53 protein-coding genes and 1 tRNA gene (2 of these 54 running past the window's edge) are annotated in these 57,671 nt (G+C 35.7%); 41 read left to right on the forward strand and 13 right to left on the reverse strand.

The window, feature by feature from the left end; all coding sequences use genetic code 11:
• The 3 genes from pepF to HHT355_RS02825 form a co-directional block, all read left to right on the forward strand.
• Positions 1 to 1,621, forward strand: the 3' portion of a protein-coding gene (gene pepF, locus HHT355_RS02815; protein ID WP_103201929.1) for an oligoendopeptidase F. 188 nt of this gene lie to the left of the window's left edge; the window shows 1,621 of its 1,809 coding nt (coding positions 189-1,809); its start codon lies off the left edge, out of view; the stop codon is at positions 1,619 to 1,621.
• Positions 1,622 to 1,935: 314 nt separating this feature from the next.
• Positions 1,936 to 2,097: an ATP-binding cassette domain-containing protein gene (locus tag HHT355_RS02820; protein ID WP_103201930.1), complete on the forward strand. Its 162-nt coding sequence runs from the start codon at positions 1,936 to 1,938 to the stop codon at positions 2,095 to 2,097.
• A 13-nt stretch (positions 2,098 to 2,110) separates the two neighbouring features.
• Entirely contained in the window at positions 2,111 to 2,659 is a 549-nt protein-coding gene (locus HHT355_RS02825) for an ABC transporter permease (RefSeq protein ID WP_103201931.1), read from the forward strand.
• A gap of 194 nt (positions 2,660 to 2,853) precedes the next feature.
• Here the strand turns inward: HHT355_RS02825 and HHT355_RS02830 are convergent, their stop codons facing one another.
• Positions 2,854 to 4,149: a nucleotidyltransferase gene (locus HHT355_RS02830; protein WP_103201932.1), complete on the reverse strand. Its 1,296-nt coding sequence runs from the start codon at positions 4,147 to 4,149 to the stop codon at positions 2,854 to 2,856.
• Positions 4,150 to 4,487: 338 nt separating this feature from the next.
• Here HHT355_RS02830 and pta point away from each other — a divergent pair, with 338 nt between their 5' ends.
• From pta to HHT355_RS02860, 6 genes are all read left to right on the forward strand, one after another.
• Entirely contained in the window at positions 4,488 to 5,486 is a 999-nt protein-coding gene (gene pta, locus HHT355_RS02835; protein ID WP_103201933.1) for a phosphate acetyltransferase, read from the forward strand.
• An 18-nt stretch (positions 5,487 to 5,504) separates the two neighbouring features.
• Positions 5,505 to 6,704: an acetate/propionate family kinase gene (locus HHT355_RS02840; RefSeq protein ID WP_103201934.1), complete on the forward strand. Its 1,200-nt coding sequence runs from the start codon at positions 5,505 to 5,507 to the stop codon at positions 6,702 to 6,704.
• A gap of 94 nt (positions 6,705 to 6,798) precedes the next feature.
• The gene (locus tag HHT355_RS02845; protein ID WP_103201935.1) at positions 6,799 to 7,326 is read left to right on the forward strand and encodes a YceD family protein; all 528 of its coding nucleotides are present in this window, start codon (positions 6,799 to 6,801) and stop codon (positions 7,324 to 7,326) included.
• A 2-nt stretch (positions 7,327 to 7,328) separates the two neighbouring features.
• The gene (rpmF, locus tag HHT355_RS02850; protein WP_103201936.1) at positions 7,329 to 7,508 is read left to right on the forward strand and encodes a 50S ribosomal protein L32; all 180 of its coding nucleotides are present in this window, start codon (positions 7,329 to 7,331) and stop codon (positions 7,506 to 7,508) included.
• 341 nt (positions 7,509 to 7,849) lie between these two features.
• Positions 7,850 to 9,499 carry an ABC transporter ATP-binding protein gene (locus tag HHT355_RS02855; RefSeq protein ID WP_103201937.1) on the forward strand — a complete coding sequence of 550 codons (1,650 nt, stop codon included), beginning with the start codon at positions 7,850 to 7,852 and terminating at the stop codon, positions 9,497 to 9,499.
• Positions 9,493 to 11,109 carry an ABC transporter ATP-binding protein gene (locus HHT355_RS02860; RefSeq protein WP_103201938.1) on the forward strand — a complete coding sequence of 539 codons (1,617 nt, stop codon included), beginning with the start codon at positions 9,493 to 9,495 and terminating at the stop codon, positions 11,107 to 11,109. Before HHT355_RS02855 ends, HHT355_RS02860 begins: the two co-directional genes overlap by 7 nt.
• 115 nt (positions 11,110 to 11,224) lie before the next feature.
• Here HHT355_RS02860 and HHT355_RS02865 read toward each other — a convergent pair whose 3' ends face one another.
• On the reverse strand, positions 11,225 to 12,361 hold the full coding sequence (locus HHT355_RS02865; protein ID WP_158245869.1) for a ribonuclease H-like domain-containing protein: 1,137 nt from the start codon (positions 12,359 to 12,361) through the stop codon (positions 11,225 to 11,227).
• Between the two features lie 124 nt (positions 12,362 to 12,485).
• Between HHT355_RS02865 and cls the strand changes: the two genes are divergently transcribed.
• The 8 genes from cls to HHT355_RS02905 all read left to right on the forward strand — a co-directional run bounded on the left by cls (position 12,486) and on the right by HHT355_RS02905 (position 23,564).
• Positions 12,486 to 14,882 carry a cardiolipin synthase gene (cls, locus tag HHT355_RS02870; RefSeq protein ID WP_103201940.1) on the forward strand — a complete coding sequence of 799 codons (2,397 nt, stop codon included), beginning with the start codon at positions 12,486 to 12,488 and terminating at the stop codon, positions 14,880 to 14,882.
• 216 nt (positions 14,883 to 15,098) lie between these two features.
• Positions 15,099 to 15,704: a Holliday junction branch migration protein RuvA gene (ruvA, locus tag HHT355_RS02875; protein ID WP_103201941.1), complete on the forward strand. Its 606-nt coding sequence runs from the start codon at positions 15,099 to 15,101 to the stop codon at positions 15,702 to 15,704.
• Positions 15,705 to 15,714: 10 nt separating this feature from the next.
• On the forward strand, positions 15,715 to 16,716 hold the full coding sequence (gene ruvB / locus HHT355_RS02880; protein ID WP_103201942.1) for a Holliday junction branch migration DNA helicase RuvB: 1,002 nt from the start codon (positions 15,715 to 15,717) through the stop codon (positions 16,714 to 16,716).
• A gap of 112 nt (positions 16,717 to 16,828) precedes the next feature.
• A complete protein-coding gene (gene zapA / locus HHT355_RS02885) occupies positions 16,829 to 17,242 on the forward strand; it encodes a cell division protein ZapA (protein ID WP_103201943.1) in 414 nt (137 codons plus the stop codon).
• 250 nt (positions 17,243 to 17,492) lie between these two features.
• Complete coding sequence (locus HHT355_RS02890) at positions 17,493 to 19,982, forward strand: U32 family peptidase (RefSeq protein WP_158245870.1); 2,490 nt, start codon at positions 17,493 to 17,495, stop codon at positions 19,980 to 19,982.
• Between the two features lie 102 nt (positions 19,983 to 20,084).
• Positions 20,085 to 21,413, forward strand: coding sequence for an FtsW/RodA/SpoVE family cell cycle protein (locus tag HHT355_RS02895; protein ID WP_103201945.1), 1,329 nt, complete (start codon positions 20,085 to 20,087; stop codon positions 21,411 to 21,413).
• A gap of 10 nt (positions 21,414 to 21,423) precedes the next feature.
• Positions 21,424 to 22,908 (forward strand): peptidoglycan D,D-transpeptidase FtsI family protein, encoded by a 1,485-nt coding sequence (locus HHT355_RS02900; RefSeq protein ID WP_103201946.1) that lies wholly within the window; start codon positions 21,424 to 21,426, stop codon positions 22,906 to 22,908.
• Positions 22,909 to 23,111: 203 nt separating this feature from the next.
• Positions 23,112 to 23,564, forward strand: a complete 453-nt coding sequence (locus tag HHT355_RS02905; protein ID WP_103201947.1) for an NUDIX hydrolase — start codon at positions 23,112 to 23,114, stop codon at positions 23,562 to 23,564.
• Positions 23,565 to 23,627: 63 nt separating this feature from the next.
• Here HHT355_RS02905 and HHT355_RS02910 read toward each other — a convergent pair whose 3' ends face one another.
• The 9 genes from HHT355_RS02910 to HHT355_RS13580 form a co-directional block, all read right to left on the reverse strand.
• Complete coding sequence (locus HHT355_RS02910; protein WP_158245871.1) at positions 23,628 to 24,275, reverse strand: CPBP family intramembrane glutamic endopeptidase; 648 nt, start codon at positions 24,273 to 24,275, stop codon at positions 23,628 to 23,630.
• Positions 24,276 to 24,354: 79 nt separating this feature from the next.
• The gene (locus HHT355_RS02915; RefSeq protein WP_103201949.1) at positions 24,355 to 26,181 is read right to left on the reverse strand and encodes a B12-binding domain-containing radical SAM protein; all 1,827 of its coding nucleotides are present in this window, start codon (positions 26,179 to 26,181) and stop codon (positions 24,355 to 24,357) included.
• Positions 26,182 to 26,530: 349 nt separating this feature from the next.
• Entirely contained in the window at positions 26,531 to 27,577 is a 1,047-nt protein-coding gene (locus tag HHT355_RS02925; RefSeq protein ID WP_103201951.1) for a hypothetical protein, read from the reverse strand.
• Positions 27,561 to 28,685 (reverse strand): insulinase family protein, encoded by a 1,125-nt coding sequence (locus HHT355_RS02930; RefSeq protein ID WP_103201952.1) that lies wholly within the window; start codon positions 28,683 to 28,685, stop codon positions 27,561 to 27,563. Before HHT355_RS02930 ends, HHT355_RS02925 begins: the two co-directional genes overlap by 17 nt.
• Positions 28,658 to 29,707 (reverse strand): hypothetical protein, encoded by a 1,050-nt coding sequence (locus HHT355_RS02935; protein WP_103201953.1) that lies wholly within the window; start codon positions 29,705 to 29,707, stop codon positions 28,658 to 28,660. The genes HHT355_RS02930 and HHT355_RS02935 overlap by 28 nt, the downstream gene beginning before the upstream one ends.
• 9 nt (positions 29,708 to 29,716) lie before the next feature.
• On the reverse strand, positions 29,717 to 30,337 hold the full coding sequence (locus tag HHT355_RS02940) for a nucleotidyltransferase domain-containing protein (protein ID WP_103201954.1): 621 nt from the start codon (positions 30,335 to 30,337) through the stop codon (positions 29,717 to 29,719).
• A 46-nt stretch (positions 30,338 to 30,383) separates the two neighbouring features.
• Positions 30,384 to 31,286 carry a hypothetical protein gene (locus tag HHT355_RS02945; protein WP_103201955.1) on the reverse strand — a complete coding sequence of 301 codons (903 nt, stop codon included), beginning with the start codon at positions 31,284 to 31,286 and terminating at the stop codon, positions 30,384 to 30,386.
• A gap of 122 nt (positions 31,287 to 31,408) precedes the next feature.
• On the reverse strand, positions 31,409 to 31,549 hold the full coding sequence (locus HHT355_RS13575) for a hypothetical protein (RefSeq protein ID WP_158245873.1): 141 nt from the start codon (positions 31,547 to 31,549) through the stop codon (positions 31,409 to 31,411).
• Between the two features lie 52 nt (positions 31,550 to 31,601).
• On the reverse strand, positions 31,602 to 31,739 hold the full coding sequence (locus HHT355_RS13580; RefSeq protein WP_158245874.1) for a hypothetical protein: 138 nt from the start codon (positions 31,737 to 31,739) through the stop codon (positions 31,602 to 31,604).
• Positions 31,740 to 31,969: 230 nt separating this feature from the next.
• Between HHT355_RS13580 and HHT355_RS02950 the strand changes: the two genes are divergently transcribed.
• Complete coding sequence (locus HHT355_RS02950) at positions 31,970 to 32,674, forward strand: LytR/AlgR family response regulator transcription factor (RefSeq protein WP_103201956.1); 705 nt, start codon at positions 31,970 to 31,972, stop codon at positions 32,672 to 32,674.
• A 352-nt stretch (positions 32,675 to 33,026) separates the two neighbouring features.
• Here the strand turns inward: HHT355_RS02950 and HHT355_RS02955 are convergent.
• Positions 33,027 to 33,109: transfer RNA gene (locus tag HHT355_RS02955), tRNA-Leu, on the reverse strand.
• 107 nt (positions 33,110 to 33,216) lie between these two features.
• Between HHT355_RS02955 and HHT355_RS02960 the strand changes: the two genes are divergently transcribed.
• From HHT355_RS02960 to thiI, 11 genes are all read left to right on the forward strand, one after another.
• Entirely contained in the window at positions 33,217 to 33,693 is a 477-nt protein-coding gene (locus HHT355_RS02960; RefSeq protein ID WP_103201957.1) for a zf-HC2 domain-containing protein, read from the forward strand.
• 35 nt (positions 33,694 to 33,728) lie between these two features.
• Positions 33,729 to 36,395 (forward strand): DNA polymerase I, encoded by a 2,667-nt coding sequence (polA, locus tag HHT355_RS02965; protein ID WP_103201958.1) that lies wholly within the window; start codon positions 33,729 to 33,731, stop codon positions 36,393 to 36,395.
• A gap of 24 nt (positions 36,396 to 36,419) precedes the next feature.
• Positions 36,420 to 37,013, forward strand: coding sequence for a dephospho-CoA kinase (gene coaE, locus HHT355_RS02970; protein WP_103201959.1), 594 nt, complete (start codon positions 36,420 to 36,422; stop codon positions 37,011 to 37,013).
• Positions 37,014 to 37,120: 107 nt separating this feature from the next.
• A complete protein-coding gene (locus HHT355_RS02975; RefSeq protein ID WP_103201960.1) occupies positions 37,121 to 37,912 on the forward strand; it encodes an MBL fold metallo-hydrolase in 792 nt (263 codons plus the stop codon).
• A gap of 97 nt (positions 37,913 to 38,009) precedes the next feature.
• Positions 38,010 to 38,282: an ACT domain-containing protein gene (locus HHT355_RS02980; RefSeq protein ID WP_103201961.1), complete on the forward strand. Its 273-nt coding sequence runs from the start codon at positions 38,010 to 38,012 to the stop codon at positions 38,280 to 38,282.
• Between the two features lie 16 nt (positions 38,283 to 38,298).
• A complete protein-coding gene (locus HHT355_RS02985) occupies positions 38,299 to 39,663 on the forward strand; it encodes a PFL family protein (RefSeq protein ID WP_103201962.1) in 1,365 nt (454 codons plus the stop codon).
• Between the two features lie 147 nt (positions 39,664 to 39,810).
• Positions 39,811 to 41,271: an aminoacyl-histidine dipeptidase gene (locus HHT355_RS02990; protein ID WP_103201963.1), complete on the forward strand. Its 1,461-nt coding sequence runs from the start codon at positions 39,811 to 39,813 to the stop codon at positions 41,269 to 41,271.
• Between the two features lie 53 nt (positions 41,272 to 41,324).
• Complete coding sequence (locus tag HHT355_RS02995; RefSeq protein ID WP_103201964.1) at positions 41,325 to 42,971, forward strand: LCP family protein; 1,647 nt, start codon at positions 41,325 to 41,327, stop codon at positions 42,969 to 42,971.
• A gap of 267 nt (positions 42,972 to 43,238) precedes the next feature.
• A complete protein-coding gene (locus HHT355_RS03000; protein WP_242967505.1) occupies positions 43,239 to 44,132 on the forward strand; it encodes a M23 family metallopeptidase in 894 nt (297 codons plus the stop codon).
• A gap of 150 nt (positions 44,133 to 44,282) precedes the next feature.
• Entirely contained in the window at positions 44,283 to 45,470 is a 1,188-nt protein-coding gene (locus HHT355_RS03005) for a cysteine desulfurase family protein (protein WP_103201965.1), read from the forward strand.
• A gap of 36 nt (positions 45,471 to 45,506) precedes the next feature.
• Positions 45,507 to 46,682, forward strand: a complete 1,176-nt coding sequence (thiI, locus tag HHT355_RS03010) for a tRNA uracil 4-sulfurtransferase ThiI (protein ID WP_103202030.1) — start codon at positions 45,507 to 45,509, stop codon at positions 46,680 to 46,682.
• Positions 46,683 to 46,748: 66 nt separating this feature from the next.
• Here the strand turns inward: thiI and HHT355_RS03015 are convergent, their stop codons facing one another.
• Positions 46,749 to 46,982, reverse strand: a complete 234-nt coding sequence (locus HHT355_RS03015) for an HPr family phosphocarrier protein (protein WP_103201966.1) — start codon at positions 46,980 to 46,982, stop codon at positions 46,749 to 46,751.
• A 164-nt stretch (positions 46,983 to 47,146) separates the two neighbouring features.
• On the opposite strand from HHT355_RS03015, the gene mtaB reads away from it, so the two are divergent.
• The 12 genes from mtaB to HHT355_RS03075 form a co-directional block, all read left to right on the forward strand.
• A complete protein-coding gene (mtaB, locus tag HHT355_RS03020) occupies positions 47,147 to 48,481 on the forward strand; it encodes a tRNA (N(6)-L-threonylcarbamoyladenosine(37)-C(2))-methylthiotransferase MtaB (RefSeq protein WP_103201967.1) in 1,335 nt (444 codons plus the stop codon).
• A 94-nt stretch (positions 48,482 to 48,575) separates the two neighbouring features.
• Entirely contained in the window at positions 48,576 to 48,836 is a 261-nt protein-coding gene (locus tag HHT355_RS03025; RefSeq protein ID WP_103201968.1) for an IreB family regulatory phosphoprotein, read from the forward strand.
• A 40-nt stretch (positions 48,837 to 48,876) separates the two neighbouring features.
• A complete protein-coding gene (gene ruvX, locus HHT355_RS03030; RefSeq protein WP_103201969.1) occupies positions 48,877 to 49,335 on the forward strand; it encodes a Holliday junction resolvase RuvX in 459 nt (152 codons plus the stop codon).
• A 1-nt stretch (position 49,336) separates the two neighbouring features.
• On the forward strand, positions 49,337 to 49,603 hold the full coding sequence (locus HHT355_RS03035) for a DUF1292 domain-containing protein (protein WP_103202031.1): 267 nt from the start codon (positions 49,337 to 49,339) through the stop codon (positions 49,601 to 49,603).
• 35 nt (positions 49,604 to 49,638) lie between these two features.
• Positions 49,639 to 50,106: a Fur family transcriptional regulator gene (locus HHT355_RS03040; RefSeq protein WP_103201970.1), complete on the forward strand. Its 468-nt coding sequence runs from the start codon at positions 49,639 to 49,641 to the stop codon at positions 50,104 to 50,106.
• Between the two features lie 216 nt (positions 50,107 to 50,322).
• Complete coding sequence (locus HHT355_RS03045) at positions 50,323 to 52,008, forward strand: ribonuclease J (RefSeq protein ID WP_242967513.1); 1,686 nt, start codon at positions 50,323 to 50,325, stop codon at positions 52,006 to 52,008.
• 69 nt (positions 52,009 to 52,077) lie between these two features.
• Entirely contained in the window at positions 52,078 to 52,500 is a 423-nt protein-coding gene (locus tag HHT355_RS03050; protein ID WP_103201971.1) for an endolytic transglycosylase MltG, read from the forward strand.
• A gap of 34 nt (positions 52,501 to 52,534) precedes the next feature.
• Positions 52,535 to 53,194 carry an O-methyltransferase gene (locus HHT355_RS03055; RefSeq protein WP_103201972.1) on the forward strand — a complete coding sequence of 220 codons (660 nt, stop codon included), beginning with the start codon at positions 52,535 to 52,537 and terminating at the stop codon, positions 53,192 to 53,194.
• Positions 53,195 to 53,456: 262 nt separating this feature from the next.
• A complete protein-coding gene (locus HHT355_RS03060; RefSeq protein WP_103201973.1) occupies positions 53,457 to 54,704 on the forward strand; it encodes a peptidase U32 family protein in 1,248 nt (415 codons plus the stop codon).
• Positions 54,705 to 54,845: 141 nt separating this feature from the next.
• Complete coding sequence (gene sigK / locus HHT355_RS03065) at positions 54,846 to 55,466, forward strand: RNA polymerase sporulation sigma factor SigK (RefSeq protein ID WP_103201974.1); 621 nt, start codon at positions 54,846 to 54,848, stop codon at positions 55,464 to 55,466.
• A 319-nt stretch (positions 55,467 to 55,785) separates the two neighbouring features.
• Complete coding sequence (locus tag HHT355_RS03070; RefSeq protein WP_103201975.1) at positions 55,786 to 56,199, forward strand: GtrA family protein; 414 nt, start codon at positions 55,786 to 55,788, stop codon at positions 56,197 to 56,199.
• A 189-nt stretch (positions 56,200 to 56,388) separates the two neighbouring features.
• A protein-coding gene (locus tag HHT355_RS03075; RefSeq protein WP_103201976.1) for a bifunctional folylpolyglutamate synthase/dihydrofolate synthase crosses the window boundary here: on the forward strand, positions 56,389 to 57,671 show its 5' portion. It continues 115 nt past the right edge of the window; only the first 1,283 of its 1,398 coding nucleotides appear in the window; its start codon is at positions 56,389 to 56,391; its stop codon lies off the right edge, out of view.

The raw sequence follows: 57,671 nt of genomic DNA on the forward strand, positions 1-57,671 counted from the left end.
AAAGCTGTCCGAAGAACTTGGGATTTTAATGGATAGAGTATATGTATATGCAAATCAGAAATATCATGAAGATACAGCAAACTCCGTATACCAGGATTTGGCCGATAAGGCAGGATTACTTCTGGTTCAGTATGAATCGGCTTTATCCTTTGCAACACCGGAAATCTTAACGATATCCGAGGAAACACTGCAAAAGTATATGCAGGAAGAAGAAGGTTTAAGATTATATGACTTTTATCTGAAAAATATCCTTCGTCGTAAACCCCATATACTTAGTGCAGAAATGGAAGCTCTTCTTGCAGATGCAGGGGATATGGCATCCGGTCCTGATAATATTTATTCAAAATTTAATAATGCAGACTTAAAATTCCCTGAAATAAAGGATGAAGACGGAAACTTAGTCAGGATTACCCACGGCAGGTATATAAGATTAATGGAAAGTAACGACAGAAGGGTAAGACAGGATGCCTTTAAAGCAGTATATGAAACCTATGGTAATTTTAAAAACACTTTGGCCGCAACCTTTAGCTCAAATATAAAACAGGAGTTGTTCTTTACTAAGGCAAGAAAATACGGCTCCAATTTGGAGAAAGCTTTGGATGAAACCAATGTTCCCGTAAGTGTTTATACCAATCTGATAGAAGCAGTTCATGACAATTTAGACCTTATGCACAGGTATATTTCATTGCGAAAGAAGATCTTAGGCCTTGATGAACTCCATATGTACGATATTTATGCTCCGCTTATTAAGGAAATTCATATGGATATACCCTTTGAAGAGGCCAAAAAGATAGTTGCTGAAGGGCTTAAGCCGCTCGGTGAGGATTATCAGAAAGTGCTTCAGGAAGGATTTAACAACCGTTGGATTGACGTTTATGAAAATGAGAATAAGAGAAGCGGGGCTTATTCATGGGGAGCATACGGAACTCATCCTTATGTACTTTTAAATTACAATGGCAGTCTTGACAACGTATTTACTTTGGCTCATGAGATGGGTCATGCCATACACAGCTATTATTCAGATAAGACCCAGCCTTTTATTTATGCCGGATATAAGATTTTCGTAGCGGAGGTTGCTTCCACATGTAACGAAGCTCTATTGATTAATCATATGCTTAAGACGACAGACGATAAAATGATGAAGGCATATTTGATTAATCACTTCCTGGATACGTTCAGGGGTACTCTTTACAGACAAACCATGTTTGCCGAATTTGAGATGATTACCCATAAGATGGTTCAGGAAGGTCAGAGCTTAACAGCGGAGACCTTGTGTAAGATTTATCATGAACTTAACGAAAAATATTACGGTAAAGATATTGTGATAGATCCGGAAATTGACATGGAGTGGGCAAGAATTCCTCATTTCTATGAAGCCTTTTATGTATATCAGTATGCAACCGGTTTTTCTGCGGCTATTGCCATATCAAGACGGATTCTTCAGGAAGGCAAACCTGCCGTAGATGATTATATCCGTTTCTTAAGCAGCGGCGGGTCCAATTATCCTATAGAATTGCTAAAGATTGCCGGTGTTGATATGAGTACAAAAGACCCGGTTAATCAGGCATTAAAACTGTTTGGAGAACTTCTGGACCAGCTGGAAGAACTGATGCTAAATTAAGTATAAAATATCATATTATTCGGAATTTCATGTAAAATATGAACTTTTTGGTATCATTCTATTAAGTAAACAGTTATAATTAATATAATGATTTCAATAAAACCGCACCTAAAATGTTACTAAGATAACATTTTAAGGTGCGGTTTTTTAGAATCGAAATAAGGATTTTACAAAGTTAAAAGAATATGCAATTGATTTTGACGAATGTATTGATTTACCAGGCAAAATATGGTACATTTAGGCAAAAATATCTTAATTAAGTAAATGAGTACCTTAAAGAAAAATTGTAAATCTTGATATGGAGGATAATCAGCATGGCTTTTATCAGGATTGAAAATGTAAAAAAGAGTTTCCGAATGGGGAAAGTAAACGTTGATGCGCTAAAAGGAATTAATTTAGAAATTAATCGGGGAGAGTTTTTAGCGATTGCAGGAGCATCAGGAAGCGGCAAATCGACACTGCTAAATCTGTGCTGATGACAGTGTATTATTGGCAGAAGATTTTGAAGAAGCGTCAGTTTTTTATACTAGCATTTCCCGGAATCTTAAGTTTTTCTTTCAATTATTTACTGTTTTTCTGCTCATTATGATTGGAATCGGTATGCAGTCGACTTTGAGACTTAATCTTTTTCAGAGGATGAAAGAATTTGGGACCTTAAGGGCAATCGGATATAGCAGATTTAAGTGTTTTCAGATTGTTTTTTTGGAAGTTGCAATACTGTCTTTCGTTTTTTGGCTTATTGCTTTTGGTGTGGCTTCGGTCATTGTCGCATGTATTAATATTAACGGTATTTATGTGGGCTCCGGTGCAATTAGCTATACACTTGGCGGTGAATATGTTTTTGCTGAAATACATCTCTTAGATGTTATAAAATCATTTGCTGTTATTATTGGTTTTTCACTATTATCAACATTGGCACCGGCAATAAGGATCAGCTGCCAGAGAATAACCGATACCCTATTGAACAGAAAATCAAAAAAATTATTAAGATACATTATATCCAAAAGCTTTTTAGCAAGAATTACAAGAAAAATATAAAAATGGGGTTTTAACATAATTCTATCGGGGATACAGATATAACTTCACGCACCGGTAAAAGAACGCCTATTTATTTTTGTGCGTCATTGTCGGACTTAAAAGTCAGCCTATAAGAACAAAACACGTTAGCTGTTCTTTTAACCGTGCATTGCAGTTTTATCAATATCCTCATAATTTTAATATGCGCCATCCCTTTATAGTATACAGATACCATGCTTATATTCATTGAGGATGACTGTTTTAAATTTGTCATAAACAGCCTGATTATATAGGTGGGAAGCAAATATATCCCTGTTAAGCATGCTCATTCCTTCAGAATCAAGTTGTCTGTATGCGTTTGCAACTTTTGTAATAACCGGTATATCTCCATGTTTTTTTATCATTCGGACAAGGTGGGAGGCCTCTTTTCTTAATCCTAATATTCTTGCATAATATATAATATCATTGGCAATGTACTCCTTAATAGTTTCTGTTTTTATATTTAATAGAACATGTATTAGAGCCCTGTAAATTCTGGTCAGGGTTACATTTTTTGATTTAATATCCATAGATAATTTTGAGATATTACTTTGTGTCAAATCGGTATTTTTTATACGGTCCGCCAGGTCCGAAGATAAATCAAGATATGTTTCCAATTCCTCTTTGCTTTCTGATAAAAGTTTATATTTTATTACGCTTGAAAAGTCTTCGATTGTAACAGGATATGTGATGTTATAATTTTTTGTAAGATAATCATATACCCATTCGGGTACACTGCTTTTTATAATCGGCAGTTCTTTTATCATTTCGGGATTTTCCAGTACATTTCTTATTGCGGTGGCAGAACTTATGCTTGGTTTACTTTCGCCATCAGATGTTTCTGCGGTATCGGTGTAAATAGTTGTATCATGGTAGCCGGCCTTATATCTTTTAATAGTTAAAGGTTTTATGTCTGACTTTATCAGTCGCAGAGCCCTGATATATTCTATACCTAAAATGTTGTTAGGTTCAGAAATTATTTTAAGAAGGTCTGCATTTTTTTCTTTTTCATCCGGAGAAAGAATATATTCGGCTGCTTTAGCTCTGGCAACAGGATAAGAATAGCCTTCTTTTATAAATGTGTATATTAAGTTCTGTAAGTTATCAGGGGAATTAATAAAAAAGTCGGCCGCTTTCATAAGAATATCAATATCACCGCATTCACTTCCGAAGCATATATAATCAACTATTCCCAAATGATTTAACAGTGAAACGGCCCCTAAGGCAAAATATTGGGCGCTGCTTGTTGAATAGCAGACAGGAAGTTCAAATACCAAATCCACTCCGTTATTCAAAGCCATCATGGTTCGGGCATATTTATCGGTAATAGCCGGAGTTCCTCTTTGCACAAAATTTCCGCTCATTACGGCTATCACATAATCAGCACCGGTTAATTCTTTTGCTTTTTCTATATGATATTTGTGGCCGTTATGAAACGGATTGTATTCTGTAATAAGACCGACAATCTTCATGGTTTTCTACCTTCCAAAATTATAATTTATAATAAATAGTTATATTACTGTTAGATAAACTATATTATACTTGGCCCGAACATTTTTGTATAGTGCCTATGGCAGATGCAAAAACTATATACCGAACTTTTCATTTATATTTTTATTTGTTAAATTTTATACAATATATGGTTGTGTTTGAGGAAAAAATGTATAAAAAGAGAGAAAAAGTATAAAAACAAAGGATTTTGGAGTTAAAAAGACTTGTATCAATTTTATATTTGTTCTATAATCAAATTTGTGGGTTTTTATAATGGGCATTTATATATAAATAAGAAGATTTAGGAAGGAGAACCAGCATGGGCTTTATTGATGACATCAAATTAAGAGCAAAACAAAATAAAAAGTCTATTGTTTTGCCTGAAACATGGGACAGAAGAACCCTTGAAGCAGCCAATACTGTTTTGGCGGAAGGGATTGCGGATATTGTTTTGATAGGTAATGAAGAAGAAATAAAAAAAAGAGCCGAAGGCCTTGATTTATCAAAGGCATTATTTGTAGATCCTTTAGATACCGAGAAACTTGATTCATATGTGGAGTTATTGGTTGAGCTTAGGAAGAATAAGGGTATGACTCCTGAAACTGCAAGAGAGTTGCTTACACAAAAGCCTTTATACTTTGGTGTAACCATGGTAAAAGCAGGAGATGCCGACGGTATGGTAGCCGGAGCGGTTCATTCCACAGCCGATGTACTTCGTGCGGCTCTTCAGGTAATTAAGACAGCTCCCGGTACCAAGATGGTTTCTTCGTTTTTTGTAATGGTTGTACCTAATTGTGAATACGGTGCTGACGGCACATTTATCTTCTCCGACTGTGGATTGGTTCAGAATCCTTCGGCAGAAGAGCTTGCTGAGATTGCGGCAAGCAGTGCCAAGAGTTTTGAACTTCTCGTAAATAAAGAGCCGATGGTTGCAATGCTGTCTCACTCATCAAAGGGCAGTGCATCCCATCCGGATGTAGATAAAGTAGTAGAAGCTACCAGAATTGCAAAAGAATTATATCCGAATATTAATCTTGACGGGGAGCTTCAGCTTGATGCTGCCATCGTTCCTTCCGTAGGAGCATCCAAAGCACCCGGAAGTAATGTGGCGGGTAAGGCAAATGTTCTGATATTCCCTGATCTGGATGCCGGAAATATCGGTTATAAACTGGTAGAAAGATTGGCAAAGGCAGAAGCATACGGACCTATTACTCAGGGCCTTGCCAGACCTGTAAATGATTTATCCAGAGGATGTTCTGCTGATGATATTGTGGGTGTGGTAGCAATTACCGCCGTACAGGCTCAAGCAAACAGATAAAATGTGGAGGATAGAGAAATGAAAGTATTGGTAATTAACTGCGGCAGCTCATCATTAAAATATCAGCTCATTGATTCTGATACAAAGCAGGCTATAGCTGTCGGTATCTGTGAAAGAATAGGTATGGAGATGGGCTGCTTAAAGCATACACCGGCAGGCCGCGACAAAATTGTTATTGACGCAAAGATGGAAAACCATGATGTAGCCGTATCTATGGTTCTTAATGCATTGACAGACAAGGAATACGGTGTTATAAACGACTTATCCGAGATACAGGCAGTCGGACACAGAGTCGTTCATGGGGGAGAAAAATTTGCCCAATCAACATTGATAACTGACGAAGTTATAAAAGCAATAGAAGAATGCAATGATCTGGCACCTCTTCATAATCCCGCCAACCTGATCGGAATTAAGGCATGTAAGAACTTGATGAAAGATATCCCTATGGTAGCTGTATTCGATACGGCATTTCATCAGACTATGCCTGAAAAGGCTTATTTGTATGCCCTTCCATTAGATTATTATAATAAATATAAAATAAGAAAATACGGTTTCCACGGGACAAGCCACAGTTATGTATCAGCCAGACTGGCAGAATTCTGCGGCCTTGACATAAATAATTCCAAGTTAATAGTATGTCATTTAGGTAACGGTGCAAGCATTTCTGCGGTAGTAAACGGTAAATCTGTGGATACCAGTATGGGATTTACACCTCTTGCAGGACTTGTAATGGGCACCAGAAGCGGGGACATCGATCCTTCAATCGTGGAATTTATTGCAAAGAAAGAGAATATGAGCATTGACGAAATCATGCATTTACTTAATAAGGAATCCGGTGTACAGGGCATGTCCAAGGTTTCCAGTGATTTCAGAGATATAAATGCAGCCATGAATGCAGGTAATGAAAATGCCAGAATAGCATTTGATGTATTTGTATACAGAGTGGTACATTATATAGGTGCATATGTGGCATGTATGAACGGTGTTGATGCAATAGCATTTACGGCAGGCGTAGGAGAAAATGATCCTAAGGTACGCTATGATGTATGCCAATATCTGGGGTACTTAGGAATTAATATAGATGAGGAAGCAAATAAGCTCAGGGGAGAAGAGGTTATGATATCAACTCCCGATTCTAAGGTAAAAGTTGCAGTAATTCCTACCAATGAAGAGCTTGCTATAGCAAAAGAAACGGTGGCACTTATTAGCAAAAAATAAATATTCGTTGACAAATAAAAACACAGTAGTTATAATACAGTATAGTGTGTAAATCCTAAGATATGACATAAAAATATTTAATCGGAGAGAGAAAATGCTTATATCTTTAACAGAAATAATTTATTCTGGGGGTAAATCGGAGCAATATACGGTACCGATAGAGATGGAGAAATTCATCTATGACGGTAATTCATATGATTTTGCCCGAAAAGATCCTGTAAACCTTACTGTTTCTAATTTGGGAGACAAGAGGGTTTTAATTGAAGGATCAACAAAGATAGCCCTGAAAGTAAACTGCAGCAGGTGTGTAAAAGAGCTGCAATATCCGATGGATATTTCTTTTACTAAAGATATAGACTTTAATCTTTCTGATGATGATCGTACAAAAAATTTGGATGAAACAAACTATATTATAGGAAATAATCTGGATGTAGACATATTAATAAGGAATGAAATCATAATCGGTTTTCCGATGAAGCTGTTATGCAGTGAGGATTGCAAAGGCATATGCATGCATTGCGGTGCCAATTTAAATGAAAAATCCTGCGACTGTGATAACACGGTTTTGGATCCTCGTATGTCTAAAATCCTAGATATCTTTAACAATTTTAAGGAGGTGTGACTATGTCTATATGTCCTAAGCAAAAGTCCTCAAAAGCAAGAAGAGATAAACGCAGGGCAAATTGGAAGATGAGTGTTCCCAATCTTGTTAAATGCAGCAAATGTGGTGAACTGATGATCCCTCACAGAGTATGTAAGGCTTGTGGCTCTTATAATAAGAAAGAAATTATTGTTACAGAATAATATATTGTTGATAGAATTTAAGGGTTTGGTGTTTGCCAAACCCTTAATTTATATGATTATTGATTTTTAATTACGCCAAAATCATTTAAGGATAAAAGAAAAAGTTTATTTTGAATATTTTTAATTTTTTGCTTAAAAGAAGATGTGTTTAAGATTTAGCTTGTTCTGTTTGTAGTAAAAGTGCAGCTCAACTATAGGTTGATTTTCTTAAAAACTGTCAGTTGATAAAATCAATTTTATTTTAACATAAAGTTGATTGCAGCTTTTTATAAATTCATATAGAATAGAGTTAATTTAAATATACCAAGCAAAAGAAAAAACGGTGCATAGAGAGGGAATTTATGAAGGAGTTACTGCTTTCACGAAAATCAAAATTTATTCTATACCTAATTGCGACTTTTATGTTTATTATTGACCATTTCGCCCAAATGGGAGTTAATGCTTTAATTATGGGTGCCATAGAAAAGAGAGATTTGGCATATTATAAGATGGTAGTGCTTATAACAGCAGTTTATATTATATACGCACCCTTAAATTTCCTTATTTCAAGACTGCTTAGAATTAGGTATATGAGGGATACCATACTGGATGTACGCAAGCAGGCATTTAAAAAGATTATAAATATGCCTTTCAAGCAGTATTCTCAAAAATCCAAGGATGTTTATATATCCAATTTGATAAATGATGTTAACAATTTTGAGAATAAATTTTTTATAAGCTTTTTAAACTTTCTGATAAACGTAGGCATGTTCATTATTTCTCTTGTGATTCTCATAGTTCTTGATTTGAAACTTTCAATTGCTATGTTAATGTTTTCGGTTTTACTGTATTTCCTAGCAAGCCTTTTTACCAAAAAGACTACTTCACTGGAGCAGGAAATATCGACTTCAGGAGAAGCATTTACAACGGAAATGTCAAATACGTTTAACGGTCTTGAAATTTTGAAACTGAATAATATTGAAGATAAATTTTTACATAAAAGCGTTGCTGCAATAAACCGTCTGGAAAAGAGAAAATATATGGCCAATGTTTTTAATCATCTGCAGCGGGACGTTATTTATGTTCTGTCATTTGCGGTTTCGGTTGCTGTGGTGATTTATTTGGGTTTTCAGTTACAGAACGGTATGGCCTTGTCAGAGGCAACATTATTATTTCTTCTTTCAACTTCCGTAAGCAACTACCTGATTAATGCGTTTCCCATGTGGAATCAAGTCAAGGCTTCAACCGCAATTTATAAAAAGATAGCAAAACCTGAGGAAAGCACTGTAAAAGCCGGAAGGGGAACCAAAGATTTTAAATTTGAAGATAAAATAGAAGTTTCCCATGTGAATTTTTCCTTTGGCAACAAGCAAATTTTAAAGGATGCCTCATTTACGATAGAAAAAGGCAAAAAGTATCTTATTAAAGGAGTCAGCGGTGCGGGAAAAAGTACCTTAATAAATCTGCTTGCCATGGTGTATGACGACTACGAAGGAAATATCAAAGTGGACCAGGTGGATTACAGGGATATATCCGAAAAATCTTTTCATGAGAAGGTGGCATTTATATATCAGGATGTTTTCCTCTTTGAGGATACGATAAAAAATAATATTGCCTTATATCAGGATATTCCGGAGGAACGGATAAATTATGCTATAAAAGTAGCGGGACTTGAAGAGTTTATAAAGGAAAGAAAAGAAGGGATAAATGAAAGGCTGGCCGAAAACGGCAAGAACTTATCGGGTGGCCAAAGGCAAAGAATTTCTATAGCAAGAGCTATTGCAAAAAATGCGGAAATCCTGTTTATAGACGAAGGAACATCAAGCTTAAACGAAGAATTGGGAAGGGAAATAGAAAAGACTTTTTTACAGTTAAACAGCACAGTTATTGCTATAAGCCACAGGTACTATGAAGGGGTTACCGAAAATTACGATTATGTAATTGAAATTAAAAACGGCAAAGTACATTGCTTCCCGGCCAAAGATTATTTTGAGGAGGTGATCACATGGTAAAAAAACTGCTTAAATTAGTGCCATATTTGATTTTGGCTTTGGTAATTACAGGGTTTAATTCTTTTTTGGACGGGCTTACCAATATACGAATGACCAGGCTTCTTGATTTAGCCATTAACGGCCAAACCAGGGAATTAAAAAGCCAAATACCCGGTATGCTTGTGATCGCCTTTGCCCTTGTCCCGATGGGAATTCTGGTCGGCATTGTAAGTAATTTTTATAAAAGAAAGGCAAACAGTACTTTAAAGCAATATTATTTAACAAAGGTTTTTAACAAAAACATAGCCGAGTTTCAAAAAGAAAACAACGCAAAATATCTGTCTGCCATGACCAACGATTTTAATACTTTGGAAACTAACCTTATTACAGGTATCTATTCGGTATTTGAATCGGTAATGACCTTTATCGTGGGCATATGGATGTTGTCAACCGTGGATACCAGAATGATTATACTGGCTGTTATTCTTATATTAATAAACCTGGTTATATCTATGATAGCATCAAAACCGTCAAAAAAAGCTCATAAAGAACGAAGCGATATGTTTGATGCTTATACTTCTTATATCAAGGAAATCCTTTCGGCATTTCATATTGTAAAAAACTATAATCTTCAGCAGAAAGTAAATGAAGACTACAACAAAAAAAGCGAAGAAATCCAGCAAAAAGGATTTATTATTGAGAGAATGCTGTCATTTGTCATGAGCCTTGAAAACTTCCTTATGAACGGTGCAATATTCGGAATGTATATATTGATAGGATATTTTTCGGTTAAAGGAAGTGTTTCAGTTGGCGAAGTACTGCTGGTTATAAACGGAGTTCAGAAGATGGCCTGGCCCTTATTCAATATCAGCGAAAACCTTCCGAAGATCTTTACGTCAGGGGATTTAATAAAAAAGATAGAAAAGACTCTTAAAAACACCGATACTTATGTGGAATCCGTATCTTTGCCGGATTTTAATGAAGAAATAGAATTTAAAAATGTGGAATTCGGTTACGATGATTCCGAAGAGCCCGTTCTTACCGATATAAATTTTAAGATAAAAAAGAACGGAAAATACCTGGTGGTTGGGCCTAGCGGCGGGGGAAAATCAACTTTGCTTAAATTATTCAGAAAATATTTTAACCCGACAAAAGGCATGATTCTGATTGACGGCAATAACCTGAAGGATGTAATAAGGGAAGATTATTATAAATTAATAGGAAATATAGAACAGCAGGTATTTATTTTTGAAGATACGGTTAGAAATAACCTGACTCTTTATAAGGATTACTCTGAGGAAGAAATTGAAGCAGCCATAGAAGCGGCAGGGCTTACGGAATTCGTAAAACAGCTTCCCAATGGGCTTGATACTGTAATTTATGACAACGGGCGAAATATTTCAGGGGGAGAAAGAAGCAGGATTGTAATAGCGAGGGCACTTTTGAACAAGGCAAAAATCCTTTTGATGGATGAGGCTTTTGCTTCTCTTGACATGGAAAGAGCAAGAGAAATTGAGAAAACTATTTTGAATTTGAAAGATATTACAGTAATTAATGTCAGCCATGTGATTTTTAAAGACACAAAAAAGCTGTATGACAAAGTATTTACTGTCAAAAAAACTGTATATTAAAATAGGAGCCCTAACCAAACCGTGTCTATATCAAAAGGCTATAATAGAAATTTTATCGGGCCTGGAAAGCTATTATCGGTAATCCTAACCTGGTATATTAAGAGCAGAATTGGGTTTAAATATGGTTAATAATATAATTTAAGATATGATTAATATACCGGGTTAAATTCTCTTCCTGAAGCAGGAAGTCTGTATGCACTTCAACAAAAGTTACTTTATCGTCATATTTAAATTTAAAATAAGGATTTAAAACAGGGTGGTATTGAGGTACAAAAACTCCCTGTTTTTTAGTGTAACAGGTGGCAGGGGTTGCTTTTTTTCGGTATTCCTTGTCTACAAATATAGCCAGGCTTTTATGTACTGCCCGGTCTTCTTCGGGAAGATAATAATAATCCCTGTAATTATCATAAAAATGTTTCATTTCTCCTTCATAAGCCTTTATATAAATAATGGCTGAACTTTGATATGCATTGATAAAAATGCATTCGTTTCCGAAGCTTATGCGGGAAGGAAGCTTAAAATCATATTCCAGATGAACTATAAACTGCCCGTTATTTACAGAGGCCTGCACTATTTGAAATTCCCTGTCAAACAAGTCAATGTAATAAAGGATGGGGCAAATACGTACAAGGCCTTTTAGATCGTCTTCGTTATGCAAAAGCAGAAAATGCAACAGGTTTTCACTTTCCCGTATTAATACATCTTCAGTACTTTGAAGGTTTCTTGACTTTTTTAGGTTTTCGATTCTTTTTTTACCAAGATAACTTTGGTATACCCCAATAAGGTCGCCGCCGTTTAAAGTATCCTCCCGCTTAACATTTAGAAACTCTTCTATTGATTTTTGCTTATGGTTTTTTAAGCCGAATATTTTCTTAATGGGAGATATTATCTTATATAAGTCAAGGTTTTGAATATTGTCAAAGGAATACTTAAGTTGAAACATTTCACATTTTTTCGTAATATAAGGGATATCAAAACCGGAACCGTTGTAATGGACTAAAATGTCATAATCTTTTATAAAATCAAAAAAGTTCCTTATAAGGTCGGCTTCTTCCCTTATATCCTCGGCAAACCACTGAATTAAATGCATGGATGAGCCTTCGGTATATATACATCCTATCAGGTAAAGATAAGTGTTATTGGCAGTAAAACCTGTGGTTTCTATATCAAAAAAAGCAATTTTATCCGCATTATATTTTTTAGCCAGAGGATAACCTAGTGTTATATCAACAGGGAAGTGCCTGATTATCATATAATATCTCCTTTCGTATGTTAAAGTTATTTTAGCATAGGGATTTATGGAAAGACAATGCATATTTTGAATTATTGTGTTAGAATATTAAAAGAATCACGTATCTGATCAGGGAGTGGCTGATATGTGGAATATTTCCGTTTTGGGATATGATTTCTTTTACATTTTCTATATGTTTTTTATATACAGCTTTATCGGTTGGATTTATGAGAGCACTTATGTATCGATAAAAAAGAAGGCATTTATAAACCGTGGTTTTTTAAACGGCCCGGTAATTCCTATATACGGTACGGGAGCACTTCTTTTTTACTTAGCCCTCTGGCAGTCTAAGGACAATATACTTCATACGTTTGTAATGGGAGCATTGCTTGCTACGGTATTGGAATATATAACATCCCTTATAATGGAGGCTTTGTTTCATACAAAATGGTGGGATTACAGCAGATACCGCTTTAATATAAAGGGAAGAGTATGTTTGGTGGCTTCCGTACTGTGGGGATTTTTTTCAATACTTATGTTAAGAGTAATTCATCCGAAAATAGATCTGATAATTTATAAAATTCCGAGAAACATGGGTGAAATCCTGGGATATATTATTGCAGCCATATTTTTGGCAGATTTTATCGTAACTGTTATCAGTACGGTTAAATTTGACAGGCTTCTTGACAGGGTACATAAATTAAGACAGGAGCTAATGGACTATATTAGGACATCCAGGCTACTTGAATATAAGGATGAAAAGTTGGAGAAGCTTTCAATGCTTCGTTTGTCCAATATAATTAAGGAGCTGTCTGCGGCTAAGGAAAGCAAATTAAAAGCAACCAGGATATATCAAACTCTTGTTATAAAAAAGAATCATATCAGAATACTTAAGGCTTTTCCGACCATGGTAGCCGGCAAAAGGAATATGGCTTTGCTGGACTTAAGAGAAAAAGTCTTTAAGAAGAAAGGAGTACTGGCATTGAGCAAAGATATTAAGGAAGAAGTAAAAGGCAATATTAAAATGTATGTAAGCGGTATTTTACGAGCCATATTTGCCGGTATTCTGGTATTGATGCAGGCTGGGGTAATAATCTATCTGTCGCTTAAGCTAAGGGGCAATACGGTATATATTTATAGTTTCCTGCAGGTAATAAGTGTTTTGATAATACTGGGGCTTGTAAACGATGACAGGAATGTTTCATACAAAATAGGGTGGATTTGCATTATTGCAGCTTTTCCTGTTACCGGACACATTATGTTTTTGCTTTGGGGAAACAGAAGGGGCAAAAAGATAGACAAAATTGTGTTAAGCAAATTAGCCAAGGGATATGATTATTTAAAACAGGACCCAGATGTGGTAAAAGATTTTGAAAAGCAGTATCCGGATATGCTAAGAATGACCACATATCTGCAAAATAATCATTTTCCTCTGTATAAGAATAACCAGGTGGAATATTATCCTATGGCTGAAGAAGCTTTCGAGGCCATATTTGAAGAAATAAAAAAGGCTAAAAAGTTTATTTTGGTAAACTTCTTTATAATAGGTGAAGGGGCCCTTTGGAGCAGGATGCATGATGCCCTGCTTTCAAAGATTAAAGAGGGGGTCAGGGTACTCTTTTTGTATGACGATTTTGGTGCTATCTTAAGAACTCCAAGATCTTTTAAGAGGGATCTGGAAAAAGAGGGTTTTGAAGTAAGGGTGTTTAACCCTATCCATAAATATACCGATAAATTATATATGAATTACCGAACTCATCAAAAAATAGTTGTAGTTGACGGAAAAGTCGGATTTACCGGCGGCATGAATCTGGCTGACGAATATGTCAATCTTGTTCCCAGATTTGGTGTATGGAAAGACAATGCGGTTAAAATTACCGGAGATGCGGTATGGGGGCTTACGGTTACGTTTTTACAGATGTGGGAAGCATCAGACAGTTCAAGACCGGTAAATTATGAGGAGTTTATGCCGACAGAAAGCTTTCCCGACAGCGATGTTTTTTGTCAGGTTATTTCGGACGGGCCTGCCAATAACCCCAGAAATCCCATAGAAGATTTCTATAAGCAGATGATTTACCGGGCAAAGAGGGTATTGTACATTACCACACCCTATCTTATAATTGAAGATGACATGAGAGATGCCCTTATTACGGCTGCAGCAGGTGGAGTTGACGTAAGGATTATTACTCCTTATATCCCCGACAAGAAGAACGTAAAGATACTTACCTATTACAACTACGGCAGCCTTCTTAAAGGAGGGGTAAGAATCTTTGAATACAAGCCGGGCTTTATTCATGCAAAAACCATGCTTAATGAGGATTCGGCTGTAGTCGGAACTATAAATATGGATTACAGGAGTTTTCATCTGCAGTACGAATGCGGCGTATGGATCTGCAATAAGGGTGTAGTTGAAACAATAAAAGACGATCTTTTAAAGACTATGGAAGAGTGCCATGAGATTACATTGGAAGAATGGAAAAAACGGCCACTTCTTATAAAAATATATGAGAAAATATTAAACGTTTTTTCAACGTTAATGTAAGTTGTAAGTATAAATACATGAAAAGTCCGCATTTGCACGGGTAAGGTTAAAAATAATGCTAAGGTAAAAATAATGTCCGATGAAAATACCGGAAGGCGGTTTAATATACGAAAGTCTGGTTTTTAAAATTTAATATAAATGTAAATATAAATGAAATGTTATAAGGATTATGATTAGAAGTAAGATATCAAAAATAAGAAAGTATGAGGCGATAGGATGATAGGCTATATAAAGGGTGAGTTGGCAGAGATAAAAGAAAACTATATTATAATTGAAGCGGGTAATATCGGTTATGAAGTCTTTCTGCCGGTATCATCCATATCGGAGCTGCCTGCAAGAAACAGTACCGTAAAGGTTTATACATATATGCACGTCAGGGAAGATGCCCTATGCTTATACGGATTTTTAACCAAAGACGACTTAGAAATGTTTAAACTGCTTATAACGGTAAACGGGATAGGCCCGAAAGTGGCTTTGGGTATACTTTCCGCCGTTACGGCAGACGATTTGAGGTTTTCAATCCTTGCGCAGGATTCCAGGACTTTGGCCAAAGCTCCGGGAGTAGGAAAAAAAACCGCCGATAAAATAATATTTGAACTTAAAGACAAAATCAAAGCGGAAGATGTATTGGCACAAAGTTTTGAGATGCAAAGCAAAAAAACTGACAAGGGAAGTGTATTCGGCAAAAGAGATGAGGCCATTGAAGCACTTATGGCCTTGGGATATACGTCATCGGATGCTTATAAAATTATCAGCCAGATTGATATAACCGAAGATATGACTACGGAGGATATATTAAAGCTCTGTTTAAAGAGATTATAAGGAGATGCACATGGCTATGCGAATTATTTCAACCGAATTGATGGAGGAAGATAAAAAACTTGAAAGCACCCTGCGGCCAAAAATGCTGGCAGATTATATAGGGCAGTCAAAAGTAAAGGAAAACTTAAAGGTATATATCGAAGCGGCAAAGCAAAGAGGCGAACCTTTAGACCATGTCCTGCTTTTTGGACCTCCCGGGCTTGGAAAGACAACCCTGGCACAGATTATTGCAAATGAGATGGGGGTTAATATCAAGATTACTTCCGGGCCGGTCATAGAAAAACCTGGCGAGATGGCAGCCATACTTAACAATCTTCAGGAAAATGATGTACTTTTTGTTGATGAAATCCACCGTCTTAACCGTCAGGTGGAAGAATTATTATATCCTGCCATGGAGGATTTTGTAATTGATATTGTTATAGGGAAAGGTGCGGCTGCAAAATCAATCCGCCTGGAACTGCCGAAATTTACCTTAATAGGGGCAACAACAAGAGCGGGAATGCTTACACCGCCTTTAAGAGACCGTTTCGGAGTGGTAAATCGTTTGGATTTTTACTCTGTGGAAGAACTAAAACAGATTGTACTTAGATCTGCCGAAGTCCTTGGAGTTGATATAGATGACGAAGGAGCAAAAGAGCTTGCCCGCCGTTCCAGGGGAACGCCCAGGCTTGCCAACCGACTGTTAAAGAGGGTACGGGATTTTGCCCAGGTCAAATATGACGGAAAAATAACCGGGGAAGTGGCCAGGTTCGCCCTGGATCTTCTGGAAGTAGACAAGCTGGGCTTAGATAATATCGACAGGGAAATTCTATATACAATGATAGAAAAATTTAAAGGAAGGCCTGTGGGAATAGAAGCCATAGCTGCCACAATAGGTGAAGACGTATCTACCATTGAAGAAGTGTATGAACCTTATCTTGTCCAGAACGGCCTGATACTCAGAACTCCCAGAGGCCGGATGGTTTCGGATCTGGCTTATAAACATTTAGGGCTTGAAAAACTTGCGGAGTAAATCCGGCTTGTATAAAATATAATAATAGGATATAATGAACACAAATAAGCGAAAATTAATTTGATCGGTCAAATGCATATCCCTGATTTCTAAAATACAGGAGGCAAATATTATGAAGAAAATTAACGATATTGAGGTTATAATAAATAACAAAAGATATACGTTAAGCGGTTATGAAAGCGAGGAGTATCTCCAAAAAGTCGCTTCCTATATAAACAGCAAATATAATGAGTTTAGGAACAGGGATGCCTATAAATTTTCAGATTCCGAATTAAAGCATATAATGATACAGATTAATATAGCCGACGATTATTTTAAAGAGAAGGAAAAACTTAAAGAACTGGAAGAAGAAAATAACGAAAAAAGCAATGAAATATTTGATCTTAAGCATGAATTGATAGCTGTCCAGACAAAACTTCATTCTGCCGAGAAAGAGGTAGAATCTTTAAAAAATGAATTATATGAAGCCCAAAAGAAAATAGTCAGGCTTGAAACGGAACTGCAGGAAGCAGGAAAGAAGCAATAATTTGAGAATGTATAGGCTGTCGTCAGTGGTACATACCCGGCCCTAAGGATGCTTTAAAGGGCGGTGATGTCACTCGGACAGCTTGTTTATTTTATAAAATTGTATTGCAGCGGTCATTTAAACACCGTACATATAAAATTTTAATAATATTTTCAGAAAGTAGGCAAGGGATACAAAGCTATTATTGGCATGTATAATTTATTATATTTGAATTTTAAATGCCGGTATGATTATAAGAAAGAGGGAAATTATGAAAAGACAAATAGAGATCCTGGCACCGGCCGGCTCTTATGAAAGTATGAAGGCAGCCATGAATGCCGGTTGTGATGCCGTATATATAGGAGGAAGCAAATTTGGAGCCAGGGCCTATGCCGATAATCCTGATGAGGACACTCTTCTTAAGGCTATAGACGAAGCCCATTTAAGAAAGAAAAAAATATATCTGACGGTCAATACCCTGATAAAGGAAAAGGAGATGCAAAACAGCCTCTATGATTTCCTTGAAAAATATTACTTGGCCGGACTTGATGCAGTAATTGTGCAGGATGTAGGTGTCATGCACTTTATTCATAGAAATTTTCCCGATCTGCCTATCCATGCCAGTACCCAGACAACCCTTACAATGGCAGAAGGAGCCGAACTGTTAAAAAGCGTTGGAGTTACCAGGCTGGTAACCGCGAGAGAGCTGTCATTTAAAGAAATAAAGAATATCAGGGAGCATACGGATTTGGAGATTGAAACCTTTGTCCACGGGGCTTTGTGTTACTGCTATTCAGGCCAGTGCCTTATGAGTAGCCTTATAGGCCAAAGAAGCGGAAACAGAGGAAGATGTGCCCAACCCTGCAGGATGGCTTATAGGTTTTACTCTGACGGAAGACTTGTTTCAACCGAAAAGGAACAGTATCTTCTAAGCCTTAAGGATATAAATACCGTGGCTTTGATACCGGATTTAATAGAAGCAGGAGTGGATTCGTTTAAAATAGAGGGAAGAATGAAAAGGCCTGAATATGCGGCCGGAGTTTCTTATGTATACAGAAAATATGTGGATTTATATTTGAACGAGGGCAGAGAAAGATTTTATGATTTTTTAGAAAGCAGAGAATACGAAAAAGATATGCTTGATCTTTTGGATTTGTATAACCGCGGGGGATTTTCTAAAGGATACGGCAATAATCATAACGGGAAAGCCATGATGTCTATGGCAAGACCCAATCACAGCGGTGTTCTGGTAGGAAGGGTTAAAGGCTTTGAGAAAGGGTATGTAAAAATATCCTTAAGTGAAGATGTTAATGCCCAGGATGTGCTAGAAATAAGAAATAGTGAAAGTGAGCCGGTATTTGAGTTTACGGTAAAGGATAGCTTATCTGCAAAAAATACTCTTACGGTTAAAGCCGGGCCTATGGCACATAAAGATCAGGGGATTAAAAAGAAGCTTGCTTTAGAAAACGGATATCCTGTCTATCGTACAAAAAACAATATGCTTCTAAATTCTATCCGGGAAAGGTTTATCGATAAGGATGCAAGACAGGGGATTTCCGGACTTTTGACTGCAAAAAAAGGAGAAAGGCTAAAACTGGTACTTAAGTTTGATAATCTTTCTGTTACGGCTTATCATAATATAGTGGAAGAGGCTAAAAGTCAACCCATGACTGCAGAGCGGCTTAAGGCATCCGTAGACAAACTGGGAAATACCTTGTTTTATTTTGAGAAGCTCACTGTCGATGCCGACGACAATATATTTGTTCCTGTAGCCTGGCTTAACGAAATAAGAAGGCAGGCCATAGACCTTCTTATACAGGCAATAACAGATGCTTACCGCAGGAAAAAGACCGTTGGGGATTTACAGGTTTGTATGGAAGGCGGTCATGAGCCAAATGATGAAAGTTATGGAAGAGAGCAATCTTTATATATTAATGTCGGAGTACAGAAAAAAGAGCAGTTTAATACAGCTTTGTCTTACGGTGAAATCAATGCCATATATGCGGATTATGAAACATTTTCTTTGGAGGAAATTGCCTTAATGGCAGAATCTGCATCTAAGGCAGGTAAGAAAATTTATGTTTTATTGCCTCATATTTGCAGGATGACGGTATATGAGAAACTAAAGAAGAATCTTGTATATTTGGCGGGGAATGAAAAAGTTGAAGGATTTATAGCAAAGAATTTTGAAGAGGTGTATTTAATCCAAAATGTATTAAAAGATTTGGGCCTGCAAAAAAAGATAAAATTAAACCATAACATGTACATTTTTAACAAGGAAGCAAAACAGTTTTGGAAAGAAAACGGTATATGTGATTTTACCGCACCTTTGGAACTGAATGAGAAAGAACTTAAGGATTTGGGGTTATCCGACTGTGAACTTATGGTTTACGGTTACCTGCCGGTCATGGTATCAGCCCAGTGCCTTTATGAAAATGCGGAAGGGTGCAAAAAATGCGGCGGTACAAAGGCAAATGCGGATTATCTATCGGACAGGCTGGGCATGAAATTTTTCGTAATGTCACATTGCGGCAGTTGTTACAATATAATATATAATGGTCAGCGCCTTTCTCTGTTAGGACAGGCTGAAAGGATATTGGATTTAAAGCCATACGGGATAAGGCTTGATTTTACTTTTGAAAATGCAAAAGAAACTGATAAAGTTTTAGCAGCATATATTGATGTCTTTTCTTACGGGAAGATGAATATACCTAATTTTGACAATATTACGACCGGACATTTTAAAAGGGGAGTAGAGTAAAACTAAAAGATACTTAAAGAATATGAATATCGGAAATTTCTTAATTGCGGATTATAACGGTTCAAGTTGTGCTTGGGATAATGGCATAAAGCAGGTGTAAGCATGAATATAGCTATCGAATTAACCAAATATCTGATGCTAATTCTTACGGGAGCATATACTTATCATGCTTTCCGCGCAGCAGTAAAAAAGAATAAAAACAGCCAGGATAAATCTTATAAATGGATGACCTGTTGTATATTTATGTTCCATTTTACCGGATATTTTACTCTGTTTATCCAGGCAACAAATAATAAGCTTCTTCTTTTATACGGCCTGGAAGTTTTGGTTTTGATTTTAGCCCTTAAGTTTTATAAAATATTATATCCCGGAATATCGGGACTTCTTTTAAGAAATATGCTGATGCTGCTTTCCGTAGGGTATATTATACTTACCAGATTGTCTTTTGATAAAGCAATCCGTCAGTTTTTTATAAGCGCCGCAGCTTTGGGGTTGGGTTTAATTGTCCCGGCTGTTGTAAATGAGTATGAAAAGATAAAAAAGTATGGCTGGATTTACGGTATAGCAGGAATCGGGTTATTACTTTTGGTAATATTTATAGGAACCGAGAATTACGGTGCCACCAGCTGGTTGTCCATATTTGGAATTGTTACCGTACAGCCTACCGAACTGGTAAAACTGCTGTTTGTCTTTTTTATTGCATCCTTGTTCAGTGAAAATATTTCTTTTAAGAGAATATGCATTGTTACGGCATTAGCCGGGGTTACCGTTCTGGCTTTGGTATTTCAAAGAGACCTGGGCGGAGCTTTGATATTTTTTGTTACCTATGTTTTTATGCTTTATTGTGCGACCGAAAAACCTTTATATCTTCTTTTGGGATTGGGGGCCGGAAGCCTGGCTTCCTGGATAGCTTACTTTTTGTTTGACCATGTAAAGGTCAGGGTTTTGGCCTGGAAAAACCCTTTCGGGTATATTGATAAAGAGGGATATCAGATATCCCAGTCTTTATTTGCCATAGGAACCGGAGGCTGGTTTGGGATGGGCTTAAACCAGGGGCTTCCCACCAGTATCCCTGTTGTGGACAGTGATTTTATATTTGCAGCCATATCGGAAGAGTTAGGCGGTTTATTTGCTCTGTTTCTTATTTTGTTATATATAAATTGTTTTATCGTACTGATTAACATTGCCATAAAATCGGAGAATAATTTCTTCAGGCTCTTGGCTCTGGGCTTTTCGGTAATGTTTGGCTTTCAGATATTTTTATCAGTAGGCGGGGTCATTAAGTTTATACCTTCTACGGGAGTTACTTTGCCGCTTGTAAGTTATGGCGGAAGTTCCGTTGTTTCCACTATAGTGATGCTTATGGTTATTCAGGGGATATTTAATACTGGAAGTAAACCGTCCAAATCTAAGGCAAAAGAAAGACCTTAAGGTGGTTTTAATGAGAAAGAGTATTTTAAAAAAAGATATAACCAGAAAAAAATCTGAAAAAAACAACATAAAAAATAAAATGCCGAGGGATAAAGCCTCAGGAAGAAAAACCATATTATCGGTTGTTTATATATTTACAGGGCTTTTTATTCTGATGATGGGTTATTTTGCGCATTTTCTGATTTTTAAAAGCCGGGATGTCATTAACAGCACATATAATCAACGACATGACGTGCTTGCAAAAAGGGTAATAAGGGGAAAGATAATATCGGCCGATGGGGTTGTACTGGCAGAAACCGTTACAGATGATGGTGAAAATGAGGTACGAAACTATCCTTTTGATGATATGTATGCCCATGTTGTAGGAAGAGTCCTTAGGGGAAGAACGGGAATAGAGGCAGCGGAAAATATAACTCTTCTTACATCATACAGTAATTCGGCCGGGGCTTTATATAACGATCTCATCGGAGTAAAAAATCCCGGAAACAATGTAATAACTACTTTAAACCACAAACTTACAAAGGCAGCCTATGATGCCCTGGGAAATAAAACAGGTTCCGTAGTGGCCATAGAACCTTCAACGGGCAAAATACTGGCTATGGTTTCAAAACCGGCTTATAATCCCAATGAAATAGATGAAAATTGGGACCGGCTTTCTGAGGATCAGGATAATGAGTCACCCCTGTTAAACCGGGCATCCCAGGGACTTTACCCTCCGGGCTCAACTTTTAAAATTCTTACTGCTCTTGCTTATATGAGGGAGAATCCGGATTATTTGGACTATTCCTATAACTGCAAAGGAAAAATCGAATATGACGGTATGGTAATTCACTGCAGCAACAATAGATCTCACGGGAAGGTTGATTTAAAAAAAGCCTTTGCCAAATCCTGCAATACGTCATTTTCATCAATAGGAAAAGAACTTTCTATGGACGGCTTCAGAGAACTTTGCGAAAGTTTCTTTTTTAATAAGGATTTACCTGCCAAAATAAGCAATAACAAAAGCAGATTTGAATTAAAAACGGGAAGCTCAGGCGTTAAGGAAGCAATGCAGACGGCTATAGGGCAGGGAAAAACCTTAATAACCCCTCTTCATAACGCCATGATAGCGGCAGCAGTAGCAAACGGCGGCATCATGATGAAGCCGTATACTGTTGACAGGATAGAAAGTGCGGGGGGCCGGGTACTTAAAGGATATATTCCCGAAGAAGCAGCGGTTGTAATGTCTTTTGAAGAAGCGGATTATCTTAAAAGCCTGATGAGAGCCGTTGTGACTGACGGAACTGCAAGCAGGCTGAATAAGTTGGATGTAAAAGTTGCCGGAAAAACCGGTACGGCACAACAGGACGGAAAAGATTCCCATGCCTGGTTTATAGGATTTGCTCCTATTAACGAACCTAAGATTGCTATAAGTGTTCTTGTGGAAAATATAGGTTCAGGCAGCGACTATGCGGTGCCTATCGCAGAAAAGGTATTTGAAGAATATTTTAAATAATGAGAATATATAAAGAAAATTTGGGTGTAATGCAAGATTATCATTTGCCATAAACTGATATAATCAGTTCAAATCCTGCATCATTAGCTACCTGTTCCTTATTTTTGTAAGATTTTCATAAAAAACAAGTTGATATATTAGTCATATTAATGTATACTTTAGGGTAGTTAATGAGGACACACCAAAAAGCAGGAGGAATTGCGATGATAGAAGCAACGAGCTGTGGTGGTGTAGTTATATTCAGAGGAAAGATTTTATTACTGTATAAGAACTATAAGAACAAATATGAGGGGTGGGTGCTGCCGAAAGGTACTGTTGAAGAAGGAGAAGAGTTTAAAGATACGGCAATCCGTGAAGTAAGAGAGGAAGCGGGAACCAATGCTTCCATAATAAAATATATCGGAAAAAGCCAATATTCCTTCAGCACCCCGCATCATACAGTATTAAAGGATGTTCATTGGTATTTAATGATGTCTGATAGTTATTACAGCAAACCACAACGTGAAGAATATTTTATGGACTCAGGGTATTATAAATTTCATGAAGCTTATCATCTTCTGAAATTTACCAACGAAAAGCAGATCCTGGAGAAGGCATATAATGAATATATGGAACTGAAAAGAAATAATCTCTGGGGAAGTAAAAAATATTTCTAAAAATAAGGCAGGGACATTCCGTTAGGAATGTCCCTGTTTTGATTATCGAATCATATTTCCGGACTAAATATTACCAAGATAATAAGAAATCAGAGAAAATGCATTAACAAACATGTGTAATATTACACAATACAAAATATTATTTGTTTTAATATAAATAAGTGAGAATATTATGCTTATCATTATATAGAATAATGAATTAATGCTGTCAAAGTGCATAATTGTAAAAAATATACCGGTAATAGCAATAGACCAGGCAACGGATAACTTTTCTCTTAAGATTTCATAGAGAGCTCCTCTGACCAGGAATTCTTCTAACAAGGGAGCAGAAATACATGCCTGGATAAAGAAGGCAACCGGATATTGTAATAAAGCCTGAATGCTGGAACCCCTGCTTTGGGATGCGGCATCAGGTGTGAAAACTTTATCTATAAATACATCAACTGTTGTTTCATAGATAAAGATAAGGGCAAATAATACGATTGTATATAAAATTAACTTAAGAGGGTTAATTTTGTATGATATTTTGATTTTAATTATGCTTGCGACATATGAAACATATGCTATATTCAGTATCAGCTGAAAGATTCGCCTGATAGCGTATGTAACCTGGTCATATTCATTATTAAATAATATGTCTAAAAACAAACCTGCAAGAGAATATACTAAAAGATATATTATAAAGCTGGTTACAAACTTACCGAGTTTCAATATAAATTCCCTTTCTTTATATTTTTGCAATATGTGACTTTTATTTTAGAAGAAAAAGTCGGATATTAGTTATAAAATATCAGACATAGATAGGTACACAATCTATTCTGACTTTTGTTTGGGTCTCTTTTGTGAGAATGAACTTATAAAATCCTTTTGGAGAAATAAGTTCTCCATGTTTTCTTAATTCCATTAAATTATTGTTATAAACCTTTTCAATCTGCTCATTTTCTTTGCCTAAAACTCTCAGGAAAACAATGTTTTTATCTAAATCAAACAGTTCTCTAATTAATAAAGTTTCAGAATTAGTATCTTTTTGTGCTAAGTAATTAACGTATTTTTCCAAAAGAGAATTTCTTTTAATTAATAATGTTTTGTTATTACCACAGGCAATATTAAAGTTTTCTACAAATATATTTTTAAATTCTTCTTCCAGATTTTCTATAAATGTTTCATAAAATTTTAAAACATCATTTTCATGATATGTTACTATGGAATTTATGGATGTTTTATATCCCAAAGATATCATACTTACAAGTATCCACATAAATTTATCTAAGTATTTATATTTTTGCCGTGTCGCATTACTGAAATCATAAAAATGCGGGAACATTTCAGGGTAAGTCTTGAACATTTCAAAAAAATATTCGAATTCTTCACTATTGAAAAAGTATAAATTGTCAATATCTTTTTCTATGTAAAGCTGATTTTTCAGTTCATCATAAAGTTCGGTACCATTTTCAACGTTTAAAATACCTATTTCGGGAAACCAAAAGTTATTAGCCGCACCGATTAGCATCATATTCAGTGTTATATTTACATCATCCTTTGTCTCGCCAGGAAAACCGTATATAAAGCCGGCTTCAACTTTTATTCCGTGTTTGCGAATTATTTTTACTTTATCCCAGATGGTTTCTATTTTAATATGCTTTTTGATCAGTTTTTGAATTTTATCGGATCCGGACTCTATACCTAAAAATATTTTACTGCATCCGGCTTGCTTCATAATTGAAACTAATTCTTCAGAAATAGTGTCAACTCTTGCACTGCATATCCAGCGAATTTTAATTCCTTTTTTTATAATTTCATTACAGAAATCTATAACAATTTTCTTATTAAATGTAAACAGATCATGCAAAAAATGAAAATCGGTTGCACCATATTTTTGCATTATATATTCTATCTCTTCTATTAATCTTGAAGTACTCTTCATTCTAAACTTTTGCTTCCAGAATGTTTTTGTGCAACAGAATGTGCAAGAAAACGGACAACTGCGGCCGACTTCTATCGGAAATGTAATTTTATTACTTTTATCCAGATCAATATCCAGATTTATTAAATCATAATCCAATAGTGGTATTTCATCTAAATTTTCAAGTATTTCAGTTTCCTGAGTTTTTATAACATTGTCAGCATAGCGATATGCTATACCTTTTATATCAAATAGCTTTCCAGAATTATTTTCTATAAGTGCTTTAATAATTGGGACAATATTTAATTCACATTCACCTATAACAATAAGATCAATCCAAGAGAAAGCTTTTAAAGTTTCTATAGCAGTCAGGCTTGCCTGATGACCTCCTAATATAATTTTCACATTTGAATCTTTACTTTTAATAATTCTTGACAATTCAATAGCAATATGATGACATGTGCTGTTTGTACTAAAACCAATTACCTTGGCATTTAGATTGTCAAGATATTCAGCCATATCATTTATAAGGTTATTTATTTTTTTATCTTTATTCAATATCCTTTTTTCCCATAAGTAATTGAAGTCAACTATGGCAACTTCAAAACCGGCTTTTTTCAATATAGTTCCCACAGTCAGCGGACCAAGAGCAATAGTTGAATAAGAATCCCGTATTTTTATCGGATTAACTAATACTACATCGTATTTTTTCATAATTAATTCACCTATGCAATTTTATTGTAAAATATAATAATAAAAATTGAAAATATTAAACGTATAAAATGATGTAACCAATTAGGTCTTTTATGAAGCATAAGACCATTTAATACGGCTAAGATCTGCAAAAGAAGAAGGCCGATGCACAAAGTCCACATAAAAAATACGTTATATGATATTAAGCCAATATTAGAAATTAATATTAAAATGCAACTGACAATACATAATACAAGTCTGAGAGCAGATTTTCTTAACTCTTTATTTGTCATGAATGCAATTAAAAATAATATTGAATATAAGCTAATAACAAAACTTAAAATACTTTTTAAAATAAAATCACACCTTCCTATATTCTCAATCTAATTCCATGGGTCACTGCATACTGAAGGAAGATTAAAGTAGCTATAAAACACGCTCCCCACAGCAAATATACCCAAAGTTTATTTTTTTCAATATAATCTATTTTTTCTCTTTTAAATAAGCTTATTATAATTTTAATAAAATAGTGTCTTAAACGAAACGAATTGGTAATAAGGCAAAAAATATTGTATCCGTCGCTTTTAAAGAGAAAAGGATAAAAATTCAAGCCCATATATGAATAACCTATTATAGAAAAACAACAAAAAGTAAAGGCCAAATTTTTTAATCCTAACATCATAAAAATGTATCCAATTAGAGAAAAGCTGCCACATAAACCCGCAGTTATAAGATCAACATGCAAAATAGTCTTAATTATTTTTTTTCTTTCCAAACTTAAGAGAAATTCCCAATTAACAACAACGCTTATAAAAACACCTAAGAGGAAACGTAATTTAAATTTCAAATTTTCTTTCCCGCCATAAACACTTATAAATCGAGCCAACCATAATTCGTGGTATAAAGCGATGAATAATCCGATTAAAAAAAAGCTCCATACCCTTGGTACATCATTCCATGAAAAACCTGTGTAATTAATGAGTACTATATTGGTGTATATTGATGTAATAACAAAAAGTAATGAAAGTATAGTTACAAGGTAAATATTTAATTTACATAATATATTATTTACTATGAAAATAAAGGGTGCTGATGGTATCTTAAATTTTGTTATCTTTCTGAAATAATAACCAAATGTCTTTCTTTTAATAAACGGGGTTCTTGGTTCAATAATTAATTTTTCAAATGCAAACTTATTAATCAAATTTTGCATTTTAGCGTTATCAATATGCTGATATTTGCTAATAACTTCAGCAACAGTTTTTTCGGAACGGAATTCCTGCAATATTTCATATTGAAGAGAAGTTAAAATTACCAGTCCACGGGGAGTTTTTATGTAGTATTTGTCATTATAATTGCTTACTTCCAATCCGGTTTGAATAATAAAACTGGATGTATCTTTAGGTTCTAATACCAATGACTCTCTGATATGGATCCTCCTCTCTAGACTCTAAATATTTAATAAATTCTTCAAAGTTACAGACATCCGGATCTTCACCTGTTAAGATTGTATTTCTGTATCCTAAGGATAACATTTCACTTGTGGCATTGTCAGATTGAATCATATTTTTTGTTCTAAGTTGTTGTCTATGTTTTTCCATTTCCTGCAGGTTTATTTTCTGGCTAAATATCTTTTTAATAATATCTTGAGAAATACCTAAATCTTGTTTACGTATTTTAAATATCCAAAATGTTATAAGTCCACTATGCAAATTCATGTTTGCCGTATTAATCCTATATGTAAGACCATATTCTTCCCTGAGTTTGTTAAACAATTGATCTTTAATATATTCTGAATAAACAAGTCCTTCATTTCTGTGGACTTTATGAAAAAATTGGCTCAGTCCATAGTAGTAATATTCGCAATCATAATTATCAATCAGGTATTTATTCTTTCCGATAACATCTATATCTTTAAATACATTTGTGTTTATTTCAGATTTGTAATATGCATTATTGCTAAGCGATATTTTATTTATGTCACCGACGATAGTAATAAATTTATCACCGGTAAAAAAAGAATCATAAATATCAATTAAATCATATTGCGTTATATTTTCAACAGATTCAATATTTCCCATTATATTAAAATTAGGACAGCTATTTTCGAACATTTGAAGCAATAATTGCTTTTTAATTTCTTCAACATAATTGTAATGATATTCTATTTCTCTCTTAATAATCAGTTTCTCATTTTCAAAAGATACATCTTTAGAAAGATCAAATTTTTCATTTAGCAAATTATAAATAAAATTGTATGCTTCAGAAAAATTATCTTTTATACACAATACATAAAAGCACATTAATTCTTGAGAAGTAAAGGCGTTGATTACCAGCCCCGATTCCTTAAATTTAAGCGTTTGTTCTTTTACATAAGGAATATTGAAAATGATATGTTCAAGAAAATGATGTTCGCCTTCTTTACCAACACGGTCAAAAAAGGAGCCTTTTGTGAACCATCCGCCAATTGCTATGGAGTTTATCTTTTTTTCATTATTTATAATGTGATGCATTGATCCTCCCATAATTTGGTTATTTCCTTGTTATCTGATTGGAATTTTAAATTGATCTGATAAAAAGGAATTTTCTCCAATAAACACATAACTTGATAACCTAATATAAAATTGTATTCGGAATAAACAAACCATTTATTTGGATATTCGCTTAGCAACGGGATACTGATCTTGCCAATATCCTTTTCGCTCAACCTGAAACATTCTGATTTATTAATAAACATGATTTGGGGCAAAATAATACACTTTATCTTATAGGGTTTATATAAGTTTGAAATTTTATAAATTTCTCTGTATATAGTTAAATTGTCATATGTTATTTGCTCGTTAAAAATGCCTGTTTTATTGTTATTTATAATTTTTATATATTGCCCGTATGGGTATGCTAAACCGGTACTGTCAATAAATGCTATATCATCGCTTAACATTTTATATTTGCCTGTATTGCAAAATAAACGAGCTGTGGTAGTTTTGCCTGATTGACTGTTTCCCATAATCAAAATACATTCATCATCTTCACATCCGATAAGAGAGGAATGTATTGGGAAAAAACCTAATTTAAGATGATTTTCAATAATTAATCCTTCAATAATTTTTATTAAATAAGGGAAAAAATTTTTTAAGTCAAAGATTTCTTTATACTTTATTTCAGCAAAATGAAAACCTTTATTTATTTTATTAACAATACCGTCTGATATATACAAATAATCATCATAGTAAATTGCTTTTAAAATATTGTCTCTCTCTTCAATATGATAAATATATTTTGCTATATCATCAGTCGAAATAAAATTTTTAGAAATTTGAATAAATATAATTGGCCCTTTAAAACCTAGCAAAGGGATTTTTTCAAAATAATTCTCTAACTCCGATACAGCGACAGAATCATCTGCTGTAACAAAAAGCCCGACCTTATTAACAATTGATGAAAAATGATAATTAAGTATATAATTTTTTAGAGATAAATCTACTCCTAACTCCTTATCAAACATATTTACTTTTTTACCATCGCTGATAATTGTATACTTACCCATAATCTAACCTTATAAATACTCCTTGATTAGTTTTTTTGCTTTTGCTAAAAATTGATCTTCCGATAAATTTTGTGGCCATCTTATGGACAGATAGTCCTTGTAATCATCGCATGATAAAATTTGTTGCAAAAACATATGCTGCCATTTTATATGCAACCAAAACATATCGTTTTTAATTAAAATAGCAGTTCCTATATTAACGGCTGCCATCTGAAAAGAATGATTTTTCAACAGCCAATCGTCTGTTTTTGAATCATTGAAAAAGTTTGTTGCTGTATATATAAAACGCTTTATCAGGGCGTCTTTATTTTTGAATCGCTTATATGATTCTATAAGATTTTTACATTCCCTGTCTGATTCTAATATTTGAGATGTCAATATTCTGCCAGCCATTATATTAAGATCCAAAATTTGTTTAAACAACATATTTTCATAGTTATCCAAAGCAATTTTGAGATCATTAATGTCCATAAAATCTATTTGAATTCTTTTTCCGTCGTCTGTTATAAAAGCATCTATTTTTTTTTTATTTTTATAATCAGTAACAACCAAGATATCAAAATCCGAGTACTTATTAGCAAATCCGACCGCATATGAACCATGTAACAAAATCGCTCTTATATTATACAGATTTTTTTTTTACAGTATTCTTTTACTAAATTTAAAATTCTTTCATTCATATAGTAGCCTCCTGTATTTCATTGGCAAATTCTTTAATATTCATCATTTTGCTGTTATATCGTAAATTTTGGATTATTTCATACTGTTCATTGGAAATATTTGCGCCTAAAATAATATTTTTATAAAAAATATTATTTATGAAATCATGCCGCATTATATTATTTTTATAGTCTGTTAAGATATAAATCTTTTTTATATTCTCAATCGATAAATCCTTACATTTTTTTAAATTTATATCTATAACTTTTTTGTATTCACCTGTAAGATAGCCTTTTATAATATAATGCAGTTTTAAATTACAGTCTGCAAAGAAAGCGGCTTCTACATCCGGATTTATTGCTGGAAATCGTTCCAATACTTCAATGCTTTTTTTGTCTATGAGAACGAATTCATCTGTATATACATCCCATCCGTTTATATATGCATACAAAACAGAAGATGTTTTTCCTGAACCTTTAGCCCCTATTATTAAATATAATGATTTATCACGACCAATTAAAGCTGCATGAAAACCAAAGGGATAAAGTTTTAGCTTACATTCCCTTATTATTTCGCAGATTTTGCTTCTTAAATATGAATAGATATTTTGAATGTCTCTAATAAAGAGAGTATATGAAAATTCTTCCTTAATCAGTATTTCATCAGAATCTATTTCAATGGTTCTTGTACTATACTGATCTTTCCATATTTCCCTACGGTTTAGAGGATGATATCCAACTCGAATGCAATTTTTTAGTGTATCACGGCTGTATTCTTGATACGGCAAAATAGTTATACTATATTTAGGACAATATTTTAGTACTTGATTGCCTCCTAATTCCTTACTCAACAATATAACTTGATCTTTTATATCAAAAGATGAGTATATGTTTATGTTATAAAAAGAGAAATAAATCATTATATGTAAGCTCCTTTTCGCAAATATCGTATGGAAATAGAAGAGCTATTTCCATACGATATAATATGTAATAAATTAATTAATGCTTTGAGTGGTTTATGTTTTAGATTACAAGTTGATTTTTATGAAAGTAACCAAGTAATGAGTTTTTCATTCTTAGCCAAGAATCCACTTTCGCAGTCATCAAACATTGTAATCATGTCGATGTCGTTGTCTCTGGTCTCAACAGATGCTTCAAATTCGAGATATTTTTTATCTTCCATTATAATACCTCCTTTACAATATTCGGATATTATGTAATAATGTTATATTGGATTATGACAGTAACCATGTAAGAAGCTTTTCATTCTTTGCCAAAAAACCGCTTTCACAGTCATCGAACATAGTTATCATGTCGATATTCTCATTTGATTCATTTGTAGCTTCGGGCTCAAGATATTTTCTTTCTTCCATTGAATTTACCTCCTTTTATTTATTTTATTAATCACATAAACCACTCTTTGTATATTTGATAAATCAAATACACAAAGAGGGATTTATATTTATGCACTATAAATACCATTTTCTGTTTATTAATGCAATAAATTTACAGGCAAAAGTAGTAAAAATACTGGACAAACGTATAAAATATGTTATAATCTTACATATCTTGACTGCTATGACATAAGGGGGGTGCTAGTGTTATGGACAATAAAATAAAAATTGCAGTATGTGATGATGATAAATTTATTTTAAAAATAATAGAAAATAAGATAAAGGAAGTTCTACGCGAGATAAATTTTAATGACTATGATATATATTTGTTTCATAAAGGATTAGATCTGTTAAAATCTAAATTGAATTACAATCTGGTTTTATTAGATATAGAGATGGCAGACATTGATGGCTTATCCATGGCTGTAAGATTAAATGCTTTAGAAAGTAAACCATTAATAATATTTATTTCGGCTCATAGAGATCTAATTGAATTAGGGTACCATGTAAAAGCATACAGATTTCTGACAAAGCCTATTAATGACCTTTTATTTAGTGAAGCTATTGTAAATGCAATAAATGAGATTATACTTATAGATAAGTTAGTAGTAGTTGATAATGACAAAAAAATATTGCTGGATTTGAAAGATGTCATATGTGTAGAAGCATTAGGAGAGGGATGTTGTATTTATACAACCCAAAATAATTACATAAAAAAGGAACCTTTAAAATATTGGCTGAAAAGATTGCCAAAGAAAGATTTTATACAGACACATAGGGCTTATATAATTAATTTAAGACATATTGATTTTATAGAACTAAATCAAATATGCATGAAAAACGGTATAAAAATACCTGTTTCTGTGAGAAAACGAAAAACATTAAATGATATCTTACGTACATATTATAAGTAAATTTAAATTACATTTAAGGTTAAATATATTATATTTTATTATGCTGTATAAAGCTGTAATATCTAATTTGATTATATTAGACTAACGTTATATTCAAATTAGATATTATAGCTTTTTTATTACTTAGAATATGCTTCGGGAGTATTTTGACTACGTGATTGCGATTGCCTGCGGATTAAGATATAATTGATACAGTATATATTTTTCTTACCTATATAATTGAAGATTGATATATAAATCTGAACTACAATACCTGGTAATCGCTATATGTAAATATTATTTGGATAATAAAAAACACATCGGAAAATCCGATGTGTCATTTAAAAGTTTTAATTCGTTAATTATAAAAAAATGCGGATGAAGGGACTTGAACCCCCACGATGTCGCCATCGGCAGATTTTGAGTCTGCTGCGTCTGCCATTCCGCCACATCCGCTTGCCGACGCAGTTTATTCTATCACAATTAAATTTAGATTTCAAGTATAAAAATAAAATATTATTTGATTTATTATATTATTAATAAGCCTATAAAGGAGTATATTTATGACCTGTATGGAAGCTCAGAGCCTGATAACCGGGTTTATCAATGATGAACTGGAGATTGAAGAGCTGGAAGAATTCATAAAACATATAGAATCCTGCAGCGAATGTCGGGAAGAGCTGGAGGTATATTATGCCTTACTTACGGCTATGAAACAGCTTGATGAGGATAAAAATTTGTCTCAGGATTACAGTAAGGAACTTAAAGAAAAGATAGTACAGACCCAGGAAAAGATAATACATTTAAAATACAATTATTATCGTAAGAAGGGTGTCTTGGTAACTATAATAATTATTATGGCCGTTTTGTTCAGCATAAGGTATTATTTTTATACGCAAGAACCCGAAAATCCTGTAGTAGAGAGCAAATTCCGGTTAAGGTACTCTTTTATGGAAAAAAGATTTGATGAGTACAAAACAGAATTGGACAGGTATTTGGAAGAACATAAGGAAGAAGGAACTACATTACCCATTGAATGAAAGGAGGTTTCGCAGTATAAGCTGCGAAAATCGATATGAACGAAAATAAGAAGCTGGTATTAATTGACGGACACAGTATATTGTTCAGGGCATTTTACGGACTGCCGGATTTGACGACGTCCAAAGGGCAGCATACCAATGCCATATTGGGTTTTTTAAATATTTTATATAAAATTCTGGATGAGGAAAAGCCGGATTATCTGGCGGTTGCTTTTGATACCCATCACCCTACTTTCAGAAACGAAATGTTTGACGAATATAAAGGGACCAGAAAGCCCATGCCGGACGAACTTAGGGAACAGGTTCCGGTAATGAAAGAGCTTTTAAAAGCTATGAATATATCGGTTATTGAAAAACCCGGATTTGAAGCGGACGATATATTGGGTACTTTGGCTACAAAAGCAGAAAAAGAGGGATATCAGGTATCTTTGGTTTCCGGTGACAGGGACCTTTTGCAGCTTGCCAGTGACAAGATTAAGGTGCGGATACCGAAAACCAAACAGACCGGTACCGAAATAGAAGATTATTTTGCTAATGATGTTATGGAGAAGTATAATGTTACGCCTAAACAGTTTATAGATATGAAGGGCCTTATGGGAGACAAATCGGATAATATTCCGGGTGTGCCCGGTGTAGGCGAAAAAACGGCTCAGAAACTGATAGTAGAATACAAGTCCATTGAAAATCTTTATGAGCATATTGATGAGTTAAAACCCGGCAAAATAACAAACGCTTTAATGGAAAATAAGGAACTGGCCTTTTTATCTAAAAAACTTGCCACAATCTGCACAGATTGCGACCTTATGTTCAATATAGAAGAGGCCGCATTAAAAGATATATATAATGAGAATGTTTATATTCTGTTTAAGAATTTGGAATTTAAGAGTTTGCTTGCCAGATTCCAGTCGGTTGAAATAAACCGTTCTTTAAATATTGAAGAAAACTTTAAAGTTATAGATAACCTTGGAGAGGCAGAGAGGATATTTAACCTTATATATTCCGAAATTTCATCAGGAAATAAGAAGCCGGTAGGCATTCACATGCTTATCGATAACGGTGAACTTCTCGGGGTATCTCTGTGTTTCGGAGAAAAGGATGTATATGTTATTTTACGCCATGGACTTATAACAGAAGATTTTCTTACAGACCGGGTGGAAAATATAGTTAAAAATAAGATTGGCCTTGCGGTTATCGGGTTAAAAGAGCAGCTTAAGTATATTAAGGTAACGGAGGATGATTCTGTCTTTGACAATGCCATTGCGGCATACCTTCTTAATCCGTTAACTGATACCTACAACTATGATGACATAGCCAGGGATTATCTTGGAATGACGGTACCGTCCCAGGTGGATTTGCTTGGCAAAAGCAAATTAAAAGATGCAATGGAAAATAATCCAAAGGAGTTTGGCTTGTTTGCAGGCTACAACGCATATGTGGCGTACGCGGCAGCTTCGAAATTAAAGGATAAACTTATCGAAACAGATATGCTTAAGCTTTATGAAGAAATTGAAAGGCCTTTGATTTTTACCCTGTATGACATGGAAATCAGAGGTATTCGAGTTAATAAAGAAGCTTTGAAGGAATACGGAGACCAGCTTGAAGTTGGAATTTTGTCTCTGGAAAAACAGATATACGAACTGGTTGGGGAAACTTTTAATATCAATTCGCCAAAACAGCTGGGAGTAATTCTGTTTGAGAAGCTAAGGCTTCCTTTTGCAAAAAAAACCAAAACCGGCTATTCCACCGCAGCAGACGTGCTGGAAAAATTGCAGGGAGAACATCCCGTAATATCCATGATTTTGGAGTACAGGCAGCTTACTAAGCTTAAATCCACTTATGCGGACGGTCTTGCATCATATATTAGGGAGGACGGCAGGATTCACGGAAAATTCAACCAAACTATCGCCGCTACCGGAAGGATAAGCAGTACCGATCCGAATCTTCAGAATATCCCAATAAAGATGGAATTGGGAAGAAAAATAAGAAAGGTATTTATTCCTGAAGATGATTATGTGTTCCTCGATGCGGATTATTCCCAGATTGAGCTTAGAGTTCTTGCCCATTTGTCCGGAGATGAACGGCTGATTAATGCCTATAACGAAGCAAAGGATATCCACCGGATTACCGCATCGGAGGTATTCCATACTCCTTTTGAAGAGGTAACCCCCCTCCAAAGAAGCAATGCCAAGGCTGTAAATTTCGGTATTATTTACGGGATAAGCTCTTTCGGCCTGGGACAGGACCTAAACATTACAAGAAAAGAAGCTGAAAGATATATTGAAAAATATTTTGAGACTTATCCTAAGATTAAAGAATACCTGGATGGATTGGTGGCTAAGGCAAAAAAAGACGGGTATTCCACAACCCTTTTTGGCAGAAGAAGGCCTATTCCTGAACTTACCTCAAGTAATTTTATGCAAAGATCATTCGGGGAACGGGTTGCCATGAATTCCCCTATCCAGGGGACAGCAGCGGATATAATAAAGATTGCCATGAACAGGGTTAACAGAAGGCTCAAAGACAGCAATATGCGGTCACGCCTTATACTCCAGGTTCATGATGAACTGCTTGTTGAAGCCCATAAAGATGAAGTTGAAGAAGTTATGAAAATAATGACTGAGGAGATGCAGGGGGCAGCCAAGTTAAAAGTGCCTTTGGAAACGGAAGTTAAAATCGGAAACAACTGGTATGAGGCTAAATAAGGGACTATAAAGGGGCTGAAATTTATGAAAGTTATCGGAATTACCGGAGGAATTGGCAGCGGCAAATCCTTAGTGGCTGATATTATGATAAAAAAATATAATGCTCATTTTATTAACACAGACAAAATAGCTTATGAGCAGATGCTGCCCGGAGGAGTAAGCTACAAAGGGGTGGTTGATTACTTCGGCAAGGAAATTTTAAATAAAGACGGTACCATCGACAGAGGCAGGCTGGCGGAGATTGTTTTCAATGACAGGGAAAAACTTTTAAAGCTTAACAGCCTTACTCATCCGAATGTTTTAATAGAAGTAAAAAATGAAATTGAGAAAAAAAGAGCTGAAAAAAATGTACCTTATTGTATAATAGAAACTGCATTGATGATAGAATCCGGATATGATTCGGTATGTGATGAGGTTTGGTATGTCCATTGTCCGGCGGATATAAGAAGGCAAAGGCTAAAAAATAGCAGGGGTTACAGCGATGAAAAGATAGATTCTATCTTTGCCAGTCAAAGCAAGGAAGAGGACTTTTTTGGAAAGTTTAATAAAGTCATTTATAATGACGGAAAGAACGAAGATTTGGAAAAGCAGATAGAGGATTTACTTGTTTGTTCTTGACAAAAAGATTCATATGAGGGATACTTGGTTAGAATGTACTATGAGCTTAGTATGTTTAATTTTAGACAAGTACGGAAAAAACATTACTTTAAGATAGGAAGATTGACATGAAGTTATTCAGCATAGCAAGCGGCAGCAGCGGAAATTGCATATTTGTAGGCAGTGAAAATACAAATCTGCTGGTGGATGCAGGAATAAGCGCAAAAAAAATTGAGAACGGGCTAAAATTAATTGACATTCATCCGGATACAATCCAGGGAATATTGGTGACCCATGAACATATAGACCATGTATCGGGGATAGGTGTAATGGCAAGACGGTATAATATACCGATCTATGCTACATATGAAACCGCCATGCAAATATGCAGGATGAAAAGCCTCGGGGAAATACCTGCCGAACTGTTTAGGTTTGTAAAACCGGACCAATCTTTTTCAATAAACGATATAAATATTGAACCTTTTTCCATTTCTCACGATGCCGCAAATCCGGTTTGTTACACCATGAGTGCGGACGGCGAGAAAATCGGTATAGCAACGGATTTGGGCAAATATGATGATTATATCTTATCAAAGCTTAAAGATTCGGATTTGTTGATGATAGAAGCCAATCATGATATAAATATGCTGTTGGTGGGAAAATATCCGTACTATTTAAAACAAAGGATACTGGGTGACAAGGGCCATTTGTCCAATGATACGTCTGCAGATTTAATAAGTAAATTGATTTCAGGGAAAAAACAACATATTATATTGGCCCATTTAAGCAAAGAAAATAATTATGAGGAACTGGCTTACGAAACAGTACTTTGTGAATTAAACAAGGCAGGTTTCAGTTTGGGAGACTTTTCTTTAAGAGTAGCTCACAGGGACGTACCTTCGGATTTAGTAGTTATTTAATAATTAATCAAGAAATTCAGAAGATATTTTCTTTTGACAATAAACCATAGGTCTTTTATTCTATTAGAAAAGCTAAAATCGGAAAGGTGATTTTATTATGAAAAGAACTGTTATTACAGTTGTAGGTAAAGATAAAGTGGGTATAATTGCAAGAATATGTACATATCTTGCGAACAACGGGATAAACATCCTGGATATTTCCCAAACAATAGTGCAGGAATTTTTTAATATGATGATGATAGTAGATACTTCTAATACTCCTAAAAGTTTTGAAGAAATAGTGGAAGAACTGGATCAGATCGGTAAAGAAATCGGAGTGGTTATAAAAGCCCAGCGGGAAGATATTTTTGATAAGATGCACAGAATATAGATAGGAGAATTGGTTTATGATTAATTTGCATGAAGTCATTGAAACCAACAAAATGATTGAACAGGAAAATCTTGATGTCAGAACCATTACTTTAGGCATTAATCTTTTAGATTGCGCAGGGCCGGATTTGGCAGTGGTAAAGCAAAAAATATATGATAAAATCACAAGAATTGCAAAAGATCTGGTGGCAGCAGGAAACAAGATACAAAGAGAATATGGAATTCCTATTGTTAATAAAAGAATAGCAGTTACACCCATAGCCTTAATAGGGGCAGCCTGCTGCAAAACTGCGGATGATTATGTTTCTATTGCCGAAATCCTGGACAAGGCGGCTGAGGATGTTGGGGTTAATTTTATCGGCGGTTATTCTGCCATTGTATCAAAGGCCATGACTGCTTCCGATGAACTTCTGATTAGATCAATTCCTAAAGCCCTTTCCGTAACACAGAGGGTTTGCAGTTGTGCAAATGTTGGCTCAACCAGGACCGGTATCGATATGAATGCGGTCAAACTCTTAGGCGAGATTATTCTGGAGACCGCAAAACTTACCAAAGACAGGGATTCTATCGGATGTGCCAAACTGGTGGTATTTTGTAATGCACCGGATGACAATCCCTTTATGGCAGGTGCTTTCCACGGTATATCCGAAGGCGATGCGGTTATAAATGTAGGTGTCAGCGGGCCCGGAGTTGTAAAAAAGGCTTTGGAAGCTGCCAGAGGGGCAGATTTTGAAACCTTATGTGAAACCATAAAGAAAACCGCATTTAAAATAACTAGAGTAGGGCAACTGGTGGCTCAGGAAGCATCCAAACTCCTTAATATACCTTTTGGAATTGTGGATTTAAGTCTTGCTCCTACACCGGCAGTAGGTGACAGTGTGGCGGAAATACTTAAAGAAATGGGACTTGAATACGCCGGTGCACCGGGGACGACTGCGGCACTTGCCCTTTTAAACGATCAGGTAAAAAAGGGTGGCGTTATGGCATCTTCTTTCGTAGGAGGCTTAAGCGGCGCTTTTATTCCGGTAAGTGAAGATCAGGGAATGATTGATGCCGTAGAAGCAGGAGCTCTTTCCTTGGAGAAACTGGAAGCCATGACTTGTGTATGTTCCGTAGGACTTGATATGATAGCCATACCGGGAGATACAAAAGCGACTACAATTTCAGGAATAATTGCAGACGAAATGGCTATAGGCATGGTAAACCAAAAGACTACGGCGGTACGGATAATTCCTGTATACGGTAAAAAAGTCGGTGACAGGGTTGAATTTGGCGGCCTTCTTGGGCATGCTCCTGTTATGCAGGTTAACGGTTTTGGATGTGATGATTTTATTAACCGGGGAGGAAGGATTCCTGCACCGATTCACAGTTTTAAAAATTAAGATTGCTTTTTATGTTTCTACTCAAGATAGTATATTGTCTCATAAATATAGAATTATAGTTATAAATTTTATATTGAAGGATTTAATACTAAAGGAGATAATATAAAATAGACATGATATAACTTTTGAGGAAGGACAGGGTATATTATGGATAAATATTTGGAGCAAATAGATTATAAGGGCATTTTCAAATTTTTCAGTGAGATTTCAAAAATACCAAGGGGATCGGGAAACGAAGAGGAAATAAGTAAATACCTGGAAGAGTTTGCAAAAGCCCGCAATTTAGAGTATAATAGGGATTCAGCCAACAATATTATAATCATAAAAGAAGCTACTCCCGGTTATGAAGATGAGCCGGCAATTATGCTTCAGGGTCATATGGATATGGTCTGCGAAAAGAAGAAAGACAGCACTCACGATTTTACTAAGGATCCAATAAAGCTTTTGGTTGACGGGGATTACCTGCATGCGGACGGTACAACTTTGGGTGCTGACAACGGCATAGCGGTTGCTTATATAATGGCCCTGCTTTCGGATGAGAATTTAAAACATCCAAGACTTGAAGCTGTTATTACAACCGATGAAGAAGTGGGAATGCACGGGGCTAAGGCTTTGGATCTTTCAAACCTTAAGGCCAAATATATGATCAACTTAGATTCAGAGGAAGAAGGATATTTGCTGGTAAGCTGTGCGGGAGGACTTACGGCAACCTGCACCCTGCCTATAAATCGAATAGTAAAAAAAGGCAGAAAGATTTCTGTAAATATAGGTGGTCTTAAAGGTGGCCATTCGGGAATAGACATTGTTAATAACAGGACCAATGCTAATAAACTTTTGGCAAGGTTATTGTTTGACTTAAAGAAAAAATGTTCTTACAGCGTCCTTCATATGGAGGGAGGTTATAAGGACAATGTAATAACCCGAGAGGCATTTGCAGAAATTGTCATCGAACCGGAAGCGGATATGTATCGTCAAATTACAAATGAGATTGATGAAATTATGGAGGTATATAAAAAGGAATTAAGAAGCAGTGAGCCTGATCTTAATTTTTCCGTAAAGGATTTGGGTGAAGGTGAATTTAGTGTGCTGGATTCCGAATCTTTTGAAAAATTACTTTTCCTCCTGGTGCAGATCCCATACGGTGTACAGGTAATGAGTTCCGACATAGAAGGACTGGTTGAAAGTTCCTTGAATCTGGGGATTTTCCGCCTGGAAGATAAGCAGGCAATAGTCTGCAGTTCCGTAAGAAGCTCCAAGAGCAGTTACAAGAAATATATTCGTGACCGGCTGGAGTATCTTGTAAGCTTCCTTGGCGGAAGTTTTGAAGTACGTTCCGAATATCCGGCATGGGAGTTCAGTAAAGAATCAAAACTCAGAGAACATTTGCAAAAGCACTATAAACAGATGTACGGGAAAGAAATGAAAGTAGAAGCTATTCATGCAGGCCTGGAATGCGGTTTGATAGCTGAAAAAATGCCCGGCCTTGATATAGTTTCAATCGGACCTGATATGGAACGGGTTCATACTATTGAAGAACGACTCAGCATTTCATCTGCTATAAGGGTATATCAATTTCTTGAACGTGTAATCGAAGATAAAATCCGGTGAGGATAAGTTTGCACAATTAATATTAAACCTAAGTTTTTATAGGAGATGAAGATATGTCAAAGGGCGATACGCATGACGATTTTGATTTTGGACCGGAGTTTGAAATGAACTTCCAAAAAAATATTGATAATATTTTAAAGCTGGATAACGACGGAACAGACGATGCTGTTAAGGGGGATTTAAAATATCAGCCTGATAGGGATGAAAACTCCGGGAGTGTTAAACTTGAAGATAACAATAACAATAATAATATGAATACCACAGATAATGGGAATGAAAAACTTTCAGATGTAAATTCTTTAAATAATGCTTCTACAGATAAAGAGGATGTTGATAATTCTCTGAAAGAAGCTTCTTTGGATGATGAAAACAACAGCTTTCAGGATAATCTTAAAGAAAATACGCCAAATACGGGTATTCTAAATGAAAACCCGTCAGCTGAAAATTTGACGGATGAAAAATCAGAATCTGAGGATGCAAGCAGTGAAAATGTTGCAGCCATGGAGCTTGCGGCTGCCGGTGAAACCTTAGATGAAACCTTAAGCACAATCAGCGATTCTTTGGCTAAGCAGATCAGTGAAGAACTTCAGAATCTTGAGGCTGAACAGAAAAAGAAGAAAAAAAGAGCCAGGATGATGAAGGTCCAGATAGGCATTATGGCCGGATTGCTGGTATTACTCGGTATGGCTTGTTTTCTTGGGTTTACAAAACCCGGAAACGAATTGCTGCTTAAGATGGGTATAAACATAGTAGGAAAAATATGGGATGCGGGGACCCAGGATTTTACCGACAATACAGATGTTGAAGAAGACGTAGATTATCTGGAAGAAGAAGATCTGGCATCCACTAACGAAGAAATCGATCCCGATACGATAGTTTGGCCGGATCATCCCGGTTACGGAAGGCAGGAAGAGGGAGTTTATAATATCCTTCTTTTGGGTGAAGAAGCTATCGGTTCTGGTAGTGCAAGAGGAAGGACAGACCTTATTATTATAGCAACATTAAATAAAAATCAGAAATCCATAAAACTGACCTCCTTAATGAGGGATTTGTTGGTTCAGATACCCGGATACAAAGACAATAAATTAAATTCCGCCTATGAAAAGGGTGGTATTGACCTTCTTTATGAAACCATAGCCTATAATTTCAATTTAAGGATTGACGGGTGTGTATTGGTAAACTTTGAAAACTTTGAAAAGATTATAGACTTGCTCGGAGGTTTGGAAATTACTTTAACGGCAGGAGAGGCCAGGTATTTAAATAGTACCAACTATATTTCAAATCCCAAGTATAGGAATGTAAAAGAAGGAAAACAGTTGATGAACGGCAACCAGGTACTTGGTTATGCCAGAATAAGAAAAAGAGCTACCATTACGGGAAATAATAACGACTATGGCAGAACCGACAGACACAGAATAATACTTAATGCCATCTTTGAAAAATATAAGACTAAGAGTGAGTTGGAACTGGTGTCTATTATGCTTAAGGTTTTGCCTTTGGTTAAGACCGATATAGACAGTAAGACGTTTGAAAAGCTTATAAGCACTTTCATTGAAATGGGTACAATGGAAATAGAACAACTTCGTATTCCCGCTGACGGTACATTTACCGATAATGTCAAGGTCAGGGGTATGGACGTTCTAATACCTGATTTAACTGAAAATATTAAAATACTGCATGAATTTATTTTCGGAAATTAAGGCATGCAAAATTTTGAAGGAAATTGCTTGAATTATCGGTCATAAAAATTACTTTCTTATATAATAAAATTATTAAGAATAAAATTAATTTCTAAATTAAAAATTTTAAATAATTCTATATAAAAGATAATAGCATAATGCATGGCAAAATCTTGATAGGGTTTTGTCATGCATTATTCAAGTGTGTAAAGTCATAAACAACCTGCTTTTTTCATATATTTATTAGTCCGAATAATGGAACAATATAAGTGGAAAAGGTAGGAAGTTATGCAAAAGTATAAGTCGTCTTTTTTTGTTTTATATACTTTTACTTTACTGCTTATTACTCTGTTTGTAACCGGAAGATGCCAAAAACTTATAATTTCTGAGCTGCAAATAAGGGATATACTTGCAAAAGAGTTAAATTACGATGATTTTCGTAATGTCCGGATTAGCAAAAGAAACCTTGACAGGATAGTAAAAATATCGGATAAATATATAGGGTCAAATCCCGGGATTAGAAAATATCCTTATATGAATTATATCGGGTATTTAACATTTTCCATGATGATGGCTGATTTTGACCTGGTTGCAGGCAGGGTACCTGATGCAGAAACATTTTTTAGGGGTATCGGTAGGGTAGCAAATACAATAACATTCAGAGAACTATATTCCTATTATAAGGCCATTTTTTCGGATATTAAGTATTTTCCCATACCTAATATGGGAAAAGATGCGGATACAGTATCTTATGAAGACAGCTGGTTTGCTCCAAGAACCTATGGGGGCAACAGAAAGCATGAAGGAACTGACATAATGGCGGGAAATAATATACGGGGGTATTTTCCTATTGTAAGCATAACAGACGGAGTTGTCGAAAAGATGGGTTGGCTTGAAAAGGGTGGAAACCGTATCGGTATCCGTGCAAAAAACGGTGCTTATTTTTACTATGCCCACCTGCATACATATGCCCCCGATCTGAAAGAAGGAGATTATGTGGTGGCCGGACAGCTTCTGGGATTTATGGGAGATTCCGGTTACGGCAAGGAAGGGACCATAGGAAAATTTGATGTTCATCTCCATTTGGGGATTTATGTTCCTTCTGGTAATACGGAGATGAGTGTAAATCCTTATTGGGTTTTGAAAATTTTAGAGAATAACAAAACGGATATGGTACATTAATGGTTGTAATAATTCTTTTATAATAAATAATTTCATTGGAAAACATACTATAATATAGTATAATTATAGTTATTATTGGATTTAAGTTGATTAATATCTTATTTTATGTTAGAGACGATTTTATTTGGACTGAGTAAGAGGGATTATCATATGGAAGTATATTTGGATAATTCGGCAACAACAAAAATAACCGACCGGGTACGGGATATAATGATAAAGGTTCTGTATGAGGATTACGGCAACCCATCCTCAATGCACAGGATGGGGGTAAATGCAGAAAAATATATGAAGGAAGCTGCACAAATTATAGCCGACAGCCTTAAAGTTGAACCGAAAGAGATAATATTCACATCAGGCGGAACGGAGGCTAATAATCTTGCTCTGATAGGAACGGCAATGGCATATCAAAGGCGGGGCAAACACATTATCACAACAAGGATTGAACATCCTTCGGTGCATCAGCCCCTTTTATATCTTGAAGAAAACGGATATAAAATTGATTTTATTCCGGTAGACCGTACCGGAAAGATTTTTAAGGACAAGCTTTATAATGCTATTAATGATGAGACTCAGATTGTATCCGTAATGTTCGTAAACAACGAAATAGGATCTGTTCAGGATATAGAAGAAATTGCAAGAGAGATTAAAAAGATTAAGAATGATATAATATTTCACGTAGATGCGGTGCAGGCTTTCGGCAAATACAGAATTCATCCAAGGAGAATGGGTATAGACCTTTTGTCCATAAGCGGCCATAAGATACACGGGCCTAAGGGAATCGGAGCCTTATATGTTAATGACAATATAAGATTAAAACCGATTATTTTTGGAGGCGGCCACCAAAGAGGCTTAAGGTCAGGTACGGAAAATGTACCGGCTATTGCCGGCTTAGGACAAGCGGTTAAAGATATATATGAGAACTTTGAGCAAAAAGTAAACAAAATGTATGAGTTAAAACAGCTTATAATTAAAGAATTAAGCGGGCTTGACGGGGTAACTATAAACGGGCTTCCTGAGGAATGCGAAAGTAATTATGAGATGGAACATATAAAAATGACGGCACCCCATATTGTTTCGGCAAGCTTTGAAGGTGTAAGAAGCGAAGTATTACTTCATGCCCTGGAAGATCGGGGAGTATATGTTTCATCAGGCTCAGCCTGCAGTTCCCATCACCCGCAGCCCAGTGCAACTCTTTCTGCAATAGGCATACCTAAGATTCTTTTAGATTCTACAATAAGGATTTCAATTTCGGAGATGACTACCGAAGAAGAGATACAATATGCGATAGAGCAGATTATGGATTTAGTTCCGAAATTAAGAAGATATACAAGAAGATAAAGGCACAGACAAATAAACGGAAAGGTTAAGATGAGTATGTTTAAAGCATTTTTAATAAAATATGCTGAGATCGGATTGAAGGGAAACAACAGGTATCTGTTTGAAAACGCTTTATGTGACAGGATAAAGGATGCTTTAAAGCCTTTAGGCACTTTCAGGGTATTTAAAGAACAGGGCAGGGTTTTTGTTGAATGCCCCGAGGATTATGACTATGAGGAAACTGTTGAAGCTTTAAAGAGGGTATTTGGCATATCATCATTTTGCCCTGTTGTGACTGTAGCAGATACTGACTGGGAGAGTTTAACCAAAGCCGTTGGGGATTATGTAGAGGCCATGTATCCGGATGCGGATTTTACTTTTAAGGTATTTGCAAAAAGGGCGGATAAGAATTATCCGATTTCATCTCCGGATATTTGCGGTATGATGGGAGCTTATCTGCTTGGCAGGTTTCCCAATCTTAAAGTGGATGTTCACAATCCTGAAGTCAGTTTAAACGTAGAAATTCGCACAAAGGCATATATATACTCCGTTGAAATACCGGGACCCGGCGGAATGCCTGTAGGTTCCAACGGAAAAGCCATGCTTTTATTGTCCGGAGGCATTGACAGCCCTGTTGCCGGTTACATGATTGCTAAAAGAGGCGTATCCGTGGATGCGGTATATTTCCATGCTCCCCCGTATACCAGCGAGAGGGCAAAACAGAAAGTAATAGATCTGGCAAAAAAAATATCCCGCTATGCCGGCAGGATGAAACTATTTGTGGTTAATTTTACGGACATACAGCTATATATTTATGACCAGTGTCCCCATGACGAACTTACTATCATTATGCGCAGGTATATGATGAGGATTGCCGAGCATTTTGCAAAGCAAGAAAACTGTCTCGGACTTATAACAGGAGAAAGTCTTGGCCAGGTGGCCAGTCAAACTATGCAAAGCCTGGCTGCCACCAATGAAGTTTGCACCATGCCGGTATACAGGCCACTTATTGCCTTTGACAAAAAAGATATTGTTGAGATTGCGGAAACTATAGATACTTACGAAACATCAATTCAGCCGTATGAAGACTGCTGCACTATATTTGTGGCAAAACATCCGGTTACAAAACCCAATCTTAAGAAAATCCGTCATTCGGAAAGAAAACTGGAAGAAAAGATCGACGAGCTGTTGGAAACAGCCCTTAAGACAGTTGAGATAATTGAAATAGAATAAAATTTAGATAGAATTTATACTAATAATATAGAGCTGCCTGCTTTGGCAGCTCCAAAAATCTTATATTTATTCGACGATATAAGGTTTTAGTGTTTTAAGAATCTCATCCAGGTTCTCTTCTGCATGTATGTGCAAATCGATAGGTTTGGATAAATCAAGGCTGAAAATACCCATTATGGATTTTGCATCTATAACATATCTGCCTGAAACCAAATCAAAATCGGAATCGAATTTGGTAACATCGTTAACAAAGGCTTTAACCTTATCAATTGAGTTTAAGGATATCTTAACTGTCTTCATGGAACTAACCTCCTTTATTATCAATATAAGTATATACTATAATTTAACAATTTAAAAGTCAATATACAAAGTATATAAAAAGGTGTCAGGCACCATGAACAAATTGTGAATAATCCGTTCACAATTTGTTCACAGTGCCTGACACCGAAGAAAGGATGTAAGGAATGAAAAAAACGGCAGCATTTTTGACTCTGGGCTGCAAGGTCAATTCATATGAGACCGAAGCCATAAGAGGTATGTTTGAAGCTGCAGGTTATGAAATTGTAGATTTCAAGGAGCTTGCTGATGTATATGTGGTAAACACATGCACAGTGACCAATATCGCAGATAGAAAATCCAGGCAGATGCTTCATCAGGCAAGAAAAAGGAATCCCGAAGCTATAATAGCGGCTGTCGGCTGTTACGTTCAGGCGAAAGAAGAGGAACTTTTAAATGACAGCAGTGTGGACCTGGTTATCGGAAACAACAGGAAATCTGAAATTGTCAGGTTGGTTGAAAAATATATATCCGATAAAAATAGCTATAACATGGTAGTTGATATAGATGAAGAAAAGGAATATGAAGATCTGCATATTATATCAACCATGGAAAGAACCAGGGCTTTTATTAAGATTCAGGACGGTTGCAACAGATTCTGCTCATACTGTATAATTCCTTACGTAAGGGGAAGAGTAAGAAGCAGGGATGAAGAGGATATCCTTGCAGAGATCAATAAACTGGCAGGTATGGGCTATAAGGAATTTGTCCTGACCGGTATCCATATTTCATCTTACGGTACTGACGGTAAAATTAAGAAGGAAGATAATGATGATATGCCTTTGGCAAAATTGATAAAGGCTATTTCCGTAATTCCCGGTGTGGAAAGAATCCGTCTGGGATCTTTGGAGCCCCGTATTATAACGGAAGCTTTTGTAAAAGAGATGGCGGGCGTAAAGCAGTTTTGCCCTCATTTTCATTTGTCATTGCAAAGCGGCAGCGACTCGGTGCTTATGCGTATGAATCGAAAATATACCGCCGAGGAATACGAAGAAAAAGTAAGGCTTATCAGAAAATATTTTGATATTCCGGCCTTTACTACCGATGTTATAGTGGGTTTTCCGGGAGAAACCGAGGAAGAGTTTAAGGAAACTCTTGATTTTGTGCAAAGGATCGGCTTTTCCCATATACATGTCTTTAAGTATTCCAAAAGGGAAGGCACCATAGCCGCAAAAATGCCGAATCAAATACCCGAAGCCATAAAACAGCAAAGAAGCAATGAACTTATATCTGTGGCAAAAAAAATGTCTATGGATTATAAGGCTTTGTTTTTGGGAAGAATAGAGAAAATATTATTTGAAGAAGAAGAGGAAATTGATGGGGTTAAATATCAAATAGGCCATAATGAGCGTTATGTAAAATTTGCCCTTAAATCCGATGAGAATTTAATTAACCGTATTGTTCATGTAAAAACTGATATATTATTAACCGATGATTTGCTGTTATGTACAATGCAGCAATAATTTAATTGAATTTTCAACATATATATATTATAGTAGAGTATAAGGAATTTTTAGTTAAAGAGGATCAAACCCTAACTGGGAAGGATGTGATTCTATGCCAAAGGTTAACAATACACAGTATTTCAAAGTACAGAAAGATGCGGATACGAATGTGTCGGATGTGATTCATTCGGTTTTCGCCGCTCTAACGGAAAAAGGGTATAATCCTGTAAGCCAGATAGTCGGATATATAATGTCGGGAGATCCAACCTACATAACCAGCCATAAAGGGGCTAGAAGCCTGATAATGAAAGTTGAGAGAGATGAAATAATTGAAGAGTTGCTGAAATTTTATATAGAGAAGAAGTGTAAATAAACAAGCACTAGCAAACAGATAGACTTAAGGGAGATAAATAATGAGGATCATGGGACTTGATTACGGATCCGTCACAGTCGGGGTTGCAATAAGTGATCCGCTTTTACTAACAGCGCAGGGGATTGAGGTTATTCAAAGAAAACAGGAGAATAAACTAAGAAGAACCTTAGCAAGAATTGAAGAACTTATAAAAGAATATGAGGTAACCAAAATAGTTGTTGGTTACCCTAAAAATATGAATAATTCCATCGGAGATCGGGCAAAAAAAACAGAAGAATTTGCTGAAATCCTCCGCAAAAGAACAAATCTGGAAGTAATTTTATGGGATGAGCGACTTACTACCGTTTCTGCTGACAATGTTCTTACAGAAGGAGGATTGTCATTAAAAAAGAAAGAATCTGTAATCGATATGATTGCAGCAGTATTTATTTTGCAGGGATATTTGGACAAACTGTATAATCAGAAGGATAACGGTAAAGAAACGGAAAGGTATGAGTAATATGGGAAACAAGCCTGACGAAATTGTATTTACAACGGATGACGGAGAAGAAGTAGTATTTGAGGTAATAGAACAAACCAGACTTGGTGGAGTAAATTATCTTTTGGTATGCACAACAGACGGGGAAGAAGAGGAAGCTCTTATCCTTAAAGATATATCAAAAGATACGGATGCGGAAGCCGTATATGATATAGTTGACGATGACGCGGAATTTGCTTACGTGTCCGAAGTTTTTAAAGAATTATTGGATGATATAGAACTTTATTAATTGCATTGATATATATTAGATGGAACGGTGATAAAATGCCTAACAATCAAGAGCAATTCAAAGATTTATTAAGGAAGAACGGACTTAAGGTTACAAATCAGAGAATAGCGATTTTGGAGGCACTAAGCGATAGACCGGGTGAACATTTGACCGCTGAGGAAATTTATGATGTTGTCAAGAAAGATTATCCGGATATCGGCTTGGCGACCGTGTATCGTACTATTCAATTGTTATCGGAATTAAATCTTATTGATAAACTTAATTTGGATGATGGATATGTCAGATACGAAATAGGTAGTGAAAACCCTGAAGAAAATTGCCACCATCATCATCATTTAATATGTCTTGATTGTGGAAATATTTATGCATTTCAGGATGATCTGCTTGAGAATCTAGAAAGTAGGATTAAAGAAACTCTCGGATTTGACGTGGTCAATCATGAGGTTAAGCTATACGGCTATTGCAAGGAATGCATAAATAATAGGGCAGTGAAGTCTAATTAATATATCATGCACTTATATAATGGATAAATATGTACATAAACCATTGGAGGTGCAATTTTTTTGAAAGAAAAGGAAACATTGACAGTAATAAAGGACAGAAAAACTGCCGGAATTAGAAAGAATATAAATAATACAGCAAATATAGCAAACGGTAAAAGTACCGCAAAAAGGAGCATTAGTAACGGAAACGGTAAAACAAGCAGTTTGACAAATAGCATAGAATCATCAGTAAAGACAGACAATAAAAAAACCGGAGGATTAAAAATTATTCCTCTTGGCGGTCTTGAAAAGATCGGTATGAATATTACGGCTATTGAATACGATGACACCATTGTGGTAATAGATTGCGGTTTGTCATTCCCGGAGGATGATATGCTGGGAATCGATTTTATTATTCCCGATGTAACATACCTTAAGGAGAATATCGAAAAGGTCAAAGGGTTTGTAATAACCCACGGCCATGAAGACCATATTGGGGCTTTGCCCTATATATTAAAAGAAATTAATGTGCCTGTATATGCCACAAAACTTACTACGGCAATCATTGAAAACAAACTTAAAGAACATAATCTTTTAAAAGGCACAAAACGAAAAGTTGTAAAATACGGACAATCTATTAACCTGGGTTGTTTCAGGATTGAGTTTGTAAGAACCAATCACAGTATTGCCGATTCGGCTGCGTTGGCAATATTCACTCCTGCGGGAATTATATTCCATACTGGAGACTTTAAGATAGACTATACACCGGTATTCGGCGAGCCTATTGACCTTCAGAGAATCGGTGAAATAGGAAAAAAAGGCGTACTGGCCCTTTTATGTGACAGTACCAATGCCGAAAGACCCGGATACACCATGTCGGAAAGTACCGTAGGAAAAACTTTTGACAGTATTTTTGCGGACCATTACATGCAGAGAATTATTGTGGCTACATTCGCTTCAAACGTGGACAGAGTACAGCAAATTGTAAATTCTGCGGTTAAATACGGAAGGAAAGTAGTCATCGAAGGCCGCAGCATGGTTAATATCGTAACCACAGCTTCCGAGCTTGGGTATATTAATATACCTGACGGTGTGTTGATCGATATTGAGCATATGAAGAATTATACCGACGACCAGCTTGTGGTAATTACCACAGGAAGCCAGGGAGAATCCATGGCTGCCCTGTCAAGAATGGCAGCTTCAATTCATAAAAAGATAACCATTAAACCGGGAGATGTGGTAATACTTAGTTCAACACCGATTCCCGGCAATGAAAAATCCGTTTCAAGGGTTATAAATGAGCTGTCCATGAAGGGGGCAAAAGTAATTTATCAGGATACCCATGTATCCGGTCATGCTTGTCAGGAGGAAATTAAATTAATATATGCACTGACTAAGCCCAAATATGCGATTCCGGTTCACGGGGAATACAGGCATCTTATCCGTCATGCTGAAATTGCCCAGATGATGGGTGTATCTAAAGACAATATATTTCTTTTGTCTTCCGGGGATGTACTTACAATCACCGAGGAAAAAGCCGAAGTTACCGGTGAGGTTACCGCTCAAGGTATCCTGGTTGACGGTTTAGGTGTCGGAGACGTCGGAAATATTGTGCTTCGCGACCGTCAGATGCTTTCCGAAAACGGTCTGATTATTGTAGTTATATCCCTGGAGAGGGGATCAAATCAGGTACTTGCCGGTCCCGATATAGTTTCCAGAGGTTTTGTATATGTAAGAGAATCCGAAAACCTTATGGAAGAAGCAAAAGAAGTAGTAAGAATTGCATTAGACAGGTGTCTAACCAGATATATTACCGATTGGAGCAGAATTAAGACGGAAATAAAAGACTCATTAAGCGATTTCATTTGGAAAAAGACCAAGAGAACTCCCATGATTCTGCCGATTATAATGGAAATCGAATGAAAAGCATATCCCGAAAGCTATAAACTTTCGGGATATCCCTTATATTTTAACAGTTAGGAGAGCAAAATTATGGCTTCTTCATCTACATTTTTTAAAGTAACATTTAAGATATCAAGTTTTATTCTCAGGTTACTTTTAAATATTATATTTTTTATTCTGGTAATAGTTTTTGTCATTTACGGCAGCCGGACTGCTTTTGATTTTACATATCAGTTATACGGACCGGTATCCGTAGATCCGGAGCCCGGAAGAAACGTATATATTGAAATCGGTAAGGGCGAATCTACTATGGAAGTTGCCAAAAAGCTTGAATTATACCGTGTGATTAAAAACAAATATGCGTTTTATTTAAAAACCAAGCTTCAAAGCGAAGTACTTATGCCGGGCAAATATGAAGTTAACTCATCCATGACCTATGATGAAATACTTGATATAATAACCGATTATTCAAAGTCGTTGGTACAGACTGAACAGATTGATGAAACCGATTAAGTATGCATTTATCTTAAGAAGGATTTGAGGCAAGATGATTACTCCGGAGAGAATTGCGGCATATATAAAATCCCTGGATAAAGAACTGCCGCCTGAGCTTTATAATTTGGAAAAGGAAGCTTTAGAGAACATGGTTCCGATTATTCGCAAAGAAATTCAGGGAGTTATCCGCTTTTTGCTGACAATAAAACAACCGAAAAGAATTTTGGAGGTCGGAACAGCCATTGGCTTTTCCGCCCTCTTTATGAGTGAGTATTCACCGCATGATTGTAAGATTACCACTATTGAAAAAGTTCCCATGCGCCTGGTTGAAGCAAGAAAAAACCTGAAAAGTGAAGCCTTTCCCCACAGGAATAAAATAAAACTGCTTGAGGGGGAAGCCATGGAGATTTTAAATAATCTGGCAAATGCAAATGAAACTTATGACTTTATATTTCTGGATGCCGCCAAGGCCCAGTATTTGAACTTCCTTCCCTTGCTGATGAAGCTGCTGGAAAAAGGAGGACTGCTTCTGTCCGATAACGTCCTGCAGGATGGCACCGTTATAAATTCCAGATACAGCATTACCAGAAGGGACAGGACCATTCATACCAGGATGAGGGAATATCTTTATACAATAACCCATATGGACGAATTGGAAACAATAATTCTTCCTATTGGTGACGGGATCACAATCAGTTACCGCAAGCAATAAGGTGAAATCCGACTGTAACCGTGATTTGAATCACAGGATAAACGGTATTAACGGATTAATATGTTATAAGAAGGACATGAAGGCAGGCTTTCCGTATGTAAGTGTAAATTAAAGTGCTTTAAATTTAGTTTCAATCAAAATAAAATGTCCAAGAATTGCTAAAAATTTTTTATATAAATAATAAAATAAATAATAAAAAAATCATTTTTAAATTATGGATTAAAATAAAAGCCTTTGTTACTTTTATAGAAAGAAGGATATTATGAATTTAGACAGAAGAAAGCCGGAGCTTTTAATGCCGGCAGGGGACCTGGAAACTCTTAAAATAGGAGTAATGTATGGGGCCGATGCCTTATACATAGGCGGCGATATGTACGGGCTTAGGGCTAAAGCAAAGAATTTTTCCATGGAAGAAATGAAAGAAGGCATTGCCTTTGCCCACAGTCATGGTAAAAAGGTTTATGTTACCGCCAATATAACGGCCCACAATAATGATCTTGAAGGAATAAGAAAATATTTTATGGAGCTTAGGGAGTTTGGGGATGATAAGCCGGATGCGCTTATTATAACTGATCCGGGGGTGTTTTCGATTGCAAAAGAAGTAGCCCCTGAGATTGAGATTCATATTAGTACCCAGGCTAACAACACCAATTATGCTACTTATAGATTTTGGTACAACATGGGGGCAACCAGGGTGGTTGCCGCAAGAGAATTATCCTTAAAGGAAATAGCAGAAATAAGAAAAAACATTCCCGAAGATATGGAAATTGAGGCTTTCGTTCATGGGGCTATGTGTATAGCTTATTCGGGACGATGCCTTCTTAGCAATTATTTTACCGGCAGGGATGCCAATTTGGGCGAATGTACCCATTCATGCAGATGGAAGTATCATTTGGTGGAAGAAAAAAGACCCGGGATGTATCTTCCTATCGAGGAAAACGAACGGGGAACATATATCTTCAATTCCAAAGACTTGTGTATGATTGAGTATATACCTGAACTTATAAATGCCGGGGTTAACAGCTTTAAAGTTGAAGGAAGGATGAAAACCGCCCTGTATGTGGCTACAATAGCAAGAAGCTACAGGAAAGCTATTGATGACTATTTTACAGACCCCAAGCTTTATGAAGAGAATAAAGCCTTATATCTGGAAGAGGCCAAAAAAGGGGTCAATCGTCAGTTTACCACCGGCTTTTTCTTTAATAAGCCGACTTATGAGGACCAGATATATGACCGAAGCACTTACGAGAAATCATATACTTATCTTGGGACCATTACAGGAGAAAGAGACGGGTTGTATAATCTGGAACAGAGAAACAAATTCTTTGTCGGAGAAGAGATAGAGGTTATCAGGCCGAATTGGGAGACTATCAAAGCTGTTGTAAAAAGGATTACCGATGAGGAAGGTAACGATATGGACAGTTGTCCCCATCCTAAGCAAAGTATTTATATCGATCTGGGGGTTAAGCTTTATCCTTATGATATATTAAGACGAAAAGAGCAGGCTTAAACTAATACAGGCATAGGCTTTTTCGACGATATAGCAAGTACTTTTGCTCTTTTTGTCCTTTTTTAAGATGGATAGGCACTTTATGTCATTTATATTCATAGTATAGTAATGAATCATTAAGCATTGAGGGTGCCTATCTTCGTGAAATCATTTCCAAAGCCGTTAAGTACAAAGGAAGAAGCTGATTATCTGCTACGATGCAAAGCAGGAGATAAAGAAGCCAGAAACATATTGATTGAACATAATTTAAGGTTGGTAGCCCATATAGTTAAAAAGTATAGTATGTCAGACAAGGAAACGGATGATTTAATATCGATCGGAACAATTGGTTTGATTAAAGCGATCGATACTTTTGATGAAGAGAAAGGGATTCGCCTGGCTACCTACGCATCCCGCTGTATTGACAATGAACTTCTTATGATGTTAAGAAGTAACAAGCGGCTGAATAAAGAGGTTTATCTGTATGATCCTATAGGTTCCGACAAAGAAGGCAACGAAATCAATCTGTTGGATATAATAGAAGAAACGGACACGGATATTGTAGAGAATATTGTTTTGGAAGAGGATATAAAAAAATTATATAATGTAATAGATAAAGTGTTAACAGACAGGGAAAAGGAGATTATATCTTTAAGATATGGGCTGATTGGAAGAAGAGAAGTAACCCAAAGAGAAATAGCAAAAAAACTTGGTATTTCAAGGAGTTATGTCAGCCGTATTGAAAAAAAGGCATTAAAAAAATTAAGGGAATGTTTTGAATAAAAATGGATAGTAAAATGAAAAGAGAACTGTCGCAAATTATTATGGGATACGGTAAAGCTTTATTTACCTGTATCCTATAAATATTTTGACAGTTCTTTTTTGGTTTTTGTCAAGTGTTAGGGTTGGGGAATGGTATATCAAATTATATTAAAACACCAGGTATGAAATCTTTTTTACTAAAGTTGGCGAAAAAATATATTTTTTCTTGACGAAAACGGGTTGTAAGGGTATGGTATATTTGATTATGAATATAGGATAAAAAATTGGTAATAGGTATCTTACAAGAATTTTATATATACGTCGCTGTTTTGGAGGAAAAATGAATAAACTGATAAAAAAGATAGTAAACAAAGAAACAATATCCTATACGGTAGCAGGCATATGCACCACACTGGTAAATTTAATCAGCTACGAAATTCTGTATAGACTGGGGTTGTCAAATCTGATAGCAAATGGCCTAGCCTGGATAATAGCGGTGGCCTTTGCTTATGTAGTGAATAAATGGAATGTTTTCCACTCAAAAAGTGAAAGTTCCCGGGATGAAACCGTTAAAATCATAAAATTTTTTATTGCAAGGGTTGTTACTTTAGGAGTTGAACAGGCAGGAATGTATCTGTTTGTAGAAGTTTTGGGAATTTATCGCTGGTTTGTCAAAGGAGCACTGGCTGTAATAGTTATTGTAATAAACTATATATTCAGTAAATTCTATATTTTTAAGAGGAAAAAAGATTAAGTTAAGGCTATAAGCTGATATTAGGAAGTAAAAATATTGGATAAATGATAAATACTTAAAAAGTTATGTCAGTAGCGTAAATGAATAAGGTTTAAGTAAAATCAGCAATAGTGAAAGCTCTAAAAGAAGCGCTGACTGTTATCTATAAAACACTTATTGAAAAATAAAGCCGTATATAGGAGAAAGATAATGACATATAATGAAGCTTTAGATTTTATAGAACAGGCAAAAAAATCCGGTACAATCCTCGGCCTTGCAAATATAAGGGAATTGCTGCGAAGACTTAATAATCCTCAGGAGAAGCTAAAGATTATTCATATAGCAGGAACCAACGGAAAAGGATCTACGGCAGCCTTTATTACATCAATTCTTTGTGCCGCAGGATATCGGGTGGGACGTTTTATTTCTCCGTCTGTATTTTCTTACAGAGAAATGATTCAGATATCGGAAATCAGGCGTACAAGCGACAATGTAAAAGGGGCCAAAGAGTATGATTTATATACAGAATATATTTCTGAAGAAGATATACAGGAACTTATATGCATGATTAAACCCCTTTGTGAGGATATGGTTAGAGAAAAGCTTTCGCATCCTACATCTTTTGAGATAGAAACAGCCATGGCGTTTTTATATATGGTTAAAAAGAAGGTCGATTTAATGGTCCTGGAAACCGGTATGGGAGGGAGGCTTGATGCTACAAATGTAATATCCCGTCCAGTATGCAGTGTATTTACTTCAGTCAGCTTTGACCATATGCAATATCTTGGGGATACTCTTGAGCAGATTGCCACGGAGAAAGCCGGTATAATGAAGCCGGGTTCAGTTGCGATAACCTGCAATCAGAAGCCGGAAGTACTGTCGGTATTTAAAAGAAAAGCAGAGGAACTTAATATACCTTTGATTATTGCAGACAGTGCGAATACAGGAAATATACGGTATAATATAAGCCATACCGATTTTTCATATACAGACCAAAATATTACCGAAAATTATAAGATACTGCTTTTGGGAAAACATCAGGTTCAGAATGCCGTTTTGGCTGTTCGGACCGCCAGGGTTTTAGAAAGTCTGGGATACAATATTAATGAGTATGCTATCAAAACAGGCCTGTGGATGGCAAAATGGCCCGGAAGGTTTGAAAGGGTTGCGAATAATCCCGATGTTTTTATAGACGGTGGCCATAATGAGGAGGCTGCCATAAGGCTTAGAGAATCTATTGAAATGTACTTTACAAATAAGAGATTAATATTTATCATAGGGGTACTAGCGGATAAGGATTACAAAAATATGCTAAGAATCCTTGCTCCTTTGGCGGATACTATTATAACCTTAACTCCAAGTAACCCCAGGGCTTTGCCTTCGGATAAACTTGCGGGCGAGGCGTCAAAATATTGCGGTAATGTAATTGACGGAATTGATATAAGGCAAGCTTTAAAAAAAGCTTATAAAGAGGCAAAACAAAACGATATTAT

This window comes from Herbinix hemicellulosilytica (assembly GCF_002904165.1).
GTDB classification, from domain to species: Bacteria; Bacillota; Clostridia; order Lachnospirales; family Lachnospiraceae; genus Mobilitalea; species Mobilitalea hemicellulosilytica.

Excerpts from the sequence above, each read along its gene's own strand:
- HHT355_RS03050 (WP_103201971.1), top strand. The coding sequence starts at position 52,078 with ATGGCTTCTTCATCTACATTTTTTAAAGTAACATTTAAGATATCAAGT.
- HHT355_RS02975 (WP_103201960.1), top strand. The coding sequence starts at position 37,121 with ATGAAGTTATTCAGCATAGCAAGCGGCAGCAGCGGAAATTGCATATTT.
- HHT355_RS02840 (WP_103201934.1), top strand. The coding sequence starts at position 5,505 with ATGAAAGTATTGGTAATTAACTGCGGCAGCTCATCATTAAAATATCAG.
- HHT355_RS03015 (WP_103201966.1), bottom strand. The coding sequence starts at position 46,982 with ATGAAGACAGTTAAGATATCCTTAAACTCAATTGATAAGGTTAAAGCC.
- zapA (WP_103201943.1), top strand. The coding sequence starts at position 16,829 with ATGAAGAAAATTAACGATATTGAGGTTATAATAAATAACAAAAGATAT.
- HHT355_RS02860 (WP_103201938.1), top strand. The coding sequence starts at position 9,493 with ATGGTAAAAAAACTGCTTAAATTAGTGCCATATTTGATTTTGGCTTTG.
- polA (WP_103201958.1), top strand. The coding sequence starts at position 33,729 with ATGAACGAAAATAAGAAGCTGGTATTAATTGACGGACACAGTATATTG.
- HHT355_RS03070 (WP_103201975.1), top strand. The coding sequence starts at position 55,786 with ATGAATAAACTGATAAAAAAGATAGTAAACAAAGAAACAATATCCTAT.
- HHT355_RS02845 (WP_103201935.1), top strand. The coding sequence starts at position 6,799 with ATGCTTATATCTTTAACAGAAATAATTTATTCTGGGGGTAAATCGGAG.
- HHT355_RS03025 (WP_103201968.1), top strand. The coding sequence starts at position 48,576 with ATGCCAAAGGTTAACAATACACAGTATTTCAAAGTACAGAAAGATGCG.
- HHT355_RS02855 (WP_103201937.1), top strand. The coding sequence starts at position 7,850 with ATGAAGGAGTTACTGCTTTCACGAAAATCAAAATTTATTCTATACCTA.
- HHT355_RS02895 (WP_103201945.1), top strand. The coding sequence starts at position 20,085 with ATGAATATAGCTATCGAATTAACCAAATATCTGATGCTAATTCTTACG.
- HHT355_RS03040 (WP_103201970.1), top strand. The coding sequence starts at position 49,639 with ATGCCTAACAATCAAGAGCAATTCAAAGATTTATTAAGGAAGAACGGA.
- HHT355_RS02995 (WP_103201964.1), top strand. The coding sequence starts at position 41,325 with ATGTCAAAGGGCGATACGCATGACGATTTTGATTTTGGACCGGAGTTT.
- rpmF (WP_103201936.1), top strand. The coding sequence starts at position 7,329 with ATGTCTATATGTCCTAAGCAAAAGTCCTCAAAAGCAAGAAGAGATAAA.
- HHT355_RS02830 (WP_103201932.1), bottom strand. The coding sequence starts at position 4,149 with ATGAAGATTGTCGGTCTTATTACAGAATACAATCCGTTTCATAACGGC.
- HHT355_RS02865 (WP_158245869.1), bottom strand. The coding sequence starts at position 12,361 with ATGATAATCAGGCACTTCCCTGTTGATATAACACTAGGTTATCCTCTG.
- ruvX (WP_103201969.1), top strand. The coding sequence starts at position 48,877 with ATGAGGATCATGGGACTTGATTACGGATCCGTCACAGTCGGGGTTGCA.
- HHT355_RS02915 (WP_103201949.1), bottom strand. The coding sequence starts at position 26,181 with ATGAAAAAATACGATGTAGTATTAGTTAATCCGATAAAAATACGGGAT.
- HHT355_RS03035 (WP_103202031.1), top strand. The coding sequence starts at position 49,337 with ATGGGAAACAAGCCTGACGAAATTGTATTTACAACGGATGACGGAGAA.
- HHT355_RS02905 (WP_103201947.1), top strand. The coding sequence starts at position 23,112 with ATGATAGAAGCAACGAGCTGTGGTGGTGTAGTTATATTCAGAGGAAAG.
- HHT355_RS02930 (WP_103201952.1), bottom strand. The coding sequence starts at position 28,685 with ATGGGAGGATCAATGCATCACATTATAAATAATGAAAAAAAGATAAAC.
- HHT355_RS02950 (WP_103201956.1), top strand. The coding sequence starts at position 31,970 with ATGGACAATAAAATAAAAATTGCAGTATGTGATGATGATAAATTTATT.
- ruvA (WP_103201941.1), top strand. The coding sequence starts at position 15,099 with ATGATAGGCTATATAAAGGGTGAGTTGGCAGAGATAAAAGAAAACTAT.
- mtaB (WP_103201967.1), top strand. The coding sequence starts at position 47,147 with ATGAAAAAAACGGCAGCATTTTTGACTCTGGGCTGCAAGGTCAATTCA.
- HHT355_RS02945 (WP_103201955.1), bottom strand. The coding sequence starts at position 31,286 with ATGATTTATTTCTCTTTTTATAACATAAACATATACTCATCTTTTGAT.
- HHT355_RS02990 (WP_103201963.1), top strand. The coding sequence starts at position 39,811 with ATGGATAAATATTTGGAGCAAATAGATTATAAGGGCATTTTCAAATTT.
- HHT355_RS13580 (WP_158245874.1), bottom strand. The coding sequence starts at position 31,739 with ATGGAAGAAAGAAAATATCTTGAGCCCGAAGCTACAAATGAATCAAAT.
- HHT355_RS03005 (WP_103201965.1), top strand. The coding sequence starts at position 44,283 with ATGGAAGTATATTTGGATAATTCGGCAACAACAAAAATAACCGACCGG.
- HHT355_RS13575 (WP_158245873.1), bottom strand. The coding sequence starts at position 31,549 with ATGGAAGATAAAAAATATCTCGAATTTGAAGCATCTGTTGAGACCAGA.
- HHT355_RS02890 (WP_158245870.1), top strand. The coding sequence starts at position 17,493 with ATGAAAAGACAAATAGAGATCCTGGCACCGGCCGGCTCTTATGAAAGT.
- ruvB (WP_103201942.1), top strand. The coding sequence starts at position 15,715 with ATGGCTATGCGAATTATTTCAACCGAATTGATGGAGGAAGATAAAAAA.
- pta (WP_103201933.1), top strand. The coding sequence starts at position 4,488 with ATGGGCTTTATTGATGACATCAAATTAAGAGCAAAACAAAATAAAAAG.
- HHT355_RS02900 (WP_103201946.1), top strand. The coding sequence starts at position 21,424 with ATGAGAAAGAGTATTTTAAAAAAAGATATAACCAGAAAAAAATCTGAA.
- HHT355_RS03000 (WP_242967505.1), top strand. The coding sequence starts at position 43,239 with ATGCAAAAGTATAAGTCGTCTTTTTTTGTTTTATATACTTTTACTTTA.
- HHT355_RS03060 (WP_103201973.1), top strand. The coding sequence starts at position 53,457 with ATGAATTTAGACAGAAGAAAGCCGGAGCTTTTAATGCCGGCAGGGGAC.
- coaE (WP_103201959.1), top strand. The coding sequence starts at position 36,420 with ATGAAAGTTATCGGAATTACCGGAGGAATTGGCAGCGGCAAATCCTTA.
- HHT355_RS02960 (WP_103201957.1), top strand. The coding sequence starts at position 33,217 with ATGACCTGTATGGAAGCTCAGAGCCTGATAACCGGGTTTATCAATGAT.
- HHT355_RS02985 (WP_103201962.1), top strand. The coding sequence starts at position 38,299 with ATGATTAATTTGCATGAAGTCATTGAAACCAACAAAATGATTGAACAG.
- HHT355_RS02820 (WP_103201930.1), top strand. The coding sequence starts at position 1,936 with ATGGCTTTTATCAGGATTGAAAATGTAAAAAAGAGTTTCCGAATGGGG.
- thiI (WP_103202030.1), top strand. The coding sequence starts at position 45,507 with ATGTTTAAAGCATTTTTAATAAAATATGCTGAGATCGGATTGAAGGGA.
- HHT355_RS03055 (WP_103201972.1), top strand. The coding sequence starts at position 52,535 with ATGATTACTCCGGAGAGAATTGCGGCATATATAAAATCCCTGGATAAA.
- HHT355_RS02980 (WP_103201961.1), top strand. The coding sequence starts at position 38,010 with ATGAAAAGAACTGTTATTACAGTTGTAGGTAAAGATAAAGTGGGTATA.
- HHT355_RS02935 (WP_103201953.1), bottom strand. The coding sequence starts at position 29,707 with ATGGGTAAGTATACAATTATCAGCGATGGTAAAAAAGTAAATATGTTT.
- cls (WP_103201940.1), top strand. The coding sequence starts at position 12,486 with ATGTGGAATATTTCCGTTTTGGGATATGATTTCTTTTACATTTTCTAT.